A 57,194-nucleotide genomic window follows, 5' to 3' on the forward strand; every position below is an offset into this window, starting at 1 on the left:
ACCAGATGCCGCAAAAATTCGTGCTGCTGACCACGCTGAATGCAGCCACCCAACGCGTGCCAGCGCGTGAGGTGCTGCGCGAGGCGGCGTTTACCGCACGTGTTGATCAGCGCATCGACGAGACCGCTTTGCGAAACTTTCTGGTGCGCATGGGGTTCACCCAAAGCCCAACAGTGATGGAGCCCGGCGATTATGCCATTCGCGGGGGCATCATCGACATCTTCCCCCCGGGCGAATCCGGCCCCGTTCGTTTGGATCTATTCGGAGACGTTCTGGACGGCGCGCGCCGCTTTGATCCGGTGTCTCAGCGCACCACTGAAAAGCTGGATGTGGTTGAACTTGCACCTGTATCCGAGGTCATTCTGGACGAGGCCGCTATTACCCGGTTCCGCCAGAACTATCGCATCGAATTTGGTGCGGCAGGTACAGATGATCCGCTCTACGAGGCGGTCAGTGCGGGGCGCAAACATCAGGGCATCGAGCATTGGCTGCCGTTTTTTCACGACAAGCTTGAGACGCTGTTCGACTATCTGCCGGATGCCACGATCACCGTAGACGATCAGGTTACACCAGCGCGTCTGGCGCGGTGGGATACGATTGCCGATCAATATGAAACTCGGCGTCTGGCTTTGGAAAACCGATCCCGCATGGACACGGTTTACAAACCCACACCCCCCGGACTGCTCTACCTTGACGATGCCGCGTGGGAGGCTGCGGTCGCAGATCGCAGGGTTATGCAGTTCAGCCCCTTGCCGCAGGCTTCTGGTCCCAGTGTCATCGACGCAGGCGGGCGGATCGGGCGCAACTTTGCTCCAGAACGCCAGCAGGAGAACATTAGCCTTTTTGGCGCTTTGGCCAGCCATATCACAGCCAAGTTCGACAAAGGCCCTGTGTTGATCGCCTCTTATTCAGAAGGTGCGCGCGAACGTCTGACCGGTTTGATCGAAGATGAAGGTCTGGCCGAGGCCATCCCGGTGACGAACGGCACCCGCATCGGTAAACGCGGTTTGCACCTTACTGTCTGGGCGCTGGAGCACGGGTTTGAAACCCCTGACCTGACAGTCATCGCCGAACAGGACGTGCTGGGTGACCGCCTGATCCGCCAGCCCAAGAAGCGGCGCAAGGCCGAGAACTTCCTGACCGAGACCCAATCCCTTAGCCCCGGTGATCTGGTGGTGCATGTGGACCACGGAATCGGTCGCTATATGGGGATGGAGGTCGTTACAGCCGCAGGCGCTGCGCACGAATGCCTGCTGCTGGAATACGCCGAGCAAGCCAAGCTGTACCTGCCGGTCGAAAACATCGAACTTCTGTCGAAATACGGCCATGACGAAGGTTTGCTGGACCGTCTTGGTGGTGGCGCTTGGCAGGCCAAGAAAGCCAAGCTGAAGGAACGCATTCGCGAGATGGCGGATAAGCTGATCCGCATCGCTGCCGAACGCGCCTTGCGTAAGGCTCCGGTCATGGATCCGCCGCCCCATGCGTGGGAAGAGTTCAGCGCGCGTTTCCCGTATCAGGAAACCGATGACCAGCTGCGGGCCATCTCGGACGTGATGGAAGACATGCATTCTGGTGCCCCCATGGATCGCCTGATCTGTGGCGACGTGGGCTTTGGCAAAACCGAGGTCGCCATGCGCGCGGCCTTTGTGGCAGCCATGTCAGGCGTACAGGTGGCCGTTGTTGCGCCCACCACCCTTCTGGCGCGTCAACACGCGGCAAGCTTCAAGGAACGGTTCCGCGGCTTTCCACTGGAAGTACGGCAACTCTCGCGGTTTGTATCTGCGAAAGAGGCGCAGCAAACCCGTGATGGTCTGGCGCGCGGTACGGTGGATATTGTGATCGGCACCCATGCGCTGCTGGCCAAGAACATCCGGTTCAACAATCTGGGCTTGCTGATCATCGATGAGGAACAGCATTTCGGCGTAGGTCACAAAGAACGCCTGAAGCAACTGCGCAGCGACATTCACGTGCTGACCCTAACCGCAACTCCGATACCGCGGACCTTGCAGCTGTCCCTGACCGGCGTGCGCGATCTGTCGATCATTGGAACCCCTCCTATCGACCGCTTAGCCATCCGAACATATGTCAGCGAATTCGATGCTGTCACGATCCGAGAGGCGCTGCTGCGTGAACACTATCGCGGCGGTCAGAGTTTCTATGTGGTGCCCCGTATTTCGGACCTGCCGGAGATTGAAGAGTTCCTGAAAAACCAACTGCCTGAACTGACCTATGTGGTGGCGCATGGTCAGATGGCAGCGGGCGAGCTCGACGATCGAATGAACGCGTTTTACGACGGCAAATATGACGTGCTGCTGGCCACGACGATTGTCGAAAGCGGGCTGGATATTCCAACCGCAAACACAATGGTTGTTCACCGCGCGGATATGTTCGGTCTCGCTCAGCTCTATCAGATCCGGGGTCGGGTGGGGCGGTCAAAGACGCGTGCCTATGCCTATCTGACTACCAAGCCGCGCCAGAAACTGACCGCCACGGCCGAAAAACGCCTGCGCGTTCTGGGCTCGCTGGATACGCTGGGGGCGGGGTTCACACTGGCGTCGCAAGACCTGGACATTCGCGGCGCAGGCAACCTGTTGGGTGAAGAACAATCCGGCCAGATGCGCGACGTGGGGTACGAGCTCTACCAATCCATGCTGGAAGAGGCGATTGCCAAGATCAAGGCAGGTGAGATGGAGGGGCTGTCGGATGCAGACGATCAATGGGCACCGCAGATCAATCTGGGCGTGCCGGTTCTGATCCCTGAAGACTACGTACCCGATCTGGACGTGCGCTTGGGCCTGTATCGCCGCCTGTCCTCGCTGTCGACTAAGGTGGAGCTGGAAGGGTTTGCTGCCGAACTGATCGACCGGTTCGGAAAACTGCCAAAAGAGGTCAACACTCTGATGCTGGTCGTTCGCATCAAGGCGATGTGCAAGCGCGCCGGGATTGCCAAGCTGGATGGCGGCCCGAAGGGCGCAACCATTCAGTTTCACAACGACAAGTTTGCGTCGCCTCAGGGGCTGGTCGAATTCATCCAGAATCAGCGCGGTATGGCCAAGGTCAAGGACAACAAGATCGTTGTGCGACGCGACTGGAAGAAAGACAGCGACAAGATCAAAGGGGCTTTTGCCATTGCCCGTGATCTGGCCGAAAAAGTTGTCGCAGTAAAGAAAAAGGCCAAGGCAGGTTGAGATGTGGGCAGGGGGCGCTGCCCCCGCTGCGCGTTCCGCGCATCTCCCCCGAGGTATTTACGGCCAGATGAAGGGCGGATCCCAGCTTCATCTGGCTAAAAAATACCTCCGCCGGAGGCATCGCGCGGTAGCGCGATCTATCCCACTAATCACGCATCGCAGCCTGCGCACATAAGCAAGAGGCCGCCACCATCCGATCGGCTCGGGCCAAGGCCAGGTCGAGCCGCTGTTTGATTTGATGGATTTCTATCGTTTCTTTCCTCGCTGCGAGGCAATCGTGCAACCCCTTCAGGCTCCACACATTGTCGGGGTGGATCGAGGCGCGGCTGAGGCTTCCGCCCAAGCCCAGATCTTCGCGATAAACCTCTTCGGCCTCGGCGACGTGGCCTTGTTCGAACAGCAAAGCGCCAAGCGCGTGGCGGGTGGGCTGCATCCAGCCCCAGGGCTCGTCATAGGGCAGGGTGTCGTCCAACTCGACTGATCGGCGCAAATGAGCAAAGGCGATTTCGAAATTGCCTTTACGATACTCGATTTCGCCACGCAGCATTTCCCGCGCGATCTCCAGCAGGTCGATCACACGGTTGTTGTGCAGCCTGCGGGTTTCAGGGACGCATTCTTTTGCTGCGAGAAACAGGTTCTCTTCAGCTTCGGCGTGGACAACATCCCCGGTTGCGGCATGCGCGATGGCACGGGCGTAGTGGGTCGTGGCCGTCAGGGTGCGGTACAGGTCCGGATCAGAGGGCAGATCCAGCGCTTTCGCCTCTTCCCAGCGGCCAAACCGGATCAGGATGTGTGGCCCCATGGACATGTAGCTTTCGAAGAAATCCGCCATGGGCGGGCTTTCGATACGCAGCATTTCTTCAGGCGTGGTGTCCCAAATTCCTTGGTTGGCGCGTAGGGCGGGTTTGATCTGTCCCAGAAAAAGGGCGCCATAGATTGCAAAATGGTAGTTGTGTTGGCGATAGCCGGTGTAGATGTTGAACGCACCTTCGCGTTCGTAATACTTCAGGTCAGCTTCCGACGCTTTTTCGTTCCAGTGCACCACATTTTGGTAGTGGCCGCACAGCACGTCTATGTGTGTTGGCATATGCACCAGATGCCCCGCATCCGGGACCAATGTGCGCAGTACATCCCCGGCTTTCAAAGCTTTTTCCGGCGTGGGCGACATCTCCATCAGGTGGACATAGAGGTGCAGCAGGCCAGGGTGTGACATGGCGGCTGGATCGTTGGCCATGGCCCATTCCAGCACGTCTTGGGCTTCACGTGTGGCTGCGCCTTCGGCGGGTTGGCCGGTTTTCAGATCCCACATCTGCCAAGGGGTCAGGTTCAGCAACGCTTCGACATAGACCGTGCGCAGGTCGAGGTGCTCTTGATGCGCCGCAAACGCCGCCCGCATTGCGTCGGCAAAGTCATGGTCCCACTGGTGCATGTCTTCGATTGGGTCGGGTTGCGGGTAGCGCGCGGGAAGGGCATGGATCAGAGCTTGCTCAACAGGCGTGCAGGTATCGGCATAGTCCAATGCCTTCTGCATTGCATCATGGGCCAGCGTAAGTGCCTTTTTTCGCCCTCGCTCATCCTGCAAGTCCCATGGCAAGTTATAATTGGGACCTGCCGCGTAGGCGACGCCCCAATGGGCCATGGCGCATTTGGGGTCATGCCCGACCGCGCGTTGAAAACACGCAACGGCTTCTTCGTGGTTGTACCCGTAGGTCCAGTTCAAGCCACGGTCGAACCAACGCTGCGCCTCTGGGTTCGTCGTTGAAACCGGGCAGGTGTATGTGCCCAGATCGTAATAATCACTCATCGAAAAACCTCCCCGCAGCCTGGGCTTAGGGTAGCGTGTTTCGGGGAGGTTGCACAGATCAGGCTGGCAGTCGCTGCTCCACCCGGCCCATATGCAGCATCAGGCCGAAAGCCAGAACACACATGGTCAGGATACCAAATGTCAAAGGAGCAATTGACCCATCGAACAGCAATCCGATCGGCGCGGCAATTGCTGCGGCCAACACTGTTGAAATCGATCCGATGACCGACGCCGCCATTCCGGCAATGTGCCCCATCGGTTCCATCGCGATGGCGTTCAGGTTGCCGATCGTGATGCCTGCCATGAAGAAAACCATGGTTTGCCAAAAGACGAACAGCGCAAATGACGTTGTTGGAGACAGGTTGGTCATGTTCAGGAGAATGACCATTGATGTAATTGCGATCTGAGCGCCAAAGGCAAATGTCACCATCCGCCGCATTCCGACGCGCACCACCAACGCGGCGTTCAGCAGGCTGGCCGAGCCAGACATCAGAGCGACAAAGCCGAACCAAAAGGGAAAGCTATCGGCCCGGCCGTGGATCACATCATAGACCGGCTGTACCATGGTCAGCATGGTGAACAGCATTCCCATGCACAGGGTTTGTACAAGGATCGACAGGCGCACTGTTGGATGGGCAAACATCTCTTGCACAGCGGCGATCATCAGGGGCAGGCGGAAGGGGCGGCGATTTTCGACAGCGAGAGACTCGGGCAGACGAACGCTCATCCAGCCGACGACAATAAGCGCAAACAAGATGAACGAAACAAAGATACCGCGCCAGCCAAACAAAGCGATGACACCTGCGCCTAGCATCGGTGCGATGGCAGGGACCAGTGTGAAGATCATCATCGCAATCGAGATGATGCGGGCCATCTCACGCCCGGAATAGAGATCCCTGATGATGGCCATGGCGACCACACGCGGACCAGCGGCTCCCAGACCCTGCACAACGCGCGCAATCAGTACCAGTTCCAGCGATGAACTCGCCCATGCAACCGCAGATGCCGCGATATACAAAAGTGCGCCACCAAAGATCACCGGCTTGCGTCCCAGCGCGTCCGAGATCGGGCCGGTAAAGAATGTGCCGATCCCCATGCCCAACACAAAGGACGTCAGGATCAGCTGCGCCCGGTTAATATCATCGGGGCTAAGCTGCGCGCCGATTTCTGGCAGGGCGGGCAGCATTGAATCGATCGAAAAGGCGATGGTAGCGAACATCATTGCGACCAAAGCAATGAATTCCGCCTTCGACATGCGGTTGGCCATGAAGCACTCCTAACCCATTCGCGCTATCACGGAGGATCAGGTTAGGCCAGACTGGAAATTCGCACAGACCTCTGTGCTATTCTGCAGGGGAAGCCTCAAGCTGAGACATGATCTCAGCGATCACTTTCTCCCACATCTCAGGGGGTTGAGCACCCGGAACTGCATGTTGGTTGGCAACAATGTAGGTGGGGACCGAGCTGACGCCCATTTCACGCGAATGGCTATCGCGATTGCGGATGTCGTCTCGGTCAGCGTCAGATTTGAGCAGTTTCATGACAACGGCGGCGTCCATTCCAGCGCTGTCAGCGATATCTGACAAGACCTCTGGATCACCGATGTCACGAGCTTGCACGAAGTAAGCATCGAACAGCGCGTCGACAACAGCGTTCTGTTTGCCTTCAATCCCAGCCCAATGGATCAGGCGGTGGGCGTCCAGCGTGTTGGGCGTGCGCTTCATACCTTCGAAATCGATCTTGAGGCCCGCGTTTTCTGCGTGTTCCACCACAGGCGCATAGGCCCGCACGGCACCGTCTTTGCCGCCGAACTTACGCTCAAGGTATTCGCGCCGGTCCATGCCTTCATCCGGCATGTCGGGGTTCAGCTGAAAGGGATGCCATTCGATGACAAAGGGGTGATCGGGGATATTGGCCAGTGCTTTGTCCAGATGCGTTTTGCCGATATAGCACCAGGGGCAGATCGGATCGGACAGGATGTCGAGCTTGACGGTCTGGGTCATGTAGTTGGTGCCTCGAAATAGGCCGGCAACGCGCGGCGCAGGAGTTTGCCGTTACCGCCAGTTGGCAGGGCAGGCAGGTGGATGAAGGCGCGCGGCTGTTTGTAGCGGGCCAGATTGGCTTCGACATAGGCGCGCAGGGCCGCATCGTCCAGCTTTTCCGGACCAGTATAGAAGGCTGCTATCACAAATGTGTCCGGTTTGACCTCGACCGTCGCTGCACCGACCTGCGTAACGCCCGGAAAACGGGACAGCGCGGCTTCGACCTCGACCGGGGACACGCGATAGCCGCCCGCGTTCATCATGTCATCATCTCGGCCCAGATAGCTGATCTGGCCGTCTACCGCCATCGCGCCCTGATCTCCGGTAAGAAACCAGTCGCCTTGCATCCGCGCCTCGGCCTCGTCGGGTGCGTTGAGATAAGTCAGCATCAAACCGGGGTCTGATCGGTGTATGGCGATGGTGCCTTCCTGTCCTTGTGGTACTGGGCCGTCCGTCCCCAGGATCGCCACGCGACGCCCCGTTTGCGGCTGCCCTAGCGCGTTGCTACGCGCGGGGTGGGCCGGGCTGGAAGAGATAAAGGTCGAGCATTCGGACATGCCGTAGGCTTCGAACAGGCCGGTGCCGGTGCTGGTGACCCATTTCTCGTGCAAAGCGCGCGACAGTTTCTCACCCGCGCATAAGCCATGGCGCAGGTCGGGTAACTCCATATGTTCGGACGTTTGCAGCATCTTTCGAAAGACACCGGGGGCGGCGGCAAAGATCGTTGCACGGTGCTGGCGCAATAAGGTCGGCAGCGCGTCAATACTGGTGCCGGGTTCCGGGATAAGGGCCGTTGCACCGATAGTCCACGGGTCCATCAATCCTGTGCCCAGCGTATAGGTCCAGTTGAACGCACCTGCATGGCACAATCGGTCGGTTTCGCGCAGGCCGTACCAGCCATCGACCATCATCTGCCGCGCCCAGATTGCCCGGTGGGCATGGGCCACCGCACGTGGCTTGCCAGACGTTCCAGAGGTGTAGACGACATAGGCCATACGCTCGGGGTCGCCCATGTCAAAACGGGCTGCAGGCAGGTTTCGCATGGTTTTCAACGCATCCAACCCAATCTGCTTGGGGTGCGCGGCGCAGGCAACGTCGGGGTCGCGCAGAATGGCCGCTGGGGCAAGATCCGCGATCATTTTGGCCGTTTCAGGTTCCGTCAGTTGCGACGATGTCGGCACAGGAACGATGCCTACTGCAATTGCGCCAAGATAGGCGATCGGGAAATCTACTGTATTGCCCAGCCGCATCAACGCGATGTCGCCGGGTTTCAAACCGGCTTGCAACAACCCAGCACCGGTGCCCAAAACGGCTGCTTTCAGATCGCGAAAGCTCCAATCCTGCGCGTCCCTCTCACGCAGCACGGACAGGGCAACCTTGTCGGGGATGCGATCCGCTTGGCCCAGAACATGAGCAGCCAGGTTAAAAGGTGTGGGGCAGGGCGCGGGTGCCCCTTGATCAAAGATGGACAACATGGCCCTTGGCTATCCCGGAGCCTGCCGCGTTGCAAGCGCGGCAGACCGGGCCTATAGAGAAGGGCATGAGCACTCAAGATCCAAAATCCCTGATCCGAATTGCCCGCGATTCCGGTGACCATACCGAAGTTGAACCACTGGACCTTGGCGCGAGGGTGCGTGAGCTGCGCAAGGCGCGCAAATGGACTTTGGAACAGGCTGCCACACAGGCGGGATTGGCGCGCTCGACGCTGAGCAAGATCGAAAACGGACAGATGTCGCCCACATACGACGCGCTCAAGAAGCTGGCGATTGGTCTTGAGATTTCAGTGCCGCAACTGTTCACCCCGCCGCAGCGTGATCAGGTGATCGGTCGTATGGCTGTGACCCGCACCGGCGAAGGGACGGCCCATGCCACGGCCACCTATGAGCATGAGTTGCTGGCCGAGACGCTGACCAAGAAACATATGCTGCCGTATCGCGCGCGAGTGCGGGCGCGGTCGATGGATGAGTTTGAGGGCTGGGTGCGCCACGATGGTGAGGAGTTCATGTATGTCCTCACGGGCGTTGTGCGGCTGTTCACTGAGTTTTATGAGCCTGTCGAAATGCGCCGTGGCGACAGCGCATATTATGATGGCAGCATGGGGCACAATGTCATCTCCGTCAGCGACGAAGATGCGACGATCCTTTGGGTCACATCACTTGCTTAGTGATGCGTGCGTGAATTCGCGGTTCAGACCTTCGGTAAACAGGAAATCTTCAACTTCTTCGTGCGCTTCGTTCATGGTTAGCTGGTGACGCTCTGCCAGATAAGCTTCGAACCCTTTCCGGTCCTTTGACACGCGCATCATGTCCTGATCCCGCAAGTTCGGAAAGCGCCGTTTTGCACGTGCGTAGGCCGCGCTCCAGTCTTGTTTAAGATCCGTCCAGTTCATCATCTTTGAGCTTTCCTTTTGTAGCCATTAGGACTGCTCTCCCCCACAACAGCGTACGGAAAGGCTGCCGTCGGGTAAGACATGACAAAATGTCGCACCTTTCTTTCACAAATTATTTAGGGGTGGTGCCCGCTGCGAAAGCTCCGCAACGGTCGGGCGGGCCTGCGGTCGGTGTGAGTGGTGGCGGGCCCGATTATGCGTTCTCCGGCTCTGCCGAAGGGATCAGACGCTGTGCACGAAGGCGCATCTTCAAGTCCGCACCTGATCTAATTCATGCGCCGTGTATATATCTTTTGCCCGAAAAATAAAGACTTCTAATGGGTTTCACGCACAACTCACCGAGTGTTGATGAACCTCTTTGGCCGATCCAGACATCGTGAACGTCCTATGGAGATGGAACGCCGTTGGTACCGTTTGCAGATACTCTGCGACGGATATTCGTTCATGCGCTCGTGTCGAAAATGATCAGCAGGAACTTGCTCAATTCTCGATGCTGATGAGAGTTGAGGCAAAAGAACCCGGGCTTGGTTGTCCCGGGTCCGCTATCATTGGCTTAGTTCGCATCATACCACCAGACATCGGGCATGTATTGGGGGCCATCCCCGTAGATCGGCAAAGTGTCGGGGAACTTTAGCTCGCGGATATGCGCAATGCGCCCGACATCAAAGCTCCAGATCGGGATCACATAGCGACCTGCGGTCAAGACACGGTCCAAAGCGCGGGTGGCCGTGGTGAAATCTTCGCGCGTCTCCGAGGCCAACATGGCATCGATCATCGCGTCGACGGCGGGCGAGGAAACCCCCATCAGGTTGCGCGTGCCTGGCGTGTCCACAAATTCTCTGCCCCAGTAGAACCTTTGTTCGTTGCCCGGCGACAAGGACAGGGCACGTCGGAAAGGCGTCATGTCGAAATCGAGCTCGTTCATGCGCGAGGTGTATTGCGCATCATCGACCTTCTCGACCACCAACTCGATGCCCAGACGTTCCAGAGCGCGGGCGTAAATCTCGGCAATTGTACTGACGTCCTGAACGACATTCAGACTGCCCTGGCTGATCACCATTTCAATCTTCAGCGGACGGCCTTCCGCGTTTTTGAGCACGCCATCCTGAACGGTCCATCCCGCGTCTTCCAGCAGCTTGACTGCTTGGCGAATGTTGCGCCGGTTGCGTTCCGAGCCGTCGCCTTGTGGCAATTCGTACCCTTCCAATGTGCCGGGCGTCAGCTCAGCCTCAAAAGGCTCCAGCAAAGCGCGCACCGGTTCAGTTGCCGGCCCAGGTTGCATCGCCAGATCAGAGCCAGAGAAGTAAGAAGAAATACGAGGCTGTGCGCCGCCCGTGACCGTGTCGTTGATAAATTCAAAATTGAAGGCAAGCGTCAGCGCTTCGCGCACGCGCCAGTCATCCAGCGGTGGTTTGCGGGTGTTCATCACAAAGCCCGTCATCCCCGATGGTTTTCCATGGGGAATTTCAGTCTTGATCACGTCCCCGCGCTGAACGGCAGGAAAACTGTATTGTTTGTTCCATTTGTCTGCGTTGAACTCGCGCACGGCCGACAGTTCTCCGGCTTTGAAAGCCTCGAACGCGACAGATCCGTCGCCGTAGAATTCAATCCGCAGTTCATCGAGGTTCATGGTGCCGCGACGAAACGGAATGTCAGCGCCCCAGTAGTCCGGGTTACGTCGCAGGTTCACATAGCGACCGGCCTCATAGCTGTCGATTATGTACGGACCGGTTCCGATTGGAACATCCTGTAACTTGGCATTCGCGAAATCCTTTCCGTCCCACTGCGCCTTTTGCAGGATCGGACGCATTCCGGCCAGCAGGGCCAATTCCCGGTCAGGGTCGTTGAACGTGATCCGGACCGAGCGCGGTCCGGTCTGTTCAATGCTGTCGATCTTGCCCCACAGCCCTCGGTACCGCAGATGCCCTTCGGTTCCGAGGGTCTCATATGACCAGATCACATCCTCGACCGTGACGGGGCTGCCGTCGGAAAATCGGGCCTCTTCGCGCAGAGTGAATTCGACCCAAGACCTGTCCGGCGCCGCTTCAACTGATTCGGCTAACAGCCCGTAAAGTGTGAAAGGTTCGTCCCAAGACCGACCCATCAGGCTTTCGTGGGTCCAAAACGGCAACTGCCAAGGAGAGGTGCCTTTTTGCAAAAACGGGTTCAGACTGTTATAGCCACCGGTGTTTCCGAACACCGCTTTGCCGCCTTTGGGCGCATCCGGGTTGGCGTAGGGGAGGGACACAAAATCCGGTGGTAGGGCCGGGTCCCCATACATAGCTATGCCATGAGACGATTCTGCATGGGCGACAGACATGAGAAAAATGCTGGCGATTCCCGCCGCAAATGGTCGAAACGGTCGGAGAAAATCCGGGCTCATTTTGGAAACAATCCTGCTCTGGCCTTATTTTGTTGGGATTCATCGTAGTGATGATTTTTCTTATTATCAAACTTTTAGCTTGGACGAAGGCGCAGAATTGCTTATAAAGGTTCCACTGCTCGATAGGTTTCTTGCCTGTATGAAACCTGCCTCAATAACTTAACGCCCGCTTCGTGCGGGCGTTTTTTTTGGGCAGTTCCGAATGTCCAGGTCCGGGATTTCAATTCCATATGTTTCCCCGTTTTCTTTGCAGGTGCAGCATGGCATGGTGCGCGAGGATATCGCATCAGGGAGATCGGTCATGAGCCTTGCGGGCAAAACGGCAATCATCACAGGGTCAAATTCAGGCATAGGTCTGGGGGTCGCACGCGAGCTGGCCAAGGCAGGGGCCAATGTGGTTTTGAATTCCTTTACCGATCGGGATGAAGATCATGCGCTGGCTGCAGAGATTGCAAAAGAAACCGGAACCAACGCGCGCTACATCAAAGCGGACATGTCCAAAGGCGATGAGTGCCGCGCACTGATCGAGCAGGCAGGGGCCTGTGATATTCTGGTGAACAACGCGGGCATTCAACATGTCTCTCCGATTGATCAGTTCCCGACCGAGAAATGGGATGCGATTATCGCAATCAATATGAACTCGGCATTTCATACGACAGCTGCGGCGCTGCCGATGATGCGCAAGGCGGGATGGGGCCGGATCGTCAATATTGCCTCGGCCCACGGTTTAACGGCCTCACCTTACAAGGCGGCCTATGTCGCTGCAAAGCATGGTGTGGTCGGGATGACCAAAACTGTCGCGCTTGAGACCGCGCAGGAGCCGATAACCTGCAACGCGATTTGTCCGGGTTATGTTCTGACGCCTCTGGTAGAGGCACAGATCCCCGATACGATGAAGGAATACAACATGAGCCGTGAGAATGTTGTGAAGAATATCTTGCTGGAACGGCAGCCTTCGAAGGAGTTTGCTACCGTTGAGCAGCTGGGCGGCACAACCATTTTTTTGTGCTCGGATGCGGCGGCTCAGATTACCGGGACAACGATTTCGGTCGATGGTGGCTGGACCGCGCTTTGAGGATCCATGGGGGCTCTGCCCCCATACCCCGGAGTATTTTTGAAAAGATGAAGGGGTTGAGGCATGAAACGGATCAATCTGGCATTGCAGGGCGGTGGGGCGCATGGGGCGTTCACCTGGGGGGTCCTTGACAGGTTTCTGGATGAAGAAGACGTTGAGGTTGCGGCCATTACCGGGACGTCAGCGGGGGCGTTGAACGGGGCCGCGTTCAAGTCGGGCATGGTGCATGCCGGGCGCGACGGCGCACGCGCAAGTCTGGACGCGGTGTGGGCGCGTATGGGTGCGATTGGCGATATGCGCATGGCCCATTGGTTCCGAGGGGTGGAGCCTGCAGAAATTTCCAGAGCTATGGAGTATTCGGTCCCTTATTCCATTGGCGAGGCGTGGTCCCGAATGGTGTCGCCTTATGCATATGGCCCATTTTATAGCAACCCGTTGGAGTCGGTGGTTGATCGGTTCAACTTTGCCGAAGTGTGCGCAGATGACGGCCCGCGTCTGTTTGTCTGTGCGACCTGTGTGCGAAGTGGTAAGATCCGTGTCTTTACCGGAGATGAAATTTCGACAGACGCCATTCTGGCTTCGGCGTGTTTGCCGACCCTGTTCAAGGCGGTCGAAATCTATGATCCTGAAACCGAGCGGACCGAGGCGTATTGGGACGGTGGCTATACAGGGAACCCGGCGCTTTATCCGTTGTTTGCTGACGATCTGCCTGACGACGTGGTGATCGTGAACATCAACCCGCTGGAGCGCGATGAAGTGCCTGTCACGCCGCAGCAGATCCAGAACCGGATTAATGAAATTAGTTTCAACTCATCTCTGTTTCGCGAACTCAGGGCGATCAGTTTTGTGCAGCGGTTGCTGAAAGAGGGCAAACTGAAGGCCGATGAAATGAGCCGTGTTCTGGTGCACATGATTGCGGATAACGAACTGATGAACAGCTTGTCTGTTGCAACTAAGACCGTCCCCAATCCGGTTATCCTGCACAAGCTCAAGCAGGCCGGGCGCGACGCGGCAGATGGATTCCTTGCGAAACACAAAGACGATCTTGGGCAGAACAGTACAGTGGATCTGCCTGCGATGTTTGGCTGATTACTCAGGCGGTTGGGTCGGGTCTTTTTCGTTGGGGTATACCAGACCAGCCGAAATCACCAGTTTCGCTGCGTCTTCGATGCTCATGTCCAGTAAGATCACGTCTTCGGCCGGAAAGAACAGGAGGAAGCCAGAGGTGGGGTTGGGCGTGGTCGGAACAAAGACGCTGAGCAATTCGCCCCCGGTTTCGGCCCGTTGGCTGACCTCGCCGCGCGCGCTTGTCGAAACAAAACCGATAGCCCAGATGCCCCGGCGTGGATACTGGATCAGGCAGGCTTTTTCAAAGGACCGTTCGGTCTGCGCAAAGACCGTTTCCGAGATCTGCTTGATCCCAGAGTAAACCGACCGCACGACGGGCATCCGGTCGACCAGGCTTTCGGCGAAATGGATCAGCGAGCGGCCCAGAATGCCTTTGGCGATCCACCCGACGATGATTGTGAAGATCAGGAAGATCACCACACCCACACCGCGCAGGTTGATGCCCACATATTGTTCTGGTTGGAATTGTTGTGGAACCAGCGGCAGAACGGCGCTGTCGATCCAGCCGACCACAGACCAGATCAGCCAGACGGTCAACCAGACAGGTGCAATAACGACGATGCCGGTCAGAAAGGAGCCGCGCAGCCGTGAAAGCAGGCCGGGGCGGCGATGGGGCTCTTCGTCGAAAGGTGTGTTCATTGCAGGTCCGAGTGGGCAGTTCCGAATGGTTTCCGGGGTTTAGGTAGTCAATCCGTCGCTTTGGTACAATAGGGCTGCGTCAACCCTGCTGCACCAGCGACTGCGCGATTTTGGCGGCCAGGCGTGCGTTGTTGCGGACCAGCGCGATATTGGCCGTTAACGAACGGCCTTCGGTTTTCTCAAAAATGCGTTGCAGCAGATAGGGCGTCACGGCTTTGCCGGTGATGCGGTGGGCATCCGCGTCGGCCTGAGCCTCGGCGATGATCGGGGCCAGTTCCCCGGCCGCTATCTGATCGGCGGCAGGGATCGGGTTGGCAACCAGCTGTCCGCCGGGCAGACCCAGCGCACGCCGCGTGGCATGGGCTTTGGCGATGGCTTCAGCACTGTCCATACGCAGAGGCGCGGAAAAAGGTGATTTTGCCGACCAAAATGCAGGGAACTCATCTTGCCCAAACGCGATGACGGGCACACCCAAAGTCTCTAGCACTTCAAGCGTTTTGGCGAGGTCCAGGATAGCTTTGGCCCCGGCAGCAACCACTGTGACCGGCGTATGCCCTAGCTCGTGTAGGTCAGCAGAAATGTCGAACGTTGTCTCTGCGCCCTGATGCACACCGCCGATACCGCCGGTGGCAAAGACCTCGATCCCGGCGTACTGCGCGGCGATCATTGTGGCGGCGACGGTTGTGGCCCCGGTGCCCCCGGTCGAAATGCAGGCCGCCATGTCTGCGCGCGAGATCTTGGCGACACCCTGTGCCTGTCCCAGCCATTGCAGTTGCTCGGGTTCCAGCCCCACGTGCAGTTTACCTGCAATCACCGCCATGGTTGCCGGAACTGCGCCCGCATCACGAATGTCCTGTTCGACCTGAGCCGCAACTTCGACGTTTTGCGGATAAGGCATTCCATGGGTGATGATGGTGCTTTCCAGCGCAACGATGGGTTGGCCTGCGTCTTTGGCGGCGCGGACCTCAGCTGAGTATTGAATGTCGATCACAGTGGGGTTTCTCCGGAAACATAGGTTGCAGCGGCGTGCAGAGCGCGGGTCAAGGCCTCGTCACTCGATGCGCCGCCGGATTCTGAGGCGATATGGGCCGCCATGAAGGTATCCCCGGCACCGGTCACTCGGGTGACCAGAACAGACGGGGGCGTTTGGGTTAGAATTTCGTCGGAACTGCCTACGGTGGCTGAGTTTCCGCCGTCAGTCACCAGCACGCGTAGCGCACCGCGATCCAGCAGACCCTTGGCAGCGGATTCGGAGTCGGTGAATTCACGTTGGCACAAGATGCCGGCCTCTTCGAGGTTCACGTAAAGTGTGGCGCGGGCGTGCTTGAGGAAGGGTAGCAGCCTTTCCGCTTTGCCGGGCGAGGCCGGGGCCACGCGCAGGTCGGCGCGGGCAAAGGCGGGGCTTTGAGCAATTTCTTCCAACAGGTCCAGCGTCAGGTTGCCATCCAGCGCGATGGGTCCTTCAAAGGGCGTGTTCTCATAGCCCAGTGGTCCATGCATCAAAGGGCGCAGGATCTTTGCACCCGCAGCCTCCAGCGAGTGCGCGTCAGCAATGGCCGCGATCAACCCGTTTGCACCTTCTACGGCCATATAGCGATCGGTCGGCAAATCCTGAGAGCGATAGATGTGATCCGTGACCATGCCCAGCCGCGAACAGGCGTGGACAAGCTCATCACCCTCGGGATCGCGACCAATTGCGGTGAGCAAAGTAGGGGTCATACCAAAGCGCACGAGTGTCATGGCGATGTTCATCGCAACGCCGCCGGGCAACCGGGTGATGCGCCCCGGCACGTCCGAACCTTGTCGCATAGCGCTTGCTGATCGTCCGATCACGTCCCACAGGACCGAACCGATACATAGTATATTGGCGTTCTGAGTCATGAGGATGTCATGCCGCAGCGGTGATGCCCGTGCAAGTCAGAACATTCCTGCCAACTGATATTCCCGGATCATCAGGCAATTGCCCCTTTTGATCTTGCGATCTAAGGCCCGCGCGGGAACAATTGCTCGCAATGATTGGTGATTTGTTTCTTTTTTCGGAGCGTTTCGTATGAATGGCCATGGTTCCCGTGCCATCCTTCGTGCCCTTACGGTCTTCTTTTTGAATATTTGCGTCCTGACGTTCTTTCATGCGGGTCAAGGGCAGGCGCAATCCACACCTCCGACCGTGATTGATTTCTGGATCGCCGAAGAACAGCTGTTTCTTGAGGTCAGTTTGAATGCCGAGGCTCTTTTAGTCGGACTTTATCCAACGCAACACCAAGCCCTTCTGGATGACCCGCAGTATCAAACCCTACGGGAAATGGCGTCATCAGATTTTGAGCCTCTGATCAAAGGTTTTGTTGAGAGTTGGGTACAGGACGTTGAGGTCGAAGTGCCCGAACGACTTACGCTGTCATATGCAGGTGTACGTATTCCTGATCCGGGCGACGTGGAAACTGCGCGTGTTTCAATTCTGTACCTGACTGCGCCTCTGGCGAAGCAACCTTCTAACCTTAGGTTGCGCTGGCCAACCGAGGCCGGACCGATCGTGCTGCGCCAACAGGGTGTTGCAGCCCCTTATACTGGTTACCTGACGGCTGGTGAGGCCAGCCCGCTGATTCCGTTGCGCGGTGGGGCATCCCTAACACCACAACAGACCTTGCAGACCTATTTTGCACTGGGGCTCAATCACTTCACGCAAGCGCCTTTTGCGCCGTGCCTGCTAGCCGTCTGCCTTGTGTTTTTGTCGTTGTCCTTGCGCCCGGTTGCAGTTCAGGTGGTATTTCTGTCTGCAGGTGTATTCCTCGGGCTTGGGTTGGCCGTTTACAGCGTGCTGAATCCGATTGTTTACGTTCAAGTTCAGGCGCCAGCAGTGTTCGTCATAGTTCTCGCGTTGTGGAACTTGGTAGCCCGCCGGTTACAGGTCGCGCGGCTTCTCACGGTGTTTGCAGCAGGAGCGGTGTTTGGGTTGGGCTTGGCCACGGCCTTAAAGACCATTGGCGTGCCGCCAGACCATCAGCTTCCCGCTGCACTGGGGTTCGGGGCCGGGGTTGTTCTACCGCTCATTTTGACGGCGTCAGCTGCGTTTGGTCTGGCACTTTTTCTTGCAGGTGGGTCGCATAGAACGCGGGCCCGAATTTCCGCTCTGGCCTCAATCCTGATTGCAGGGCTCGGGGTGTATTGGCTAGCCGAGCCTTGGATTTTGGGGTGATGCCCGGTTAGGACATCGCTGCTGTTAGAGTGTTCAGCGTGCCAAGCGGATCGTCGCTGTTCCAGATTTCGTCCCCAATGCCGAAGAAATCGGTGCAGGGGGCCAGGTCGCGGATCAGGTCGGGCGTTAGTCCACCTTCGGCCACAACCGGAACTTCGATCATCTCGGACCACCACTGGAACAGATCCTTTTCGGCACGCGTGCCATCGCCCAAAACGGTGGTGCCAACAGGACCGAAGGCTACATAATCGGCACCGTTTTCACCAGCGGTCATACCGTCATGGCTGGAGGCACCGCAGAAACTACCGACAATTGCATCTGTGCCCAATTCCTTGCGCACAGCCCTGACGGACCGAGCCGCGTCGTCCAAATGCACACCGTCCAGACCAAGACGCTGGGCCAGCAGCACGTGGTTCGAAATAACGATGGCCACATCACGCGCATGGGCAACCTCGCGACAGGCATCTGCCGCACGGGAAAGGGTGTCTTCGTCGTTTCCGGCCAGCGCCAGGCGGATGCAGGCAATGTCGGCCCCGTCCAGAACCGTTGCCAGCTTGCTTGTGAAGGTGCTCAACTCGATGGTCGGAGGCGTGATCAGGTAAATCTGCGGCTGCTCGGGGGTGTCCATGGGCGCGTCCTTCGGCTTTTGGTCTTTGGCGCGGTTTAGCGGATTGCGGCGGGGAAGCAAACTTTTTAGCCCGCCAAGCAGGTATTTGGAAACAGAAGAAGAGGATCGGGTTGCCCTGTAAACGCCATCGGATTAGAGCGGGCGGAACTTTTCGGAGACAGCCATGCCCAGCGATACATCTCAGCCCTCTTTCGTGCTCGTGCGCCCGCAAATGGGCGAAAACATCGGTGCCGCCGCGCGTGCGATGTGGAATTTCGGTCTGGATCGTATGCGCATCGTGGCCCCGCGCGACGGCTGGCCCAATCCCAAGGCGGTCGCCATGTCCAGCGGGGCGGGGCGGTTGCTGGATGAGGCGCAGCTTTTTGACGATTTGGCTGGTTCTCTAGCCGACAGCACGTTTGTCTTCGCGACCACCGCCCGGCAACGCGGGTTGACCAAACCGGTCTACAGCCCGGAACGTGCGATGCAGATCGCGGCTGAGAAAGTCGCAGCAGGAGAGAAAGTCGCCGTGCTGTTTGGTCCTGAACGCGCAGGGCTTGAGAATGAAGACATTGCAAAGGCCAACGCGATCATATCGGTTCCGGTGAACCCGGAATACGCCTCGCTGAACCTGGGGCAATGCGTGTTGCTGACCGCCTATGAGTGGATGCGCCAGACCGGCGACGTGGTGCACGAGACCACCGATTTGGGCAAAGGCGACTGGGCCACAGGGATCGAAGTGGAAAAACTGGTCGAGCATTACGAGGATCGTCTGGAAGAGGCCGGGTTCTTCTATCCCCCCGAAAAAGCAGAGGGTATGAAAGTCAATCTGCGTAATCTGTGGTCGCGGATGCGGATGACGCGGGCTGATGTGCAGATGCTGCATGGGATCATGCGGCAGATGGTCCGCTGGAAAGACAAAAGCTGAGTCTGGACCTATCTTCCACCAAGCCCTAGCTTGCGACAAAATCAGGACATGAGGACAGCATGAGCGGTAAGCGCAGCATCTTCGAAGAGGTCTCGGACACCGAAAAACAACAGGCCGTGCAACCGGGAATGATCGACCGGGGACGCGGCGGCGCACGCCAGGGGATCCGTGTTTGGCTTATGATCCTGTTTGCCCTGGTCGTCGTTATGATCGCAGTTGGTGGTCTGACGCGCCTGACCGACAGCGGCCTTTCGATCACGGAATGGCGTCCGATCACCGGAGCCATCCCGCCGATGAATGAGGCCGACTGGCAGGCGGAATTCGACAAATACAAGCAGATCGACCAATGGCGCATTCAAAACCAATGGATGGAGTTGAATGATTTCAAGTTCATCTACTGGTGGGAATGGGGCCATCGTCAACTGGGCCGCGTGATCGGACTTGTCTGGGCCCTCGGGTTCTTTGGTTTCTTAGCTGCACGTAAAATTCCAACCGGCTGGACCGGTAAGCTGTTGATTCCGGGCCTTTTAGGCGGTGTTCAAGGTGCAGTCGGATGGTGGATGGTCGCCTCGGGCGTGACGCAGGGTGAGGGCATGACCGCCGTTGCCAGTTATCGTCTGGCCACACATTTGGGTCTGGCTTTTGTGATCCTGGGCTTCTTGGCGTGGTACATCTTTGAACTGGGCCGCGAAGAACGCGACCTGATGCAGGCGCGCCGCGCGAAAGAGGCCAAACTGTTCTCACTGTCCACCGGTCTGATGCATTTCGCCTTTTTACAAATACTCATCGGCGCGCTGGTTGCTGGGATTGACGCCGGGCGGTCTTACACCGACTGGCCCTTGATCGGCGGGCAAGTATTCCCACCCGATGCCACAGCGCTGGAGCCAATGTGGCGGAACTTCTTTGAAAGTCCCGGATTGGTTCAGTTCATTCACCGCTGCGCGGGGTATCTGCTGTTCATCTTCGCTTTCATCGTCTGGCGTCGTGGCGGGACCAGCGCGCATCCGCAGACACGATTTGCCTTCAATGCCGCCTTTGCCGCGCTGGCGCTGCAGGTTGTCGTCGGCATCGTGACCGTGGTCTACGGTGCGCCCTGGCAGATCGCTATCTTCCATCAGTTCATGGCCGTTGTCGTCTGGACCCTGATCCTGCGCGCCCGGTTCTTGACCGCTTATCCCATCGCAACATCCCTGCGCGGAGTATGATCCTATGACCGCTTTCAATGATCTCATGGCCTTTCAGCGTGAAACCTCGGCTTTGGGCCAGATTGCCGGACGGCTGGGCTGGGATCAGGAAACCGTCATGCCACGCGGAGCCGCACCGCAGCGTGCCGAAGAAATGGCCGCGATTGAGGCCGTGCTTCACGCGCGCCGTTCCGATCCGCGTGTGGCGGAATGGCTTGAGCAAGCCGCGCCACAGGACGAAGTGGGTAAGGCCCAGTTGCGTGAAATCCGTCGGGCCTATGAGCGTGCGGTGAAAGTGCCTGCTGATCTGGCAACAGCGATCGCCCGTGTGACATCCGCTGCGCAGGGGTCTTGGGCGCAGGCGCGGGCGGATGAAGACGTTTCAGCTTTCCTGCCGGTGCTTGAAGAGGTTGTGTCGCTCAAACGGCAGGAAGGCGAGGCATTGGCGCAGGGCGGTGACGTCTATGACGCGATGGTCGAGGATTATGAGCCCTATACAACCGGCGCGCAGATTGCGGCCATTTTTGATGAAATGCGTCCGCGCCTTGTGGCTTTGCGCGCCGCCGTACTGGACCGACCGGAACCGGCAGCCCTGAATGGCAGCTTTGATGAACAAACTCAGATGCGCCTGACGCAAAAACTGGCTACAACATTTGGATATGATCTGAATAACGGCCGGGTGGACAAGGCGGTGCATCCGTTTAGCTCGGGCAGCGGTTTGGACGTGCGCATCACCACACGCACCAGCGAAACGGATCCCTTCAATTGCTTCTATTCCACCATTCACGAGGTCGGCCACGCCGCTTATGAGCAGGGTATCGACAAAGCCTATTTGCTGACTCCGCTTGGAAATGGTGTGTCGATGGGTGTGCATGAAAGCCAAAGCCGGATCTATGAAAACCAACTCGGCCGCTCGCGCGCCTTTACGGGGTGGCTGTTCGGACAGATGACCGAGGCTTTTGGTGATTTCGGCATCGCCAATGCAGATGCGTTCTATGCGACCGTTAACCGTGTCCACAACGGATATATCCGCACCGAGGCGGATGAGGTTCAGTACAACCTACACATCATGCTGCGTTTTGACCTGGAACGCGCCCTGATGGCCGGAGACTTGCAGGTGAGCGACCTCGAATCCGCGTGGAACGATCGGTTCAAGGCAGATTTTGGCTACGCGGTCGACAAACCTTCGAATGGTTGTTTACAGGATGTGCACTGGTCCGTTGGGCTGTTCGGCTACTTCCCGACCTACTCCCTGGGCAACGTTTACGCTGGCTGTCTTTATCAGGCTTTGCGTGCAGCCGTATCGGGACTGGATGCCCAACTTGCCGACGGTGATACATCGGGTGCGACGGGCTGGTTACGGGATCAGGTTCAGCAGCATGGTGGGCTTTATGCACCGCGCGACATCATTGCACGTGCCAGCGGCGTAGAGCCGGGGCCAGAGCCATTGCTTTCCTATCTGGAAGAAAAGTTCGGAGCACTATACGGGCTGTGAGCTGAATATACAGTTTTCGGCCTGTGGACACAAAGGCGGGACCTCCCGAGTGGCGCCGCGGGAGAAGAGCGGGTTTTGACCGTGTTTCGATGTGGATGCTTTGATCCTCAGATGATTGCAGTTGGTCATATCAATAAAACGCATGTGTCACCAGTTTGCGGCCCAAAGCGAGCGGCATCCCCCAAGGTAGTATTCACGCGTATTGTGCCTTTACTAGATAACGTCGGGCTGGTGTTTGGGGCCAAAGGAATTGTATCCCAATAAGAGTAAAAGCTCTCTCTCATCCTCACTGTTGCAGTAATGGTAACGATGTTGAGGGTTTTTGCTTCAAATGAGGAAAAAAGGTGTCCAAATTGTGTCTGGGTTGCTGTTTAGTCTCAAGTCTGTGTGGCACTTCTGTGGGAGTGCGTATTTGTGAAAAGTGATTGAAGGGTTAGGGGTTAAACACATGGCACTGCAAAGCAACGTGGCTGCGATTGCCTTAGTTGGGGTGTTGGCTGGAAGCGCCGCCTCAGCGTTGAGCGTAACAGCCATTTCTCCCTCTTGGCAGAACGTCAATCCGACGACTGGTATTACTGAAAGCAGCTCTGGTTCAACGATTTCGCTGCGTTGGGGCGGTGGCAGTAACCCGAGTGGTTATGATTTTACGCCGACGGGTACACCAATATTGAACCTTTCGCCGGACACAGCTTTTGACTTGGGACAGTTCACTCATCTCAACTTCCCGATTCCGGGGGAAGTTCTGAGTTCGGTTGATCTTGTCGTCGATCTGCAGATCGGCGGCGGACCTTTGGTGTCTTCCACTTTTTCACTGACTCATAATGAGACCGTGAACCAACAGTCAAATTGTCCTCAGGATCCAACGCCCTGCAACGATATTGTGACCATTGCCAACACACTCGGGTCCCAGAACTTCTCTTTTGGTGGACAGAACTATGTGTTCTCGGTGCTCGGCTTTTCACAGGACGGCGGGAACACAATTTCAACTGGTTTCAGTACAGTTGAAGAGACAAAGAATTATGCAACGCTTTATGGTCAGTATACAGTCGCTCCTGTTCCGCTGCCTGCTGCCGGGTGGCTGTTGCTTGGGGGCATCGGTGGGCTGTTCGCCTACGGGCGTCGCCAAAAGCGCAATACCGCCTAGACAAGGTTTTTCTGCCGCAAGTTCGTTAATGCGGCAGAGGATTGAAAAAAGCGCAAAAACCCGAGGTCAGCAAACCTCGGGTTTTTCTATTTTACAATCTGGAACGACTACTCTTCTGTCTCGTCTTCACCCTGATCGGCGATCCATGCAACGCTGACAACTTCTTCGCCCTTGCCAGTGTTGAAGACCCGGACACCACCTGCACTGCGGGACCGGAAGGAAATTCCTTCGACAGGGACGCGGATCGACTGACCTTTCGACGTGGCCAGCATGATCTGGTCGTCGATCTCGACCGGGAAAGATGCCACAAGCTCACCGCCGCGCATCGCCTTGTCCATGGCCGCCACGCCCATACCGCCGCGTCCGCGGACAGGGTAGTCGTGGCTGGAGCTTAGCTTGCCTGCTCCGCCGGTGGTGATGGTCAGGATCAGGTTTTCCGAGGCTGACATTTCGGCATAGCGTTCTTGTGTGATCGAACCTGGCGCTGCTTCATCTTCATCCGTCTCACCATCGTCGGCAATGCCTGCCACGGCGCGGCGTCGCTTAAGGTAGGCCGCACGCTCATCAGCTTCGGCCTCAAAGTGACGGATCACCGACATCGACACCACGCGGTCGCCATTGGTCAGCTTAATGCCACGCACCCCGGTGGACTCGCGCGAGTTGAACACGCGAACATCGGTGGTGCGGAAGCGGATCGCGCGGCCCGAATTGGTGACCAGCATCACATCTTCGTCTTCCGAACAGATGCGGGCATTCACCAGCTCCACGCCTTCGGGCAGTTTCATCGCGATCTTGCCGTTGCGGCGCACATTGGTGAAGTCCGACAGACGGTTGCGGCGCACGTCGCCTGCGCTTGTGGCGAAGACGATTTGCAGGTTTTCCCACTCTTCATCCGGCACGTCCACGGGCATGATAGCGGCGATGGACACACCGGTCGGGATCGGCAGGATGTTGACGATCGCCTTGCCCTTGCCGGTCCGGCTGGACTGCGGCAAGCGCCAGGTCTTGAGCTTGTAGACCATCCCTTCGGTGGTGAAGAACAATAGTTGGGTATGCGTGTTCGCCACGAAGAGGTTGGTAACGACGTCCTCTTCCTTGGTCTGCATCCCCGACAGGCCCTTACCGCCACGTTTCTGCGCGCGGAAGTCGGCCAGCGGCGTGCGCTTGATGTAACCGCCCGAAGTGACGGTCACGACCATGTCTTCACGCTCGATCAGGTCTTCATCTTCCATGTCGCCGGACCAGTCGACGATCTCGGTACGGCGGTCGACGGCGAATTGTTCGCGGACGCTGCGCAGCTCATCTGCGATGATGCCCATGATGCGCTCGCGCGAGGACAGAATATCCAGATATTCCTTGATCTTGGCGGCCAGTTCTTCCAGCTCGTCCGTGACCTCTTTGACACCCAATTGGGTCAGGCGTTGCAGGCGCAATTCCAGGATCGCGCGGGCCTGAACTTCGGTCAGGTTATAGGTGCCGTCGTCATTCATCTTTGACAAAGGATCGTCGATCAGGCGCAGATAGCCTTCGATCTCGGATGCCGGCCAACGGCGGGTCATCAGTTTTTCGCGCGCTTCGGCGGCGTCTGCCGAGGATCGGATCGTGGCAACCACCTCGTCCACGTTCGACACGGCCACGGCCAGACCACACAGGATGTGGCTGCGCTCTCGCGCTTTGCGCAGGTCGTACGCGGTGCGACGTGCCACAACATCTTCGCGGAAGTCGATGAAGGACGTCAGGAATTGGCGCAGGGTCAGCTGCTCGGGTCGGCCTCCATTCAAGGCCAGCATGTTGCAGCCGAACGAGGTCTGCATCGGCGAGAAGCGGAACAGTTGGTTCAGGACCACCTCGGGCGTCGCATCGCGCTTCAGTTCGACCACGACCCGTACGCCATTGCGGTCGGATTCGTCCTGCACGTGACTGACGCCTTCTATCCGTTTCTCGCGCACCGCTTCGGCGATCTTTTCGATCATCGAGGCCTTGTTTACCTGATACGGGATCTCATCCACGACAATCGCATAGCGATCCTTGCGGATTTCTTCGACACGGGTCTTGGCGCGGATGATGACGCTGCCGCGACCTTCCAGATAGGCTTTGCGCGCACCAGATCGGCCCAGCATGACGCCACCCGTTGGGAAATCGGGGCCGGGGACATATTCAATCAACTGATCTGAGGTCAGGTCAGGATCGTCGATCAGGGCCAGAGTCGCATCGACGACTTCGCCAAGGTTGTGCGGCGGAATATTGGTCGCCATACCCACGGCGATACCACCGGCGCCATTGACAAGCATATTCGGGAAACGCGCGGGCAGGACGGTTGGCTCTTTGTCCTTTCCGTCGTAGTTGTCCTGAAAATCAACGGTCTCTTTTTCGATATCAGCCAGCAGTGCGGCAGCTGGTTTGTCCATCCGCACTTCGGTATAGCGCATGGCCGCTGGGTTATCGCCGTCCATCGAGCCAAAGTTGCCCTGACCATCCAGCAAAGGCAGCGACATCGAGAAATCCTGCGCCATTCGTACCAGCGCGTCATAGATAGCTGAGTCACCGTGCGGGTGGTACTTACCCATCACATCGCCAACCGGACGCGCCGATTTGCGATAGGCTTTGTCGTGGGTATTCCCCGTCTCGTGCATGGCGTACAGAATACGCCGATGCACCGGCTTCAGCCCGTCGCGCAAATCCGGGATCGCGCGCGATACGATGACCGACATGGCATAGTCCAGATAGGACGTGCGCATTTCGGATTCGATGGAGACCGTCGGGCCGTCATAAACTGGGCGCTCTGGCGGGGTTTCGTCCATGTTTTCAGGAATTTCTGGCGTATCGCTCACGTAAACTGCCCGATCTTTGGCTTGGGTCTATATCTTGTGGATGCACCTTATCAGACCCGGCACATAAGGTGCAAGCAAGCAGCGCATTGAGTGCGAAAAACCACGGTAACGTCCCGGTAACATATTGTTATCCAAGAATTAGAAGGTTTCTGTGCTAGCCTGAAGAGACCTTGCAACAAACCGGAGGTCCGCATGAACCCAAGCGAAACCGAATTGATGCTTAAAGGGTACGGTCTGACAACGGCAGAATTCTTCTATCACATGCCCGACTATATCCACGTCTTGAACACTTTCATCTGGCAGGAATACGACCTTGCGCCGGATCATCCGAAACTGTTCGAATTCATCGATTTCTGGCAGCGAGAGATCGAGGGGCCGCTTCATTCCGTCAAATTTACCCATCGCAAAATGATTGCGCCGGGCGAATGGCGCAACATGGTGGGTGAGTTTCGGGTGAACTAAGCAGATGTGAAAGTCTGACCGAGCATCGAAATACCCGTTCTCATTTAGAGCAAGTCGGGTATGGTGGCAGCCAATTCGTTGGAGCCACAGGATAAAAAACGATGAAACGAGCGGTACTTTTTACTGCAATGCTGAGCCTGAGTGGCCCTGTATTTGCCGAAGGTGTTCTGGGCAAGATCAAGAAAGGTGCTGAAAACACCGCAGACGCGATCGGTCGTGGCGCGGAAGGCGTCGGTGACACAATCAGCAAAGGCGCTGAGGCCGTCGATGAAACCATCAATTCCACTTCGGATTTGCTGTCCAACGAAGCGACACCGGAAGAAACGCGTGCCAAGCTGGACGTGATGGCAGGAGAGATCCTTGATCAGTTGCTTGCCGAAAACCCCGAAGCGCAGTCACTTTATGACGTCAGTGCAGGTTATGCGGCCTTCAACTCGCGCAAGATTTCGGTCTTTCCGGTTTCGGCAGGGTATGGGCGCGGTGTGGCCGTTTCAAAAGACACTGGGGAGCACACCTATATGAACATGGGCACGGGTGGTGTGGGCGCGGCCATCGGCATTGGCGGCTTTGAGACCAAGTTTGTGATCCTGTTCGAAACCCCGGCAGACCTGGAACACTTTATAACCCATGGCTATGACGCAACGGCTGAAACTGGTGCCATGTATGGTGAAGAGAAAACGGGCGAAACCGTGCGCTTTACCGACGGGCGCTCTTTCTTTGTGCTCAGCAAAAAAGGTTGGCGCGTGTCAGCAGGTGCATCCGGCACCAAGTTCTGGAAATCGCCCGAACTGAACTGATTACCCCGAGCAGCTGGCACCGCCGAGAACGCAAAACTTGGCGCAATGAGGGTGGTTGAGGTGAACATCCGCCTCGGCTTCGGCCAGGCTGTGCCCCATCTCGAATTCTGGTTCGTAAGGCAGCAACGTGCAGGCCAGAACGGCAGGGCGGTCTGCGCCTTTGCGTTTGACCACCATGCGTGAACTTGCGCACATCACCGCATTGGGGGATTTGTCCAGAATTCCCCAGCAGGCGGTTGTAATTTCAGGCACTTCCACGGTCTCGTCCATCTCGGGGAACAAAACGGTCTGCGCCGGATCGTTGGGGTCGATGTCAAAGCGATGCTGGGCAAAGAATGCAGCATAGCCAGCGCGGCTCTCTGTATCCGTGTCCCCCCAAACCGTTCTGCCTGCGATCGCCATGTTGAAACCGTGATCGCGCAACCATTCCATTCCGGCAACGGTTTTGTCGAAACTGCCTTTGCCACGCTCTTCATCGTGCAGGTCGGGGCGGTGATGATCGACCGAGATGCGCAGGGTCAGTTTGTCGTTGTACATGCCCTGCAGGTCCAGCAAACCTTCGCGCATCTTGCGGCGCATCATCGGGGCCATCGCATTGGTCAGGATCAGGACCTCATACCCACGTTCCAGCGCGGCACGCGTCATCTCGATCATTTCGGGGTTCATAAAGGGTTCGCCGCCGGTAAAGCCGATCTCGCGCACGGGCCAGTTGCGCTCTTTAATTTGATCCAGATAGTCACGAACCTCATCAGCGGTCAGATAAACCAAAGCGTCATTGGTCGGGCTGCTGGCGATGTAACAGTTGACGCATTCGATGTTGCACAGCGTACCTGTGTTAAACCACAGCGTGTCTGGCTGGGTCAGTGAAACTGTTGCGCGGGTCTGCCCGTCTGCCGTCACCAATTTGTTTTGAAACTTGCCGATATTGGCGAGCTGTGGGGCGTTGTCTTTCATTCCCGCATCCGGTTTTTATGATGTCGTCGGTTTGAACTAGCGTGTTGTTTGGGATTTGGTAAGGGTGACGCGACGGTTCTGACAGAGTTTTGATGAGCTTTGAGTTTTCAATTTTGATTGCGCTAACATTGGACATGCCGAAAGGGGCGGGGTAAGGACAGCTTATGGTTTCACGCGTCATCCCAGTTGATCCTTTTGATCTGATCATTTTCGGCGGTACCGGCGATCTGGCACAGCGCAAAATCCTGCCTGCGCTTTTCCGTCGGTTCTGTGCGGGGCAATGGCATGAGGATGCTAATATTCTTGCCGCAGCCCGGGCGAACCATACTGCGGAAGAATTTCGTGAGATGGTTGCCGAGGCATTGCGCCAACACGCACCAAAGCGGGCGCAGGACAGCCGGGCGCTGACGCGGTTTTTGCAGCGGCTCGATTACGTGTCGCTGGATGCAATGACTGCAGAAGGCTGGGATGTTCTGGGCGAAAAGCTGTCGCCGGACCGCATAAGGGCGTTTTATTTTTCTGTCGGGCCAGGTTTGTTCGGCCCGTTGGCCGAGCGGGTCAGGGCGCATGATCTGGCGACGGACGACACCCGCATCGTGGTGGAAAAACCGTTTGGCCATGATCTTGACAGTGCGCGGGCCCTGAATGCCACGCTGGCTGCGCATTTCGACGAGAGCCAGATTTACCGGATCGATCATTATCTGGGTAAGGAAACCGTGCAGAACCTTATGGCTGTGCGCTTTGGCAATATGCTGTTCGAACCCTTGTGGAACAGCCAATATGTCGACCATATCCAAATCACGGTTGCGGAAACCGTTGGGATTTCCGGGCGCGAGGAGTATTACGAGCGCGCAGGCGCAATGCGAGACATGGTGCAGAACCACCTGATGCAATTGCTCTGCCTGATCGCGATGGAACCTCCGGCCAAATTTGATCCTGACGCAGTGCGCGACGAGAAACTCAAGGTAATCCGAGCGCTTGACCAGGTAGAGCCCCATCACATTGTGCGCGGCCAGTTCGCTGCAGGGCCAGATGGGCCGGGATACCGGGAGTGTGTTGGCAATCCGCGCTCGACCACCGAAAGCTATGTGGCGTTGAAGGCCCACATCAGCAACTGGCGGTGGGCTGGTACACCATTCTATCTGCGCACGGGTAAGCGGTTGGTGGCGCGATCTTCGGTGATCAATGTTATGTTCAAGGACGCGCCGCATTCGATCTTCGGGGAAGAAGCCGGACGGCACGCCAATGCATTGTCGATCCGTTTGCAACCCAATGAAGGGATCACCCTGAAGGTGACGATCAAGGAACCGGGACCGGGTGGGATGCGTCTGGTCGATGTTCCTCTGGACATGAGCTTTGCCGAAGCCTTGGGACCAGAAAATCAGGACCCGCCGGATGCTTATGAACGGTTGGTGATGGATGTGATCCGGGGCAACCAGACGCTGTTCATGCGCGGGGACGAGGTCGAGGCCGCCTGGGCTTGGACCGATCCGATCATCGCTGGCTGGCTGGCGCGCGGTGACGTGCCGAAACCTTATGACAGCGGCAGCACAGGGCCGGGCGACGCCGAGCTGCTGATGAAAAGAGACGGTCGCCGTTGGCAAGGAATCAAGCCATGAATATTCTGGAATATGCAGACCGAGAAATGCTGGCCATCGACGTAGCCAATACCTTGGCGGGTGATCTGAAAGCTGCACTGCTACATCATGAGACAGTCGCATTGGCCGTTCCCGGTGGGACAACGCCGGGGCCAGTGTTTGACAGCCTTTGTGCGGCTGATCTGGCGTGGGACCGTGTGCGTGTTCTACCCACCGATGAACGCTGTGTACCTGTCGATCACGAGCGTTCGAACGAGCGCTTGATCCGTGAAAGACTGCTGACCAACCGAGCTTCTGCCGCGCATTACATCCCGCTCTATGTACCCGGTGCGGAACCCGAGGCGGCACTGCCTGAAATTGAATCCCTGATCGCACCGGTTTTACCGTTGTCGGTTCTGGTGCTTGGTATGGGAGACGACATGCATACGGCTTCGTTGTTTCCTGGGATGGAAGGTTTGGCGGAAGCGCTGGACAGTAGTGCGCCAACGCTGGCTGTTGCGCGTACAGAGGTGCAACCCGAAGCGCGCATTTCGCTGACAGCACCGATTTTGGACGGCGCGCTGTCAAAGCACCTGATCATCTATGGTCAGGCAAAGCGTGACGCTTTGGAAAAGGCGATGTCGCTGCCACCGGAAGATGCACCAATCGCCGCAGTGCTGAGCGGTATAACTGTCCATTGGTCGGAGTGAGCACATGCAACTGGGCGCTTTGAAAGCATTGGCAGACGCGGACCGCCGTATCTTGGACCTGTTTGAGGCGGACGCGAACAGGGCTGCGGAATTTTCAGCTTCGGCCGGGGATATGCTTTTTGATTACTCCAAGACGCAGATCGACGAGAACGTGCGCGCGGGGCTGAGCCAACTCTGCGAAGACGCCGGTCTTGCGGCGCGGCGCGATGCGATGTTTGCGGGCGAAAAGATCAACGAAACCGAAGGGCGCGCGGTGCTGCACACAGCGTTGCGCAATCTGGACGGTGGCCCGGTCGAAGTGGATGGTCAGGACGTCATGCCTGAGGTTCTGGACACGCTGCAACGAATGCGGGTCTTTGCCGAAGAAGTCCGCGGTGGTGCGATTGCAGGGGCAGGGGGCAGCTTTACCGATGTGGTGAATATCGGCATCGGTGGGTCGGATCTTGGCCCGGTCATGGCCACACACGCGATGGCTCCGTATCACGATGGGCCCCGCCTGCACTATGTTTCGAACGTGGATGGTGCGCATATCGCTGACACGCTACGTCAGTTGGATCCGACACGGACTTTGGTGATTGTCGCCTCGAAAACCTTCACGACCATTGAGACAATGACCAATGCGCGCACGGCCCGCGCCTGGATGTCCGAAGGCGGAGGCGATCCATCCCGGCAGTTTGCCGCCGTATCCAGCGCATTGGACAAGACGCAGGCTTTCGGTATCCCCGAAGCGCATGTGTTTGGTTTCGCCGATTGGGTCGGTGGGCGCTATTCGGTCTGGGGGCCAGTGGGCCTGCCGGTCATGATCGCTGTTGGCTCAAACGCGTTTGATGCGTTTTTGCGCGGTGGGCAGGCGATGGATCTGCATTTCCGCTCGGCGGACTGGACCGAGAACATGCCCGTCATGCTGGCGCTGGTCGGTATCTGGCATCGTCAGGTTCTGGGCCATGCCAGCCGCGCCGTGCTGCCCTATGATCAGCGGCTGTTGCGGCTGCCAGCCTATTTCCAACAGTTAGAGATGGAATCGAACGGCAAATCTGTAGCCATAGATGGGTCTTCGCTGACTGTTCCGTCGGGGCCCGTGGTCTGGGGCGAGCCGGGGACAAATGGTCAGCACGCGTTCTACCAATTGATTCATCAAGGCACGGATGTCATCCCTTGCGAGTTCATGGTTGCCGCCGAAGGGCACGAACCCGAGTTGACCCATCATCACCGCCTGCTTTTGGCCAATTGTCTGGCGCAGTCCGAAGCCCTGATGCGCGGCCGGTCACTGGACGAAGCCCGAGACCGCATGGCGGCAAATGGGCTGACAGGTGCGGAACTGGAGCGACAGGCGCGGCATCGGGTTTTCCCCGGCAATCGTCCATCCACCACTCTGATCTATCCGAAGCTCACACCATTTGTACTGGGTCAGATCATTGCCCTGTATGAGCACCGGGTGTTTGTCGAAGGTGTGCTGTTGGGTATCAACTCTTTCGACCAATGGGGGGTAGAGCTGGGTAAGGAACTGGCTACTTCACTTGGCCCAATTGTGGATGGAGCAGAGAGTGCCGAAGGCAAGGACGCGTCCACCGCTTCGTTGGTCGCGTATGCGTTGAAACATCGGGATTGACGTCTAAAAACGCAGCGCGCTTCATCGGCGCGTTGCATTCTTTTATTGTCAGACAATTAAATGCTTGGCAGGGTTCCATCCTAGGAAACGACTGGATTGACGCAATGGGGCCTGCCCCTAGCTGTTAATGTCAGATGGATAAGGCAGGGGTCATCTAAGACCCCGCCAACGACGGGAGGATGTCCATGCTGGGACAGATGATGACGCAGCCTTTGCTGATTTCGTCACTGATTGATCACGCAGAGCGCTACCATGGCCAGACCAGTATTGTCTCGGTCGAGACAGATGCAACGGTTACCAAAACCAACTGGGCCGAGATTGCGGTGAACGCCCGACGCCTGGCATCGGCGCTGACAACACTGGGGCTGGAACCGCAAGACAGGATCGGGACTCTGGCCTGGAACAACCGGCGGCATCTGGAGATATACTACGCGACGTCAGGCTCTGGCTTTGTTTGCCATACGGTCAATCCGCGCCTGTTCCCCGAGCAAATGACCTACATCATCAATCACGCTCAGGATCGTGTGCTGTTCTTTGATGCAACTTTCATTCCGCTTGTGGCTGCACTGCATAGTGCGCTTACAGAGGTCAGGCACTTTGTCTTGATGGGGCCGCGCAATGAAGAGGCAGCGTCACAGATCCCTGATCTCAAATTCTACGACGAACTGATCGAAACAGGAGACGCCGGGTTCGAATGGCCTGATTTGGATGAAAACACCGCATCAAGCTTGTGTTACACCTCCGGCACGACGGGCAATCCGAAGGGCGTGTTGTATTCCCATAGGTCTACGTTGCTGCACAGCTTTGCGTCGAACACAAAAGATGTAATCGGATATTCCGCGATGGATGTCGTCATGCCTGTTGTGCCGATGTTCCACGTCAACGCCTGGGGGTCGCCCTATGCCTGTGCCATGTCAGGATCACGACTTGTGTTGCCCGGGCCGGATTTGCACGGCGAAGCGCTGGTCAACCTGATCGACACTTATGGTGTAACGCTGGCCATGGGGGTGCCCACCATTTGGCAAGGTCTGCTGGCCCATGCCGCCAAATGCGGGACCGAGTTGAAAAGCCTGGATCGAACAGTGATTGGCGGGGCGGCTTGTCCGCCCTCAATGATCGAAACCTTCCGCGAAAATTATGGCGTCGACACGGTTCACGCCTGGGGCATGAGCGAGATGAGCCCTCTGGGTACAGCAAACTACCCTCTGGCCAAACACATGCAGTTGCCGTTGGAAGAACAGCACGCAGTCCGTCTGAGCCAGGGCAGACCGCCCTTTGGAGTCGAGCTGAAAATCGTCGATGATGATGGCAATGACCTGCCGCATGACGGCGAAACGCAAGGCGATCTTATGGTGCGAGGGCATTGGGTTCTGGACAGCTACTTTTTGTTGCAGGATCAGCAGCTTCTGCAGGGCGGCTGGTTTGCCACTGGCGATGTCGCCACGTTGGACCCGGATGGCTACATGACCATCCGTGACAGATCCAAGGACATCATCAAATCCGGTGGCGAATGGATCAGTTCGGTCGAGCTTGAAAATATCGCGGTCGCGAATCCCAAGCTTGCAACTGCCGCCGTTGTGGGCGTGCCGCACCCGAAATGGGATGAAAGGCCCTTGCTGGTCGCTGTGAAGGCTGAAGGCGAAGACCCAAGCGAAGACGAATTGCTGCGTTTCTTCGAAGGCAAGATTGCCAAGTGGCAAATCCCGGACAAGGTGGTGTTTGTCGACGCATTGCCGTTGAACGCAACCGGGAAGGTCCTGAAACGCAACCTGCGCGCAGATTTCGAAGACGCCCTGAAGGGCTGAAATCAGTACTTTATGGAAGAATGGCTCCGGCGGTAGGGATCGAACCTACGACCAATTGATTAACAGTCAACTGCTCTACCGCTGAGCTACGCCGGAACGGTTCGCGCCGTATAGCAATCCGGTTTCCCGGCGTCCAGTGCGGCGTGCAAGATTTTGAGGAAATTTTTTTCGGCCTGAAATTTGAGAACAAAGCCGTTCTTCGGGCTATTGGTGCTTCCTTGCACCTTGCGTGGTAATTCGTTTTTTGCGGTGCATCTGCATCCTGAAAGTCGGGATACAGGTGTGTAGGTGACCCTTGTCTACGGTATTACACTGTCGCTATTGATTTAGCTGTCATGTGGTGTGAATTCTGTAACGGACGAGTTTGCCGGAACGGATACCACGGTGAATTCATACGTATGGCATGAAGTGTAAAATGACCCGGAGATCATATTGAAAACGGCAAACCTGGAAAAACCTGTTCTTACCATGCCGGAAGATGCGCAACGTGTTCTGCGAAAGCACTATGATGCGGCCTCAGTAATTCTTGAATACGGCTCTGGCGGTTCAACCGTGGTCGCTGGTGAGATGGAATCAAAAACAGTTTTCAGTGTCGAAAGTGATCGAAGCTGGGCCCGTATGATGCGACGTTGGTTTCGCGAGAATCCCCCGAATACGGGGACCGAGGTCAATATCTCTTGGGTTGATGTCGGTGAAACCAAGAAATGGGGGTTTCCGGTAAATCAGGAAAAATCGGCGCGATATCCCAGATACCCCCTTTCGATCTGGCAGAGCAAAGGGTTCAAACATCCCGATGTGGTTCTTGTTGACGGTCGGTTTCGCGTGGGCTGTGCGCTGGCAACAGCCTTCAACATTACTCGGCCCGTGACCTTACTGCTCGACGACTACGGAGATCGCCCACGTCTGCAGGCGGCGGAAGAGTTTCTGCCCAAGCCCGAGCTTGTTGGCCGTATGGCAATTTTTCAAATAGAACCGATGCAGATTCCCGCCGACCGCTTGATTCGTGTCATTCGGTTGTTAACGCTTCCGTAGGGGCGTGTTTTAGAACGCGTTTGTTCCTCAGAGGGACCGAGTATCAAGCATTTAGGAAATTCAGCGTTTCTTTGAAATGTGTTCGAAAAAATGGACTTGAACCTTGGTCGAGTAAGCGCTTGCCCTAGCACGTCCAACAAGTCGCGGATTTCAGGACCGCGAAGTGGGAATTGCCAATATCTCGATTTAAGATTTGATTGGCTCCGGCGGTAGGGATCGAACCTACGACCAATTGATTAACAGTCAACTGCTCTACCGCTGAGCTACGCCGGAACTGAGGCGCGTATAGCAACCCGGATTTCCGGCGTCCAGAGGGGAAGCGCGCGAAGCGCAAAAATTTTTCTACGTTTCAGCCGACGCGATGAAACTTGGCTGTGACAGACATTTCTCCACGTGGGAGAACTTTGTTTTTTCCAAACAGATCAACAAGGTGCGCAAAGACGTTCCGCTCGGCAGCAGGCAACAGGGCAGCGGGTGTGTCGGTATAGATACGCTCGGCCAGTTGTCGGGCTGTGCCGTCTGCCTGTTCCAATGCAGACAGAATCTGAGCCTCGCGGGTTAGCCGATGCTGGATCAACCAGTCCAGACGCTCGGAAGGATTTGTAATTGGTGCCCCGTGCCCTGCGTGGAAGACCGACCAGCTCCGGGCACGCAGGCGGCGGCAGGCTGCCATGAAGTCCGTCAAATCTCCGTCCGGGGGTGAGACCAATGAACTGGCCCAACCCATCACGTGGTCTGCCGTGAAACAGGTGTCCTGCCAGCCCAAAGCGATGTGATTTCCCAGATGGCCGGGGGTGTGAATGACCTCCAACTGCCAACCGTCACCAGCAATGACCTCACCGTCTGCAACTTCCACATCCGGGCGAAACGCCGAGTCGATACCTTCGCCACCTCCGGTCATACCTTGCGCGACCAAATCGGTCATGACGTCGCTTCGGCCCGCCTCCGGCCCGCCAAAGGCATAGATCGGAGCGCCTGACCTTTGTGACAGGGGCGCAGCAAGGGGGGAATGATCCAGATGCGTGTGTGTCACGACAATGTGGCTTATCTTTTGCCCCGGCTTCAAAGCATCGAGAATCGCGTTCAGATGTGCCTCGTTTTCAGGGCCGGGGTCGATCACAGCGATGTCTCGATCCCCAAGCAAATAAGTGTTGGTACCACGGTAAGTCATAGGCGACGGATTCGGGGCCAGAATGCGCCGCAGCCCCAGTTGCAGATCGACCGCAATACCTGCGGTAGGATTGAAATCGTCAGGTGCCTGCATTCTGCGCTCTTCCTCTTATCCGGGCGGCCCGCTAGGTTTAGCCCATGTCTTCGCAATGGCTCAAACCCTATCTGCCTCGCAGCCTTTACGCCCGCGCCGCCTTGATTCTGGTTTTGCCGGTGATCGTGTTGCTGCTTGTGGTGGGCATTGCGTTTATTCAGAAACACCTGGAAGACGTCACCGGGCAGATGACAAGCGCCGCCTCGCGCGAAGTGACCCTGATCACCACGATGATCGCAGATGCTGAAACCCAGCAAGAGGCTGTGGCCGCGATGCGCCCCGATTTGCAAGCCCTTGAAATGCAGGCGCGTTTTCTGGGCGTGAACGAAGAACCGATGATAGGGGCGCGGCGTTGGTATGATTTCATTGCACCGCAAGTTCAGGCTGACCTTCAGGCGAATTTGCCCGATCTGGTTGCCGTTGCTCTGCCAACCAGCCGCGAGGCGCGGGTCTATATGCAAACGCACCTTGGCGTGTTGCAACTGACCTTTGATCGGCGCAGGTTGTCACCGGTTGCGCCGCACCAGTTGATCGTGACAATGGTGTTTTTCGCGGTGATCATGACCACGATTTCCTTTCTTTACATGCGCAACCAATTGCGGCCGATCACGCGATTGGCCGATGCTGCGCAGGCGTTTGGTCGGGGGCGGGTCGTGCCGTACACCCCCGGTGGTGCAATCGAAGTACGCGCGGCCGGGAATGCGTTCCTGGACATGCGCGCCCGGATCGAACGTCAGATCGAACAACGAACCCTGATGCTTTCTGGTGTCAGCCATGACCTGCGCACGCCGCTGACCCGTCTGAAGCTCGGACTGTCCATGCTGCCCGAGGATGAGGCCGCACCTTTGCAGCAGGACGTGACGGAAATGCAGTCTTTGTTGGATGCTTTTCTGGATTTCACACGTGGTGCTGCGGAAGGGTCCCCCGAGGAGGTGCAGCCCGACGTGTTTATCCGCCAGATTGTCGAGGATGCTAAGCGCGCCGGGCATCAGGCCGATTTAATTGGGGTTGAGGGGCAGGGGACAGTTATGTTGCGCCCCATGGCCATTCGCAGGGCCGTTGAGAACCTGATCGGAAATGCGGTGCGTTATGGATCGCGCGCTGACGTGAGCTTGACGCTGAATCCCAAGTCTATGCGTATCCGTGTCGAAGATGATGGTCCTGGTATTCCAGTCGAGGAACGCACCGAAGCGGTCAAGCCTTTCACCCGACTTGACCCTGCGCGCAATCAGAACAAAGGCAGCGGCGTAGGGCTGGGATTGGCGATCGTGGCGGATATTGCCCGTGCTCATGGTGGAACCTTGCGGCTGGCAAAAAGCGAGCGTTTGGGCGGGCTTTGCGCCGACATTATTATCGGTCGGTAGCCAAAATTCCCTTGCTAAATAAATGCATGCAGTTTTGTGATTTTGTATAAGCATGTCATTCTAACCCCAGTTTTCAAACGACGTGGGGTTCAGAGAAAATGATTAAAGCAGCTCTTAGCAATATCGAGAAAGTCGTTGTTACTGTCACTTCATTGTTTGCGCTTGTTCCGATCACGCAATTCGCACGGGAAGCCGAAGATCGAAAATTCGAACGCATGGCAAGCTTCATTGCGCTTGGCGATACCTGCAGCAATTGGATGCAGGAAGAAGTGATTCAGGGGATGGCGTTTGAGCTGAAGCACTTTGTCCAGGAAGACGCAGACGAGTTCGCACCTATTCCGGTTCAGGTCCGAGCAAATCAGGTGATCTATTGTTCTTACGTTCTGGATTACTTCCAAGCCGAGTTCGCAAAAGTCTATGGCCCGCCAGATCCGGATCAGGAGTATTACGAACCGACTGCGGATGAATACTTGGCCATGCTGTATGACGCCTCACATTGGTCCGTTCCGATCGATTTTAAAGACTACCTTGTGACCGTCAGAAACCTGCCAAATTCTGCTGGGACACATACGTTCTACGAAACACAAAGCCCTTGGTGGCTGGCTGACAGCGTAGAAGAGTTTCTGGAGTATTAATTCTACCGGTCTAAAGAGCTTTGGCATGTTCTACGTTTTGTATCGCAGTACAAACAGGTCAGACATTTCGACTTCGCTGGGTTCGGCACGCCAATTGGCCCAATGGCGAAACGTTTATCTTTTTTGTCAAAGCGTTAGGCGGTTATTTGGTAGGCCCGGCAGGACTTGAACCCGCAACCAAAGCGTTATGAGCGCTCTGCTCTAACCAATTGAGCTACAGGCCCGCCACGGCGTCTTGCCTATCACGGTGAACGCCCGCGTCAAGCCTGACCGTTGCAACATGTTGCACAATCGACTAACCCGCCCGCAAAGCATTCATGAGGGACCGACCATGACAGCGGGTAAGAACGGAATCACCTATGCCGATGCAGGCGTGGATATTGACGCGGGCAACGCTCTGGTCGATCGGATCAAGCCCGCCGCCAAGCGGACCAACCGCCCCGGCGTGATGAGCGGGTTGGGTGGCTTTGGTGCGTTGTTCGACCTGAAGGCCGCTGGGTATCAGGATCCGATTCTGGTGGGCGCAACAGATGGCGTTGGCACTAAACTTCGGATTGCGATTGATACCGGTGTTGTGGATGGGGTCGGCATCGATCTGGTGGCCATGTGCGTCAATGACCTGATCTGTCAGGGGGCCGAGCCGCTGTTCTTCCTCGACTATTTCGCGACTGGCAAGCTGGACACTGACACGGCAGCGCGGATCATCGAAGGCATTGCCGAGGGGTGTGCGCAATCCGGCTGTGCGCTGATTGGCGGCGAGACGGCTGAGATGCCGGGCATGTATCCCGATGGTGACTTTGATCTGGCCGGGTTCTCGGTTGGTGCGATGGAACGTGGTGCGGATTTGCCCGCGGGTGTTCAGTCGGGTGACGTGCTGCTGGGTCTGGCTTCGAACGGTGTGCATTCCAATGGCTATTCTCTGGTGCGCAAACTGGTCGAGCTGTCTGGGCTGGGTTGGGATGCGCCGTCGCCTTTCGGTGAAGGATCGCTGGGTGAGGCCCTGCTGACGCCCACGCGCCTGTATGTTAAGCCAGCTTTGGCTGCAGTCCGTGCCGGTGGTGTTCACGCGCTGGCCCATATCACAGGCGGTGGCCTGACCGAAAACTTGCCGCGCGTGTTGCCCGAGGGGCTAGGGGCCGAGATCGATCTGGACAGCTGGCAATTGCCACCCGTCTTCAGCTGGATGGCGGAAACCGGTGGCATCGTCGAAGCCGAAATGCTCAAGACCTTCAACTGCGGTATCGGCCTGATTGTGGTGTGCCAGGCAGACAAGGCGGATGAGCTGTCGATCTTGCTGTCCGACGCAGGTGAAACAGTCGCGCGGATCGGCACCGTGACCGAGGCGCCCGGTGTTGCCTATTCGGGCAAATTGCTGTGAGCCACAAGCGCGTCGCGATCCTGATTTCCGGCGGTGGGTCGAACATGGTGTCGCTGGTCGACAGTATGACCGGCGATCATCCGGCGCGGCCTTGTTTGGTGCTGTCCAACGATGCACAGGCAGGCGGGCTGAAAAAAGCTGCGGACCGTGGCATTCCGACCGCAGTGGTTGATCACCGCCCGTTCAAGGGGGACCGCGCCGCGTTTGAGGCCGAGCTTTTGAAGCCCTTGCAAGAGGCACAGCCGGACATTGTATGCCTAGCAGGTTTCATGCGCGTGCTGACGGGGGATTTTGTGTCCAGGTTTCAGGGGCGGATGCTGAACATCCACCCCTCTTTGCTGCCGAAATACAAGGGTTTACACACCCACGCCCGCGCCATTGAGGCGGGTGATTCCGAGCATGGTTGCTCGGTTCATGAAGTCACCGCAGCACTGGATGATGGCCCGATTTTGGGGCAGGCACGGGTGCCCGTCGAGCGGGGCGACACCCCGGATTTACTTGCTGCGCGAGTGCTGGTTCAGGAGCATGTGCTCTACCCCGAAGTGTTGCGCCGTTACGCTGAAGGCAACAGGTCGCCCGTCCTGTTGCCCTGAACCCGCTCTGGGTGATTTACACCTGCCCGATAATCGGCCTATGGTCGACGGTAACGCTCGGGACGTAGAAAAACGGGCAGTCACAAAAACCAAGAGCGATACTAGTACGGCGCATGAAAACCCTGACGACGACGCAAGAGCTGGCCGACTTCTGTAAGGCCGCTGCAGGCTATCCTTATATCACTGTCGACACAGAATTCCTGCGCGAGCGGACGTATTACTCCAAACTCTGCCTCGTGCAATTGGCGGTCCCCTCCGAAGACGAAGACAGCGCGGTTCTGGTGGATCCGCTTGCTGATGATCTTTCGCTGGAACCGCTATATGAGCTGTTCCGCAATGAAGACGTGGTCAAGGTTTTCCATGCTGCCCGTCAGGATCTGGAGATCTTCTGGGTCGAGGCCGGGGTGTTTCCTGACCCTCTGTTTGACACACAAGTCGCTGCAATGGTCTGCGGCTTTGGGGAACAGGTGGGTTACGAGACATTAGTGCGCAAGATCTGCAAGCAGGGAGTCGACAAGACTTCTCGGTTCACGGACTGGTCTCGGCGTCCGTTGACAGACGCGCAGAAAACCTATGCGTTGGCTGATGTCACCCATCTTCGCAAGATTTACGAACACCTGGCAGCTGAACTTGAAAAGACCAAGCGCAGCCATTGGGTAGGGGAAGAACTGCGCACGCTGACGCAGCCTGCCACCTATGACATTCGCCCGGAAGAGGCCTGGAAACGGGTCAAGACGCGGACAAATTCGGCCAAGTTTCTGGCTGTGGTGCGGGAACTGGCCCAGTTTCGCGAAGCTTACGCGCAGGAAAACAACGTTCCTCGGAACCGGGTTTTCAAGGACGATGCGCTGATTGAACTGGCGTCAACCAAACCCAAAACGCCCTCGGATCTGGGTGGATCGCGGCTGTTGCTGCGCGAGGCACGAAAGGGCGCGATTGCCGAAGGTATTTTGGCCGCTGTAAAACGTGGGGTGAATTGCCCTGCAGATAAGCTGCCTAAGGTCGACACGTCGCGGGACAAGCTGAAGGTCAATCCGGCATTGGCCGACTTGCTGCGCGTTCTTCTAAAATCCAAAACAGAAAGTTCCGGCGTAGCTGCCAAACTGATCGCTACAAGCTCTGAACTGGATCAGATCGCCGCCGGTGAACGCGACTTGCCCGCCATGGCAGGCTGGCGGTTTGAAGTCTTTGGTGAAGACGCGCTGAAACTTTGTGAAGGCAAGATCGCGCTGGCCGCCAAGGGGCAGGCGGTCAAGGTGGTCTCGCTTTAGCGGCGCTTAGCGTCGCCGCGATTCCAACGCGTTCTGCTGTCCGACAACGCGAACCAGTCGGATACCTTCAAGATCCTGACGGCTGACGTTGACTGCGTCCGACACCATGCGGGTACGTTCGGACCCTTGCAGTGTTTGTGCGCTGGGATAGTTCACCAGGAACTCAAATTCCATTGTGCCGTTCTTTTCGTTTTCTTCCGAGTTCACACGAACCAGGCGCGCATTGTAGGCACCCTGACGCACGGCCGTTCCCGTAGCATAAATGATCGCTCCGGTGGGAGTGGCATCGATGCGCAGTTCGTCTATCTGACCGATCCGAATGCTGGAGTCCGCGATATTCGGGCGCGAAAACAGGCCCGTGCCTTGTCTTTGCTGAGGCACCAAAGCATCAGCTGCGTTGGGGTCCGGCGGTGTTTCAGTTTTAACCGATCTGCTGGAGCCAAACCAATTCGACGGGTTCACCCGAGAATCACGCCAGCCGCTGCATGCAGTCAGGGTCAGCGTGGCGATGATAAGAACGGACAGAGATTTTTGCATAGACCCACAGCTTTTCACACGAATTCAAGCAATGGGTTAGCGCAATTTCCTCGCCTTGAAAAGCCACTGCAGGGCTGGACAGCAGGTGGTCGTCGGCATAGGTCACTGGTGGTATTGCAACCAAAAGGATCGCCGCGCCATGGCCACGCCCGCCTTTGAGGACATTGTCGAAGATTTCGAGTTTCTGGAGGACTGGGAAGACCGGTATCGCCATGTCATCGAACAGGGCAAGGCGATGGATCCGCTGGATGACGCGTTCAAAGTTCCTGCCACCAAAGTAAATGGGTGTGCCAGTCAGGTTTGGCTGCATCCCATGATCGAAGGGGGCGTGTTCAAATTTGACGGCGACAGCGACGCACTGATCGTGCGGGGGCTGATTGCCGTCCTGCGGTCTTTGTACAATGGATTGCCCGTGGCGGAAGTGCCCAAGGTCGATGCCGGGGCTGAACTGGCGCGTTTGGGATTGAATGATCATCTGTCGGCACAGCGATCAAACGGCCTGCGCGCCATGATCGAACGCATACGGCAGGTGGCCCAGGAAAACGCGTAAGGTCAAGCCGGACGGTTTGCCCAATCTGTCAAAGTGGTTTCCAGATCGCCATAGCCGGTGAAACGGTGTTCGAACTCTAATCCCATACGATCCGCACATTCGCGGGCGCGCGCGGTCAGGTCCGGGTTGTCGATTTGGGCCTGATAGATCAGCTTTGTGTAGTTGCCAAAATACATGTCACGCAGCTCTGGGTGACGATCCAGCCCCAAAGGCTTCCAGACAAAAGCGTCGAACTGCCGGGCCAAAAAGTCCGTCAGATAGAAGGCCGTAGTCTCGTCCTCGCCGCGCGCCTCAAAGGCTTGGTTGCCTTCGAAGAACGAGTAACAATGGGGACCTTTCACCATTTCGACCCCAAGTTTTTCGCAGGCTTGTTGTAAAAGGCCGCCGGTTCCACAGTCAGCGTAGACCACATAGATTTTGTCGAATTTGTCCCGGTGTTTGGCCACAGCATCTTCTACGGCCTGTGTGATCCGTTCCGGGTGAACATGCAGAATTGCGGGCAGACACGTTAATTCCATATGGTCCCAGTGATTACGTGTTTTGATATCCAGAATCTCTCGGGCCAAAGCCCCGCACGCGATCAGAAGGATACGGCCCGACTCGGCGCTGGAATAACCTTTGGTTGTCAGACTGGCATCATCGGGCAGGGCGTCTTTTTGCATGGTATGGCGTCCTTTGAATTTGCCCCTAGAAGAGGATGAATATCAACAATGAGCAAGTCTTGTTCCGACCTCTGAAGGCAGGCTGCCGACGTCCTCAGTTTGCTTTTGTAGCCTGAGGTTTGTGCCGACGGCTTCTTGAGAAAAGTCGCTTCCTAGTGTTCCAGATTTTCATGTCATTGGTTTGAAACGAAAAAGGGCTGCCCTATTCGAGCAGCCCTTTGAGTGAAATTTCAGTCGGTTTAGCCAGCCAATTGGTTGTGCTTGCGGCCTACAAAGTCCTTCGCAGTTTCCACAGCAACAGCCGCGTCACGGCAGTAAGCGTCTGCGCCGATCGCTTTGCCAAACTCTTCGTTCAGCGGGGCACCGCCAACCAGAACGATATAGTCGTCACGCACACCTTGTTCGACCAGGGTGTCGATGACCACTTTCATGTAAGGCATTGTGGTGGTCAGCAGGGCGGACATGCCCAGAATGTCGGGCTGCTCGGTTTCCAGTGCTTCCAGGTAGTTTTCGACCGGGTTGTTGATACCGATATCGACAACTTCAAACCCAGCGCCTTCCATCATCATCGACACAAGGTTCTTGCCAATGTCGTGGATGTCGCCCTTGACGGTGCCGATCACCATCTTGCCAACGCGCGGTGCGCCGGTTTCGGCCAGCAGTGGCTTCAGGATCGCCATACCGCCCTTCATGGCGTTGGCGGCCAGCAGAACTTCGGGCACGAACAGAATGCCGTCGCGGAAGTCATGGCCCACAATGGTCATGCCACCGACCAGAGCTTTGGTCAGAATGTCATAAGGGGTCCATCCACGCTCCAGCAGGATGTTGGTTCCTTCTTCGATCTCTTCTTTCAGACCATCGTAGAGATCGTCGAACATCTGCTCGACAAGTTCGTCGTCGTTCAGTTCGGACAGGATGATGTCTTCTTCGTCGGACATGGGGTATTCCCTGTGCTGGGCGGGCCATCGGCCCGTGGTGGCATTTTTTCCGTTTTGGCCAAAACGTCGCATTCTGACTGTGACGATTGCGACGTCGGTCGTTTCGGGACCGACCTATATGTCAAAAAAACGCGTGGCTCGAATGAAAAATCTGCATGATTATCGTGCACTCCGTTTGATCGCTCCTATTTGGACTGACGCAGGGATGACTTGCGCAGGGCTTGCGCCAGTCGTATGTTCCGAATGTGAACATAACGCGAACAAATTGCTGAAGTGAATGCTGTGCCCACCGTAAAAGCCAGAGGAACACGTACGAACACCGCTGGACGGTTCGAGCGCTTTGCCACCGTCGCATTCGATGACGGATGGGACAGTGACGAAACCTTACCGCTGCTGCGCACCGAAACACGGGATGAGGCGGCGCGCAGTGCGATTACATACAACCGGTCTCCGGATTTGCCGTTTGACCGTTCCATCAATCCGTATCGGGGGTGCGAACATGGCTGTGTCTATTGTTTTGCCCGGCCCAGTCATGCCTATCTGGGTCTGTCCGCAGGGCTGGATTTCGAAACCCGCCTGACGGCGCGTCCCAACATGAGCTGTGTCCTGCGCAAAGAATTGTCGTCCAAGTCTTATAAGGTCGCGCCGCTGGCTATAGGAACAAACACGGACCCGTATCAGCCGATCGAGAAAGATCGCCTGATTACAAGGTCCTGCCTTAAGGTGTTGCACGAGTTCAACCATCCGGTTGCAATTGTCACCAAGGGCGCTCTGATCGAGCGGGATCTGGACATTCTGACTGAAATGGCCAGCCGTGGATTGGTGCGCGTCGGGATCTCGCTGACCACTTTGGATCCCGCTTTGTCGCGTCGGATGGAACCTCGTGCACCGTCACCGCAGCGGCGTCTGCGCATGATCCGTACACTGACCGAGGCCGGGGTTCCGGTGCGTGTGATGACATCTCCGATTGTGCCCGGCCTGACGGATCATGAACTTGAGAACCTGCTTGAGGCGGGGCAGGAGGCCGGAGCAGATGCCGCCAGTTGGATCATGTTGCGATTGCCACGTGAGGTGTCGCAGCTGTGGCAGGATTGGCTGGCCGAACACCAACCGGCACGAGCAGAAAAAGTGATGTCCAAGCTGCGCGACATGCACGGGGGGCGGGATTATGACCCGCGTTGGGGTCACAGAATGCGGGGCGAGGGCGAATACGCCGGGATCATTGCCCAAAGGTTTTCGAAAGCCTGCAAACGGTTGGGGCTTTCTGTTAAATTTGCGTCCCTACGTTGCGATCTGTTTGCTATTCCACCGCAACCGGGTGACCAAATGAGCTTGTTCTGAAGCCCAAATAGCGCATGTGGTATGGTCGAAGGTTTTTGCTGCGAAAGCAATGGGTTGTGCATATGCGTCGTGCTCGATGAAAAAGGCCCCGTTAAAACGGGGCCTTAAAAACGTCTGCGAAGTTTGATGTATCAGCGGTTTTCGATATCCACGTAATCCCGAAGCGTTTCGCCCAGATACAGCTGGCGCGGACGCCCGATCTTGTTCTGAGGATCGGCAATCATCTCTTTCCACTGGCTGACCCAGCCCACGGTGCGCGACAGGGCAAAGATCGGTGTGAACATGGACGTCGGGAAGCCCATCGCTTCGAGGATGATGCCCGAATAGAAGTCCACGTTCGGGAACAGTTTCTTCTCGGCGAAATACGGATCTTCCAGCGCCTCGCGCTCCAGTTCCTTTGCAACCTGCAGTTTCGGGTTGTTTTCAACGCCCAACAGATCCAGCACTTCGTCGGCCGATTGCTTCATCACTTTGGCGCGCGGGTCAAAGTTCTTATAGACGCGGTGACCAAAGCCCATCAGGCGGAACGGATCGTTCTTGTCTTTGGCGCGCGCGATGTATTCGGGGATGCGTTCCACAGTGCCGATCTCTTCCAACATCTCCAGGCACGCCTGGTTTGCACCGCCGTGCGCCGGACCCCAAAGGCAAGCGATACCTGCGGCAATACAGGCGAACGGGTTCGCGCCAGAAGACGAAGCCAGACGCACGGTCGAGGTCGAAGCGTTCTGCTCGTGATCGGCGTGCAGGGTAAAGATACGGTCCATCGCGCGGCTGAGGATCGGGTTCACCTCATATTCTTCGGCGGGAACACTGAAACACATGCGCAGGAAGTTGGACGCATAGTCCAGATCGTTGCGCGGATACACGAAGGGCTGACCGGTGTGATACTTATAGGCCCAGGCCGCAATCGTCGGCATCTTGGCGATCAGGCGATGCGATGCGATTTCACGTTGCTGCGGGTCCGAAATGTCGGTCGAGTCGTGATAGAAGGCCGACATTGCACCGACAACACCGACCATGATGGCCATCGGGTGCGCGTCGCGGCGGAAACCGCGATAGAAATACTGCATCTGCTCGTGCAGCATGGTGTGACGGGTGATCGTTGTTTCGAACTTCTCCAGATCTTTTGCGGCTGGCAATTCTCCGTAGAGCAGCAAATAGCAAACCTCGAGGAAGTGCGATTTCTCGGCCAGTTGGTCGATCGGATAGCCCCGGTGCAGCAGCTCGCCTTTTTCGCCGTCGATATAGGTGATGGTACTGTCGCAGCTGGCGGTGGATGTAAAGCCCGGGTCATAAGTGAAGACCCCGGCCTGTCCGTAAAGCTTACGAATATCGACAACATCAGGCCCGGCGGTAGGGGAATGAACTGGCAACTCGTATTCTTTGCCGTGAACAGTCAGAGTGGCTGTTTTGTTGCTGTCAGTCATAGTTGTCCCTTCTTCATTCATGCGCACGCCGGAAAGACCGCCAGCGATACGGGCAACGACTGCGCGCGGACGCGCAATCCGGGTGTTAGCGGAGCAGCGTTACCCGTTTATGAAGATTGGGTTTATTTCGCTGCCTCAGAAAGCCGCGCCAGGGTTTCATCCCGTCCCAGCACCAGCATCATGTCAAAAACCGAAGGTGTAACGGCCCGACCTGCCAGCGCAGCCCGTAGCGGACCTGCCAGCTTGCCGAACTTGAGCTCCTTTGACTCAGCAAAGGAATTCAGGGCCTCCTCCAGTTCGTTCCGGGACCAGCTAACATTTTGCAGCTGCGGCGTCAATTCCGACAGTATACCATCGGATACAGATGCCAGCGCCTTTGCGGCCTTTTCATCCGGAACAATTGGGCGTTGGGTCAGTGCAAAATGCGCTTTTTCAAGGAGTTCCGGGAAAGTACGCGCCCGATCCTTGAGGCAATACATCGCACGTTCCAGATCACCAGATTGTGTCGGAGTGAGAGCAGGAAGGTCTGCTGCCGCAAGGTAATCCTCAATTTCTTGCCGCAATGCAGCATTGTCTGAGATTGCAATATGCTGCCCGCAGAGATTTTCCAGCTTTTTCAGATCGAAACGGGCCGGGCTTTTGCCGATTCCGTCCAGATCGAACCACTCTTTTGCCTGCGCATCCGTGAAGAATTCGTCATCACCGTGACTCCAGCCCAAACGCGCCAGGTAATTGCGCATTCCAGCCGCGGGATAGCCCATGGCCTGATATTCCTGCGCGCCCAGTGCGCCATGACGTTTCGACAATTTCTTGCCGTCGGGCCCGTGAATCAGCGGGATATGTGCCCAGACCGGAACGTCCCAGCCCATTGCCTCATAGATCATCATCTGACGCGCGGCGTTGTTCAGGTGATCGTCACCGCGAATAACGTGGGTGACGCCCATGTCGTGATCGTCAACCACCACCGCCAGCATGTAGACGGGTGTGCTGTCCGAGCGCAGCAGGATCATATCGTCCAGTTGATCATTGCGGATGGTGACATCGCCTTGAACCTGATCGCGGATCACGGTCGCACCTACTTGTGGCGCTTTGATGCGAATGACAAATGGCGCGTCGGGATGTGTTGCCGGATCAGCGTCGCGCCACGGGCTGCGGAACAGGGTCGATTTCCCTTCGGCTCGTGCCTGTTCGCGGAAGGCAGCAATTTCTTCCTGGGTCGAGAAGCACTTGTAAGCCTTGCCTTCGGCCAGCAGTTGGTGCGCAACCTCGGCGTGGCGGGCCGCCCTTTCGAACTGGCTGATTACGTCGCCGTCATGGTCCAAACCCAGCCATGCCATACCTTGCAGGATCGCGGCAGTCGCCTCAGGGGTCGAGCGTTCACGGTCGGTATCCTCAATCCGCAACAGGAATTTGCCGCCACGACCCCGAGCATAGAGCCAATTGAACAGCGCGGTGCGTGCGCCACCGATGTGCAGAAAACCGGTGGGTGAAGGGGCAAAACGGGTGACGACCTGGTCGGACATGATGGGGATTAACCTTTTGGTAACCGTATCTGGCATAGTTTGACGCCTGTCTAACGAGCCCGAAGGACGGGGGCAACCATGCGTGTTCTTGCACGGGTCGAGGCCGCGCTGCTGTTCCAAACGGGGTATCTGTTCCCGTGGACGCCGGTCTTGCTTGCGACCGGGATCGGTCTGTATTTCGGCATTCGGGCTGAGCCTGAATTGCGGGACTATGCTGGTCTGGCCGGCCTTTGCGTGGTTCTCATCACTGTGCGCCGCTGGCTTGCGCCGGGGGCGGGTTCGTTGGCCATCGGGGGGGCGCTGATCGCTGCTGGTTTCTGCCTGGCAGGTGCTCGCGCCCATATGGTGGCAGAGCCGGTTCTGTCATGGCGATATTATGGCCCGATCGAGGGGAGGGTCGTCGCCATGGACCGGTCTGCCTCGGATGCGTTGCGGTTGACGCTTGATCAGGTACGCATAGGGGACGTACCGCAGGAGCGGAGGCCGCAGCGCGTCCGTCTTTCCGTTCATGCCCCAACCGGACCTATTGCGCCGGGGCAGAGGATTATGACGACGGCGCATCTGTCTCCGCCACAGGGGCCGGTGGAACCCGGTGGGTTCGATTTCCGCCGCCATGCGTGGTTCCAGAGTTTAGGCGCAGTGGGGTACACACGCGTCCCTGTTCTGACCATCGCACCAGCCTCGGCCGGGATCGAGGGCGTTCGGGTAACCGCCATCCGCATGGCTATATCGCAGCGCGTGAAGGAGATACTGCCTGGCGAAATCGGTGGCTTTGCTGCAGCGGTCACCACCGGGGATCGCAGTGGTATGGGGCAAGACACGCTATCGTCTCTGCGCGCTTCGAACCTAGCGCATCTGCTGGCGATCTCGGGGCTGCATACGGGGCTGCTGACGGGCTTTGTATTTGTGGCCTGTCGAGTTGGTTTGTCGCTGTTTCCGCCGCTTGCTCTACGGTTGCCTGTTCGAAAGGTGGCCGCAGTATGTGCGTTGGCTGCAGCGACCATCTATCTGATGCTCTCTGGCGGTAACGTTGCAACCGAGCGCGCGTTTGTCATGGTCACGGTCATGTTGGGCGCGGTGCTAATTGACCGCCGGGCGATCTCGCTGCGCGCTGTGGCGGTTGCGGCGGTGATCGTTCTGCTCCTCAGACCGGAATTGCTCCTGAGCCCAGGGTTCCAGATGTCATTTGCGGCCACAACTGCTCTGGTCGCCGTGTTCGGAGCGCTGCGCGAAGTCGGCCCTATGCCCGGACCAAAATGGCTTAAACCAGTGGTTGGCGTGCTCATGTCTTCGGCCATTGCCGGGCTTGCGACGGCTCCGATTGGTGCAGCGCATTTCAACACCATGTCGCACTATGGCCTTTTGGCGAACCTGCTTTCAGTTCCGGTCATGGGTTTGTTAGTCGTCCCGGCGGCCGTGGTTGCAGCGCTATTGGCGCCTCTGGGGCTTGAGGCGATACCCCTGACGGTGATGGGGTGGGCGTTGGAGTGGATCTTGACGGTATCACATTGGGTTTCGCAGATGGATGGCGCACAAGGCTTTGTGGTCAGCCCGCCGTGGTACGTCCTGCCTCTCATTGCCTTGGGTGCCTTGTGGATTGCCTTGTGGCAGGGACACGCGCGGTGGGTCGGGATGGGCCCGCTTGCGGCTGCTTTTTTGCTTTGGACTGCGGGACAGCGTCCCGACGCCCTGATTGCTGAAACCGGAGGGTTGGTGGGCGTGATGACCGAACAAGGCCGCGCGCTTAGCAAAAGCAAAGGCAGCGGGTTTGTTGCAACCGTTTGGCTAGAGAATGACGGGGATGGTGTCGATCAGTCACAGGCTGCGCTCAGGTGGCCCGAGGCGAACACGATCCAGCGCTACCTGTTGAAAGATCGGGAGATTATCCACCTGACCGGCAAAAGGGCTGCAAACGGGTTTGACGAATGCAAGGCAAACCAGATCATCGTCTCTGCCGTGGCTCTGAATTTGAAAGGGCCGTGCGGGATTTTTGACCCCGATCGCTTGTACGAAACCGGCAGCCTGTCTGTTCTGGACGGAAAGCTGATATCAAGTGCCGCGCTGACAGGGCAAAGGCTTTGGTCCCCGAACGCGCCCGGGGACCTTCGGTCCAAGCGGGATCAGTAGGTCCGGATCAGGCCCACAAGGCGACCTTGCACCTTTACCTTTTCTTCGGGCAGGACACGCGTCTCGTAGACCGGATTGGCAGCTTCAAGCGCGATGGCGTTGCCCCGGCGGAAATAACGCTTCAATGTCGCTTCCTGATCCTCGACCAAGGCAACCACAATGTCGCCATTATCTGCTGTCGACGTTTCCCGGATCACCACCACATCACCGTCGTTGATTCCCGCGTCGATCATCGAATCTCCACGAACTTCCAACGCATAATGTTCGCCCTTGCCGGAGACCATGGGGCCGGGGACAGCAACATGGTGCGAGACATGGCTGATGGCCTCAATGGGAACACCAGCCGCAATCCGACCCATGACCGGCAGTTCCAGCGCGTCGACTGACACTGGTTCCACATTCGCAGGGCGGCGGCCTTCCGGTTTGTCACCTTCGATAACCCGCGGCGTAAACCCGGCTGTGGGTTCGCCACCTAGGCTTTCGGGAAGTTTCACGATCTCAATCGCGCGGGCGCGATGGGCAAGGCGGCGGATAAACCCGCGTTCTTCCAGCGCGGTAATCAACCTGTGGATGCCGGATTTCGACCGCAGATCGAGTGCGGCCTTCATTTCGTCGAAACTGGGCGGAACACCGTCCGCCTGCACGCGTTTGTGGATGAATTCCAGCAAATCCAATTGCTTCTTGGTCAGCATCGCTCACACCTCGTCGCTCATGCGTTTTCTTTTGTTCTACGCATGTTCACGTTTTGTGTCAACGGATTTGAGAACATCTCAGATCGGCAGGTACTGAACCGTTTCCCCGATTTCACGGGCTGGATCGTGCGGTTGTCGGACCAAAAGCGCATTGGCCTGCGCCAGAACGCTGAGAAGCGAGCTGTCCTGATCGGCGCAGGCCGCAATGCCTGTGTCGCTTAGAACCGCGCGCATGTAATGCTCTCGCGGCCCGTTTTCCAGCAAGGGTTCCGTAAGTTGCGCTGTAAGGAAAGGCGGCACCACGTGGTCCAGGCCCAGCATCCGGCGTACCATCGGTGCCAGAAACAGATAGCCGCAGACCATGGCGCTGACCGGGTTACCGGGTAAGCCAACCATAGCCGTTTTGCCGATACGTCCGGCCATCAGTGGTTTTCCGGGGCGCATTCGGATCTTGTAGAATGACCGTTCCATGCCCAATCCCTGCGAGACATCCGAGACAAGGTCATAATCGCCAACCGACGCGCCGCCGATTGTGACGACAAGATCGGCCCCTTGTGCCAGGCCAAATGCGGTTTCAAGCGAGGAAACGGTGTCGTGCGCAATGGGCAGAACGCGCACCTTTGCTCCCAATCCCTCAAGCAGAGCCTGCAACCCGAATGTGTTCGAGGCGATGATTTGATCTGGGCCCGGCTCTTCTCCGGGCATCACCAACTCGTCGCCGGTGGAGATCAGGGCAATCACCGGTTTGCGCGCAACCGTGACGCGTGGGGTGTTCATTGCAGCCATCAGGGCCACATCCTCGGGCCGGATCAAACGGGGTGCTGAAATGGAGGTACCGATTTCAAAATCCACGCCAGCAGGGCGGATATTGGTTTTGGAACCGGGTTCGTCGGTAATCGTGATCAGGTCGCCACGTCGGTCGGTATCTTCCTGAATGACCACAAAATCCGCGCCCTCGGGCACTGGCGCACCGGTGAAAATGCGCACCGCCTGACCGGGACCGACCTGGCCCTCAAACCGATGGCCGGCCGCGGATTCGCCGACCACCTTGAACATGGCGTGCAGCTCAACTTCGGCGGCCTTCACGGCATACCCATCCATCGACGATGCCGCGAAGGGAGGTTGGTTCCGCCCCGCTACAACATCCTGCGCCAATACACGCCCGGCGGACTGAGCCAGAGGAACCTCTTCCGAAGGTAAAACCCCCACCAGATCGAACAGCAGGGCGCGCGCCTCTTCGACCGTGATCATTTCGCCTCGTAACGCCCTGATTTACCACCATCTTTCAGAAGAACGCGGATGCCACCAATCTCCATCGCCTTATCGACGGCTTTTGTCATGTCATAGACTGTCAAAGCCGCGGTTGAGACTGCGGTCAGGGCTTCCATCTCAACACCTGTCTGTCCCGAGGTCTTGACCGTGGCCTCGATCTGAACACCCGGTAGATCAGGATCAAGCGTCAGTTCAACTGCAACTTTGGTGACTGGAAGAGGATGACACAACGGGATCAGATCAGGTGTCTTCTTGGCCCCCATGATGCCCGCCAGACGGGCGATGCCCAGAACGTCGCCCTTTTTCGCGCGGCCTTCAGAAATGATTTCAAAGGTTTCCGCTGCCATCTTGATATGACCGGCAGCGACAGCGACACGGTCGGTCACGTCCTTGTCCGACACATCAACCATATGCGCCTGACCTTGAGCATCAAAATGAGTCAGCGGCATCACATCACTCCGGGGATCAGAGGGTTGGATAGGATATGACGCGTGGCGGCCTCAACATCGTCCTGACGCATCAGGCTTTCGCCGATCAGGAAGCAACGGGCACCGTAGCGGGCGATCTCCCTCAGGTCGTCTGATGTTCCAAGGCCACTTTCACAAACGATGGTGCGGTCTGCCGGCACCAGCTTGGACAGGTGCCGCGTGGTGTCCAAAGTGGTCTCGAAGGTCTTGAGATTGCGGTTGTTGATGCCGATCAACGGGCTTTTCAGCTGTGCTGCGCGTTCCAGTTCCGTTTCGTCATGCACTTCGATCAGAACATCCATACCCCAATCGAAAGCAGTTTGTTCCAGTTCCGCCGCCTGATCATCGCTGACGGATGCCATGATGATCAGAATGCAATCTGCGCCAAGCGCGCGGGCTTCGACCACCTGATAGGGGTCGTACATGAAATCCTTGCGCAAAGCGGGCAGGGAAGTCGCCTCGCGGGCCTGCGTCAGATATTCCTTTGCACCCTGAAAGCTTGGGGTGTCGGTCAGCACGGACAAACACGCAGCACCACCATCCTCATAGGCTTTGGCCAGTACAGGCGGGTCGAAATCCGGACGGATCAGACCCTTGGACGGGCTGGCTTTCTTGACTTCGGCAATCAGGCCATAGCCTTGCCGCGAGGTGGATTGCAAAGCTTCGGCAAAGCCACGGGTTTCCGATGCAGCCCGTGCCTCACTTTCCAGTGTTTCCAAAGACTTCTGCGCTTTGTCGGCCGCGACCTCTTCTAGTTTGTAGGCTTTGATTTTGTCCAGTACGGTCTCGGTCATTCGGCTTCCTGTGTCTTGCGTGCCAGAGCGGCGATTTTTTCTTTGGCTTTGCCGCTGTCGATGCTCTCGGCGGCCATGGCGACACCTTCGCGCAGGTCGTTCGCGGCTTCGGCGACAACCAAAGCGGCGGCCGAGTTCAGCAGTACAGCGTCACGATACGCGGATGGGGCTCCGTCCAACAGGGCGCGGAAAGCGACAGCGTTTTCTTCCGGTGTGCCGCCGATGATGTCTTCGAATGGATGCACGGGCAGACCCGCATCTTCGGGGTGCAGCTCGACTTCCTTGATCGTGTCATCTTCCAAAGCCGCGACCCAGCTGATGCCGGTGATCGTGAGTTCGTCCGTTCCGTCCGAGCCATGCACCAGCCACGCGCGGTCTGATCCAAGCAAGCCAAGCGTTTCGGCCATTGGCCGGATCAGGTCACGACTGAACGCGCCGGTCAATTGCCGTTTGACACCAGCAGGGTTCGTCAGAGGTCCAAGAATGTTAAAGATCGTGCGTGTGCCCAGCTCCTGGCGTGATGGCATGACATGAGCGATGGCCGGATGATGCATCGGGGCCATCATGAAGCCGATACCAACGTTTTCCAGAGCGGATTCAACGACTTGCGGGCCAACCATGACGTTGATCCCCATCTGACCCAACGCGTCCGCCGCACCCGATTTCGAACTGAGGTTCCGGTTGCCATGTTTGGCAACGGTGACACCGGCACCGGCAACCACAAAAGCCGTTGCGGTCGAGATGTTCAGCGTGCCTTTGCCGTCGCCGCCTGTGCCCACGATGTCCATCGCGCCTGCCGGGGCGGTCACAGCGTTGCATTTTGCCCGCATCACAGCGGCGGCAGCGGCGTATTCATCGACTGTTTCACCGCGTGTGCGCATGGCCATCAAAAGCCCACCGATCTGGCTGGGCGTGGCTTCGCCATCAAACAGGATGGCAAAGGCTTTTTCAGCTTCGTCACGAGTCAAAGGGCGATCGGCAGCGGCTCCGATCAGCGGTTTCAGCGCGTCGCTCATGCGGGGACTTTCAGTTCTTGCAGGAAGTTCTTGAGCAGGGCGTGGCCGTGCTCGGAGGCAATGGATTCCGGGTGGAACTGGACGCCATGAATGGGCAGTTCCTTGTGTTGCAACCCCATTATGGTGCCGTCTTCCAATTCAGCCGTGATCTCAAGGCATTCGGGCAGGGTTTCGCGTTCCACGATCAATGAATGGTATCGCGTTGCCTCAAACGGAGAAGGCAGTCCGGCAAACAGACCCTTGCCCGTGTGATTTATCGTTCCCATTTTACCATGAACAATCTCGTGGCATCGGATGACCTTACCGCCAAAAACCTGACCGATGGTCTGGTGTCCAAGGCAAACCCCCAGCAAAGGTGTTTTGGTTTCTGCGGCGGCTTCGGTCAGCGCAAGGCAAATGCCAGCCTGATCCGGGTCGCAGGGGCCGGGGCTTAGCAGGATTCCGGCGGGGTTCATGGCCATCGCTTCCTGCACATCTAGCGCATCATTTCGGCGAATGACCATTTCGGCACCAAGTTCGCCTAAATAATGTACCAAATTGTAGGTAAACGAGTTGTAGTTGTCGATCAGCAGCAGCATATGGGCACTTATCTTCGCTTGGGCATTTCAGGCTGGCGATGCAGCCCCGGGCCACGGTATAATGTCCGCACATACATGCTCAGGCTTGAGCGGCAGCGTCAAGAGGACATACCGTTTCTGACGCGTCCAATTGGCCGAGCGCCACATCAGATGGCGCAGAGCTGGACGAGGCAGAGAAAAGAGGCGAAAGGCAAGAAATATGGGCGGATTTTTCGGGGGAATGGTCGCTGGGGCGATCGTTGTTTTGATCTTGGGTGTGTTCGTGTCGCTCAAGACACCGATGGCCAATACGCCGGTTGTTGTCACCGAAGCACCGGCGCCGGTAATTTCTGAAACACCTGCAGCACCGACTGAGGTGACCGAGGCCGTATCCGATGCCGATGTGGTGGAATTGGCTCCACATGGGCTAGAAGCCGCCGATGACTTAACCGAGGATCTGGCTGATTTGTCCGGGCTTGAATCATCCTCGGACACGCAACCAGAGGTGGGCGCAGCAGCCGAGGCGGTGGACCAACCCGAGGCTGCGGTTGCGATCGAAGTTTCAGTTGTGACCGAAGCGCCTGCAGCGCCGCCAGAACCCAGTCTGGCGCCTTCGGCTCCGCAGGACGAGGCGGGGCCAGCCGTGATCGACGATACGCCGACCCCTCCTGTAGAGCCTGAGACGACCGAGGTTGCTCTTCTTCAGCCGGAAGAAGATCCGTTGCCGCAAACTGAGGACACAGACGAGGAAAACCCGTTTGAAAGCAGCCCGATCGCGGTAGAAGGGGACGAGGACGTCCTGCCGCGCAAGCTGCCGCGTATCGCAGCGCTGCCGCAGATTGGCGGGGACCAGGAAGCAAGTGTAAGTTCAACGGTTGGAAAACGTATCATTCCTCTAACCGAACGCGATGATGAACCTGTGGCCGACGAAGCCTCGGCAGAAGAGCCAAAACCGGCGGGCAAGCCGATCGAACGCTATGCGGCCAAATTCGAAAACCCTGAAGCCAAACCGCTGATGTCCATCATCCTGATCGATGACGAGGGCGCATTTGGGGCTGAGGCGCTTCAGGATTTTCCCTATCCGATCAGTTTTGCCGTGAACCCGTCTGATCCAGATGCTGCAGAAAAGATGGCGCGGCACCGCGCGGCCGGGTTCGAAGTCATGGCTCTGGCTGATTTGCCCGAAGCTGCAACTGCGCAAGACGCTGAGGTTTCGCTGTCCGTCTGGCTTGACACTCTGCCCGAAACCGTTGGCATTCTGGAAGGGGTGGACAGCGGCATTCATGGCAATCGGAAACTGGCCGATCAGGTTGCTGAAATTGCTGCCGGAACAGGTCGTGGCCTGATCACGCAGGACAATGGGTTGAACACTGTGCAGAAGCTGGCGGCCCGCAATGGCACGCCGTCGGGTGTTGTATTCCGTGACATCGACGGTGCGCGTCAGGACCCTAAAGTGATGCGCCGGTTCTTGGATCAGGCTGCGTTCCGCGCCGGGCAGGAAGGTGCTGTGATCATGCTGGGTCGGGTCCGCCCGGAAACGATTTCAGCCCTGCTGCTTTGGGGGTTGGAAGACCGTGGCAGCCGCGTGGCGATGGCCCCGATTTCCGCGGTCATGATGAGACAGATTCAGTGATCTGCGAAAACGAGTGTTAAAAAAGGGCGGCGATCTTATGATCTGCCGCCCTTTTTCGTTTAACTGTTTCCGTTACCCGTGAACCGCGCGGCATCTGCCGCAGCGCGCCGGATTGCATTGGATTTATGGACGGTTTCCATGAACTCGGCCTCGGGGTCGCTGTCGTAAACAACACCG

General features: G+C 57.3%; 51 protein-coding genes and 3 tRNA genes (2 of these 54 cut by a window edge). 26 read left to right on the plus strand and 28 right to left on the minus strand.

Translation table 11 applies throughout. The annotated features are described in order from the left end of the window. Positions 1-3,188, plus strand: partial view of a transcription-repair coupling factor gene (mfd, locus tag ACXADZ_RS07745; RefSeq protein ID WP_475194619.1) — the 3' portion only. The gene continues 271 nt to the left of window position 1, outside the view; only the last 3,188 of its 3,459 coding nucleotides appear in the window; its start codon lies off the left edge, out of view; its stop codon occupies positions 3,186-3,188. Between the two features lie 145 nt (positions 3,189-3,333). Here the strand turns inward: mfd and ACXADZ_RS07750 are convergent, their stop codons facing one another. From ACXADZ_RS07750 to ACXADZ_RS07765, 4 genes are all read right to left on the minus strand, one after another. Further along, positions 3,334-4,992 carry a tetratricopeptide repeat protein gene (locus ACXADZ_RS07750; protein WP_475194622.1) on the minus strand — a complete coding sequence of 553 codons (1,659 nt, stop codon included), beginning with the start codon at positions 4,990-4,992 and terminating at the stop codon, positions 3,334-3,336. Between the two features lie 58 nt (positions 4,993-5,050). Beyond that, the gene (locus ACXADZ_RS07755) at positions 5,051-6,259 is read right to left on the minus strand and encodes a multidrug effflux MFS transporter (protein WP_171090329.1); all 1,209 of its coding nucleotides are present in this window, start codon (positions 6,257-6,259) and stop codon (positions 5,051-5,053) included. Positions 6,260-6,335: 76 nt separating this feature from the next. Further along, on the minus strand, positions 6,336-6,995 hold the full coding sequence (locus ACXADZ_RS07760) for a DsbA family oxidoreductase (RefSeq protein ID WP_171183417.1): 660 nt from the start codon (positions 6,993-6,995) through the stop codon (positions 6,336-6,338). Further along, positions 6,992-8,509 (minus strand): class I adenylate-forming enzyme family protein, encoded by a 1,518-nt coding sequence (locus ACXADZ_RS07765; RefSeq protein ID WP_475194623.1) that lies wholly within the window; start codon positions 8,507-8,509, stop codon positions 6,992-6,994. The genes ACXADZ_RS07760 and ACXADZ_RS07765 overlap by 4 nt, the downstream gene beginning before the upstream one ends. A gap of 65 nt (positions 8,510-8,574) precedes the next feature. On the opposite strand from ACXADZ_RS07765, the gene ACXADZ_RS07770 reads away from it, so the two are divergent. Further along, positions 8,575-9,198, plus strand: a complete 624-nt coding sequence (locus ACXADZ_RS07770; protein WP_171183414.1) for a helix-turn-helix domain-containing protein — start codon at positions 8,575-8,577, stop codon at positions 9,196-9,198. Here the strand turns inward: ACXADZ_RS07770 and ACXADZ_RS07775 are convergent. Together ACXADZ_RS07775 and ACXADZ_RS07780 are read right to left on the minus strand one after the other, a co-directional pair. Next, positions 9,187-9,426: a hypothetical protein gene (locus ACXADZ_RS07775; RefSeq protein WP_171090321.1), complete on the minus strand. Its 240-nt coding sequence runs from the start codon at positions 9,424-9,426 to the stop codon at positions 9,187-9,189. The two genes, ACXADZ_RS07770 and ACXADZ_RS07775, sit on opposite strands and share 12 nt — an antisense overlap. A gap of 550 nt (positions 9,427-9,976) precedes the next feature. Further along, positions 9,977-11,806, minus strand: coding sequence for an extracellular solute-binding protein (locus tag ACXADZ_RS07780; protein ID WP_475194625.1), 1,830 nt, complete (start codon positions 11,804-11,806; stop codon positions 9,977-9,979). Here ACXADZ_RS07780 and ACXADZ_RS07785 point away from each other — a divergent pair. The 3 genes from ACXADZ_RS07785 (at position 11,742) to ACXADZ_RS07795 (ending at position 13,970) form a co-directional block, all read left to right on the plus strand. Beyond that, on the plus strand, positions 11,742-11,969 hold the full coding sequence (locus ACXADZ_RS07785; RefSeq protein ID WP_171089108.1) for a hypothetical protein: 228 nt from the start codon (positions 11,742-11,744) through the stop codon (positions 11,967-11,969). The two genes, ACXADZ_RS07780 and ACXADZ_RS07785, sit on opposite strands and share 65 nt — an antisense overlap. A gap of 138 nt (positions 11,970-12,107) precedes the next feature. Then, a complete protein-coding gene (locus ACXADZ_RS07790; protein ID WP_475194628.1) occupies positions 12,108-12,881 on the plus strand; it encodes a 3-hydroxybutyrate dehydrogenase in 774 nt (257 codons plus the stop codon). Between the two features lie 63 nt (positions 12,882-12,944). Beyond that, positions 12,945-13,970 carry a patatin-like phospholipase family protein gene (locus ACXADZ_RS07795; RefSeq protein WP_475194630.1) on the plus strand — a complete coding sequence of 342 codons (1,026 nt, stop codon included), beginning with the start codon at positions 12,945-12,947 and terminating at the stop codon, positions 13,968-13,970. Here the strand turns inward: ACXADZ_RS07795 and ACXADZ_RS07800 are convergent, their stop codons facing one another. From ACXADZ_RS07800 to ACXADZ_RS07810, 3 genes are all read right to left on the minus strand, one after another. Further along, positions 13,971-14,648, minus strand: coding sequence for a DUF502 domain-containing protein (locus ACXADZ_RS07800; protein WP_171090313.1), 678 nt, complete (start codon positions 14,646-14,648; stop codon positions 13,971-13,973). A 79-nt stretch (positions 14,649-14,727) separates the two neighbouring features. Then, complete coding sequence (locus ACXADZ_RS07805; RefSeq protein ID WP_475194632.1) at positions 14,728-15,639, minus strand: pseudouridine-5'-phosphate glycosidase; 912 nt, start codon at positions 15,637-15,639, stop codon at positions 14,728-14,730. Continuing rightward, on the minus strand, positions 15,636-16,529 hold the full coding sequence (locus tag ACXADZ_RS07810; RefSeq protein WP_171183404.1) for a PfkB family carbohydrate kinase: 894 nt from the start codon (positions 16,527-16,529) through the stop codon (positions 15,636-15,638). The genes ACXADZ_RS07805 and ACXADZ_RS07810 overlap by 4 nt, the downstream gene beginning before the upstream one ends. A gap of 169 nt (positions 16,530-16,698) precedes the next feature. Between ACXADZ_RS07810 and ACXADZ_RS07815 the strand changes: the two genes are divergently transcribed. After that, positions 16,699-17,841, plus strand: coding sequence for a HupE/UreJ family protein (locus ACXADZ_RS07815; RefSeq protein ID WP_475194634.1), 1,143 nt, complete (start codon positions 16,699-16,701; stop codon positions 17,839-17,841). A 7-nt stretch (positions 17,842-17,848) separates the two neighbouring features. Here ACXADZ_RS07815 and ACXADZ_RS07820 read toward each other — a convergent pair whose 3' ends face one another. Further along, entirely contained in the window at positions 17,849-18,469 is a 621-nt protein-coding gene (locus ACXADZ_RS07820) for a thiamine phosphate synthase (protein WP_171668332.1), read from the minus strand. A gap of 163 nt (positions 18,470-18,632) precedes the next feature. On the opposite strand from ACXADZ_RS07820, the gene ACXADZ_RS07825 reads away from it, so the two are divergent. The 4 genes from ACXADZ_RS07825 (at position 18,633) to ACXADZ_RS07840 (ending at position 23,199) form a co-directional block, all read left to right on the plus strand. Further along, the gene (locus tag ACXADZ_RS07825) at positions 18,633-19,376 is read left to right on the plus strand and encodes an RNA methyltransferase (protein WP_171668331.1); all 744 of its coding nucleotides are present in this window, start codon (positions 18,633-18,635) and stop codon (positions 19,374-19,376) included. A 59-nt stretch (positions 19,377-19,435) separates the two neighbouring features. Next, complete coding sequence (gene ctaA, locus ACXADZ_RS07830; RefSeq protein ID WP_171668330.1) at positions 19,436-20,581, plus strand: heme A synthase; 1,146 nt, start codon at positions 19,436-19,438, stop codon at positions 20,579-20,581. A 4-nt stretch (positions 20,582-20,585) separates the two neighbouring features. Then, a complete protein-coding gene (locus ACXADZ_RS07835) occupies positions 20,586-22,055 on the plus strand; it encodes a carboxypeptidase M32 (RefSeq protein WP_475194637.1) in 1,470 nt (489 codons plus the stop codon). A gap of 448 nt (positions 22,056-22,503) precedes the next feature. Beyond that, a complete protein-coding gene (locus ACXADZ_RS07840; RefSeq protein ID WP_475194640.1) occupies positions 22,504-23,199 on the plus strand; it encodes a THxN family PEP-CTERM protein in 696 nt (231 codons plus the stop codon). 107 nt (positions 23,200-23,306) lie between these two features. Here the strand turns inward: ACXADZ_RS07840 and gyrA are convergent, their stop codons facing one another. Continuing rightward, positions 23,307-26,030 carry a DNA gyrase subunit A gene (gyrA, locus tag ACXADZ_RS07845; protein WP_475194642.1) on the minus strand — a complete coding sequence of 908 codons (2,724 nt, stop codon included), beginning with the start codon at positions 26,028-26,030 and terminating at the stop codon, positions 23,307-23,309. A 192-nt stretch (positions 26,031-26,222) separates the two neighbouring features. Here gyrA and ACXADZ_RS07850 point away from each other — a divergent pair, with 192 nt between their 5' ends. Then, the gene (locus tag ACXADZ_RS07850) at positions 26,223-26,492 is read left to right on the plus strand and encodes an usg protein (RefSeq protein ID WP_171090293.1); all 270 of its coding nucleotides are present in this window, start codon (positions 26,223-26,225) and stop codon (positions 26,490-26,492) included. Positions 26,493-26,593: 101 nt separating this feature from the next. Next, positions 26,594-27,289: a lipid-binding SYLF domain-containing protein gene (locus ACXADZ_RS07855; RefSeq protein ID WP_475194645.1), complete on the plus strand. Its 696-nt coding sequence runs from the start codon at positions 26,594-26,596 to the stop codon at positions 27,287-27,289. Here the strand turns inward: ACXADZ_RS07855 and ACXADZ_RS07860 are convergent, their stop codons facing one another. Then, positions 27,290-28,243 (minus strand): radical SAM protein, encoded by a 954-nt coding sequence (locus ACXADZ_RS07860; RefSeq protein WP_475194648.1) that lies wholly within the window; start codon positions 28,241-28,243, stop codon positions 27,290-27,292. Positions 28,244-28,407: 164 nt separating this feature from the next. On the opposite strand from ACXADZ_RS07860, the gene zwf reads away from it, so the two are divergent. The 4 genes from zwf (at position 28,408) to ACXADZ_RS07880 (ending at position 33,944) form a co-directional block, all read left to right on the plus strand. Next, positions 28,408-29,862, plus strand: a complete 1,455-nt coding sequence (gene zwf / locus ACXADZ_RS07865; protein WP_475194650.1) for a glucose-6-phosphate dehydrogenase — start codon at positions 28,408-28,410, stop codon at positions 29,860-29,862. Beyond that, positions 29,859-30,530: a 6-phosphogluconolactonase gene (gene pgl / locus ACXADZ_RS07870; RefSeq protein ID WP_475194652.1), complete on the plus strand. Its 672-nt coding sequence runs from the start codon at positions 29,859-29,861 to the stop codon at positions 30,528-30,530. Before zwf ends, pgl begins: the two co-directional genes overlap by 4 nt. A gap of 4 nt (positions 30,531-30,534) precedes the next feature. Continuing rightward, on the plus strand, positions 30,535-32,139 hold the full coding sequence (gene pgi, locus ACXADZ_RS07875) for a glucose-6-phosphate isomerase (RefSeq protein ID WP_475194654.1): 1,605 nt from the start codon (positions 30,535-30,537) through the stop codon (positions 32,137-32,139). Positions 32,140-32,324: 185 nt separating this feature from the next. After that, positions 32,325-33,944 (plus strand): long-chain-fatty-acid--CoA ligase, encoded by a 1,620-nt coding sequence (locus tag ACXADZ_RS07880; protein WP_475194657.1) that lies wholly within the window; start codon positions 32,325-32,327, stop codon positions 33,942-33,944. A 21-nt stretch (positions 33,945-33,965) separates the two neighbouring features. Here the strand turns inward: ACXADZ_RS07880 and ACXADZ_RS07885 are convergent. After that, a tRNA-Asn gene (locus tag ACXADZ_RS07885) sits at positions 33,966-34,040 on the minus strand. Between the two features lie 336 nt (positions 34,041-34,376). Between ACXADZ_RS07885 and ACXADZ_RS07890 the strand changes: the two genes are divergently transcribed. After that, positions 34,377-34,976, plus strand: a complete 600-nt coding sequence (locus tag ACXADZ_RS07890) for a hypothetical protein (RefSeq protein ID WP_475194659.1) — start codon at positions 34,377-34,379, stop codon at positions 34,974-34,976. 198 nt (positions 34,977-35,174) lie between these two features. On the opposite strand, the gene ACXADZ_RS07895 is transcribed toward ACXADZ_RS07890, so the two are convergent. Together ACXADZ_RS07895 and ACXADZ_RS07900 are read right to left on the minus strand one after the other, a co-directional pair. Next, positions 35,175-35,249: transfer RNA gene (locus tag ACXADZ_RS07895), tRNA-Asn, on the minus strand. Between the two features lie 76 nt (positions 35,250-35,325). Then, complete coding sequence (locus tag ACXADZ_RS07900) at positions 35,326-36,240, minus strand: MBL fold metallo-hydrolase (RefSeq protein WP_475194661.1); 915 nt, start codon at positions 36,238-36,240, stop codon at positions 35,326-35,328. A 44-nt stretch (positions 36,241-36,284) separates the two neighbouring features. Here ACXADZ_RS07900 and ACXADZ_RS07905 point away from each other — a divergent pair, with 44 nt between their 5' ends. Both ACXADZ_RS07905 and ACXADZ_RS07910 read left to right on the plus strand, forming a co-directional pair. After that, a complete protein-coding gene (locus ACXADZ_RS07905) occupies positions 36,285-37,604 on the plus strand; it encodes an ATP-binding protein (protein ID WP_171090275.1) in 1,320 nt (439 codons plus the stop codon). A gap of 98 nt (positions 37,605-37,702) precedes the next feature. After that, entirely contained in the window at positions 37,703-38,239 is a 537-nt protein-coding gene (locus tag ACXADZ_RS07910) for a hypothetical protein (RefSeq protein ID WP_171090273.1), read from the plus strand. 147 nt (positions 38,240-38,386) lie between these two features. Here ACXADZ_RS07910 and ACXADZ_RS07915 read toward each other — a convergent pair. Then, a tRNA-Ile gene (locus tag ACXADZ_RS07915) sits at positions 38,387-38,463 on the minus strand. Between the two features lie 107 nt (positions 38,464-38,570). Between ACXADZ_RS07915 and purM the strand changes: the two genes are divergently transcribed. The 3 genes from purM (at position 38,571) to rnd (ending at position 41,481) form a co-directional block, all read left to right on the plus strand. Beyond that, positions 38,571-39,617: a phosphoribosylformylglycinamidine cyclo-ligase gene (purM, locus tag ACXADZ_RS07920; protein WP_475194663.1), complete on the plus strand. Its 1,047-nt coding sequence runs from the start codon at positions 38,571-38,573 to the stop codon at positions 39,615-39,617. Beyond that, positions 39,614-40,210 carry a phosphoribosylglycinamide formyltransferase gene (gene purN, locus ACXADZ_RS07925; protein WP_171675589.1) on the plus strand — a complete coding sequence of 199 codons (597 nt, stop codon included), beginning with the start codon at positions 39,614-39,616 and terminating at the stop codon, positions 40,208-40,210. Before purM ends, purN begins: the two co-directional genes overlap by 4 nt. A gap of 113 nt (positions 40,211-40,323) precedes the next feature. After that, positions 40,324-41,481, plus strand: a complete 1,158-nt coding sequence (rnd, locus tag ACXADZ_RS07930) for a ribonuclease D (RefSeq protein WP_171675587.1) — start codon at positions 40,324-40,326, stop codon at positions 41,479-41,481. A gap of 6 nt (positions 41,482-41,487) precedes the next feature. Here rnd and ACXADZ_RS07935 read toward each other — a convergent pair whose 3' ends face one another. Next, a complete protein-coding gene (locus ACXADZ_RS07935; RefSeq protein ID WP_171183367.1) occupies positions 41,488-42,018 on the minus strand; it encodes a hypothetical protein in 531 nt (176 codons plus the stop codon). Between the two features lie 139 nt (positions 42,019-42,157). Here ACXADZ_RS07935 and ACXADZ_RS07940 point away from each other — a divergent pair, with 139 nt between their 5' ends. Then, on the plus strand, positions 42,158-42,568 hold the full coding sequence (locus ACXADZ_RS07940; protein WP_171183366.1) for a SufE family protein: 411 nt from the start codon (positions 42,158-42,160) through the stop codon (positions 42,566-42,568). Positions 42,569-42,570: 2 nt separating this feature from the next. Here ACXADZ_RS07940 and ACXADZ_RS07945 read toward each other — a convergent pair whose 3' ends face one another. Further along, the gene (locus tag ACXADZ_RS07945; protein WP_475194665.1) at positions 42,571-43,230 is read right to left on the minus strand and encodes a DUF1638 domain-containing protein; all 660 of its coding nucleotides are present in this window, start codon (positions 43,228-43,230) and stop codon (positions 42,571-42,573) included. A 239-nt stretch (positions 43,231-43,469) separates the two neighbouring features. Further along, positions 43,470-44,168 (minus strand): corrinoid protein, encoded by a 699-nt coding sequence (locus ACXADZ_RS07950; protein WP_171090262.1) that lies wholly within the window; start codon positions 44,166-44,168, stop codon positions 43,470-43,472. A 273-nt stretch (positions 44,169-44,441) separates the two neighbouring features. Between ACXADZ_RS07950 and ACXADZ_RS07955 the strand changes: the two genes are divergently transcribed. Further along, positions 44,442-45,509: a PA0069 family radical SAM protein gene (locus ACXADZ_RS07955; RefSeq protein ID WP_475194668.1), complete on the plus strand. Its 1,068-nt coding sequence runs from the start codon at positions 44,442-44,444 to the stop codon at positions 45,507-45,509. Positions 45,510-45,640: 131 nt separating this feature from the next. On the opposite strand, the gene gltA is transcribed toward ACXADZ_RS07955, so the two are convergent. Beyond that, a complete protein-coding gene (gene gltA / locus ACXADZ_RS07960; RefSeq protein ID WP_475194670.1) occupies positions 45,641-46,936 on the minus strand; it encodes a citrate synthase in 1,296 nt (431 codons plus the stop codon). A gap of 122 nt (positions 46,937-47,058) precedes the next feature. After that, positions 47,059-48,459: a glutamate--tRNA ligase gene (gene gltX / locus ACXADZ_RS07965; protein ID WP_475194673.1), complete on the minus strand. Its 1,401-nt coding sequence runs from the start codon at positions 48,457-48,459 to the stop codon at positions 47,059-47,061. 78 nt (positions 48,460-48,537) lie between these two features. On the opposite strand from gltX, the gene ACXADZ_RS07970 reads away from it, so the two are divergent. Next, on the plus strand, positions 48,538-50,586 hold the full coding sequence (locus ACXADZ_RS07970) for a ComEC/Rec2 family competence protein (protein ID WP_475194676.1): 2,049 nt from the start codon (positions 48,538-48,540) through the stop codon (positions 50,584-50,586). Here ACXADZ_RS07970 and lexA read toward each other — a convergent pair. The 6 genes from lexA to ACXADZ_RS08000 all read right to left on the minus strand — a co-directional run bounded on the left by lexA (position 50,580) and on the right by ACXADZ_RS08000 (position 55,405). Next, the gene (gene lexA / locus ACXADZ_RS07975; RefSeq protein ID WP_171173811.1) at positions 50,580-51,278 is read right to left on the minus strand and encodes a transcriptional repressor LexA; all 699 of its coding nucleotides are present in this window, start codon (positions 51,276-51,278) and stop codon (positions 50,580-50,582) included. The genes ACXADZ_RS07970 and lexA overlap by 7 nt on opposite strands. A gap of 78 nt (positions 51,279-51,356) precedes the next feature. Then, entirely contained in the window at positions 51,357-52,529 is a 1,173-nt protein-coding gene (locus ACXADZ_RS07980; protein WP_171183360.1) for a molybdopterin molybdotransferase MoeA, read from the minus strand. Continuing rightward, positions 52,526-52,999, minus strand: a complete 474-nt coding sequence (gene moaC, locus ACXADZ_RS07985) for a cyclic pyranopterin monophosphate synthase MoaC (RefSeq protein ID WP_171090250.1) — start codon at positions 52,997-52,999, stop codon at positions 52,526-52,528. Before moaC ends, ACXADZ_RS07980 begins: the two co-directional genes overlap by 4 nt. Then, positions 52,999-53,811 carry an indole-3-glycerol phosphate synthase TrpC gene (gene trpC / locus ACXADZ_RS07990; RefSeq protein WP_475194678.1) on the minus strand — a complete coding sequence of 271 codons (813 nt, stop codon included), beginning with the start codon at positions 53,809-53,811 and terminating at the stop codon, positions 52,999-53,001. Before trpC ends, moaC begins: the two co-directional genes overlap by 1 nt. Then, on the minus strand, positions 53,808-54,827 hold the full coding sequence (trpD, locus tag ACXADZ_RS07995) for an anthranilate phosphoribosyltransferase (protein ID WP_475194681.1): 1,020 nt from the start codon (positions 54,825-54,827) through the stop codon (positions 53,808-53,810). Before trpD ends, trpC begins: the two co-directional genes overlap by 4 nt. Next, on the minus strand, positions 54,824-55,405 hold the full coding sequence (locus tag ACXADZ_RS08000; RefSeq protein ID WP_475194684.1) for an anthranilate synthase component II: 582 nt from the start codon (positions 55,403-55,405) through the stop codon (positions 54,824-54,826). The genes trpD and ACXADZ_RS08000 overlap by 4 nt, the downstream gene beginning before the upstream one ends. A 199-nt stretch (positions 55,406-55,604) precedes the next feature. Here ACXADZ_RS08000 and ACXADZ_RS08005 point away from each other — a divergent pair, with 199 nt between their 5' ends. After that, positions 55,605-57,017: a divergent polysaccharide deacetylase family protein gene (locus ACXADZ_RS08005; protein WP_475194685.1), complete on the plus strand. Its 1,413-nt coding sequence runs from the start codon at positions 55,605-55,607 to the stop codon at positions 57,015-57,017. A gap of 59 nt (positions 57,018-57,076) precedes the next feature. Here ACXADZ_RS08005 and trpE read toward each other — a convergent pair whose 3' ends face one another. Then, on the minus strand, positions 57,077-57,194 hold the end of the coding sequence (trpE, locus tag ACXADZ_RS08010; protein ID WP_475194688.1) for an anthranilate synthase component I. It continues 1,394 nt past the right edge of the window; only the last 118 of its 1,512 coding nucleotides appear in the window; the start codon falls outside the window, past its right edge; it ends in the stop codon at positions 57,077-57,079.

Source organism: Ruegeria sp. ABM4_193, from assembly GCF_056158705.1.

Bases quoted from the DNA above. Each gene is read 5' to 3' on its own strand.
- ACXADZ_RS07760 (WP_171183417.1), bottom strand. From the start codon at position 6,995: ATGACCCAGACCGTCAAGCTCGACATCCTGTCCGATCCGATCTGCCCC.
- ACXADZ_RS08005 (WP_475194685.1), top strand. From the start codon at position 55,605: ATGGGCGGATTTTTCGGGGGAATGGTCGCTGGGGCGATCGTTGTTTTG.
- ACXADZ_RS07835 (WP_475194637.1), top strand. From the start codon at position 20,586: ATGACCGCTTTCAATGATCTCATGGCCTTTCAGCGTGAAACCTCGGCT.
- pgi (WP_475194654.1), top strand. From the start codon at position 30,535: ATGCAACTGGGCGCTTTGAAAGCATTGGCAGACGCGGACCGCCGTATC.
- ACXADZ_RS07900 (WP_475194661.1), bottom strand. From the start codon at position 36,240: ATGCAGGCACCTGACGATTTCAATCCTACCGCAGGTATTGCGGTCGAT.
- ACXADZ_RS07785 (WP_171089108.1), top strand. From the start codon at position 11,742: ATGAGAAAAATGCTGGCGATTCCCGCCGCAAATGGTCGAAACGGTCGG.
- pgl (WP_475194652.1), top strand. From the start codon at position 29,859: ATGAATATTCTGGAATATGCAGACCGAGAAATGCTGGCCATCGACGTA.
- ACXADZ_RS08000 (WP_475194684.1), bottom strand. From the start codon at position 55,405: ATGCTGCTGCTGATCGACAACTACAACTCGTTTACCTACAATTTGGTA.
- ACXADZ_RS07850 (WP_171090293.1), top strand. From the start codon at position 26,223: ATGAACCCAAGCGAAACCGAATTGATGCTTAAAGGGTACGGTCTGACA.
- trpC (WP_475194678.1), bottom strand. From the start codon at position 53,811: ATGACCGAGACCGTACTGGACAAAATCAAAGCCTACAAACTAGAAGAG.
- ACXADZ_RS07855 (WP_475194645.1), top strand. From the start codon at position 26,594: ATGAAACGAGCGGTACTTTTTACTGCAATGCTGAGCCTGAGTGGCCCT.
- ACXADZ_RS07970 (WP_475194676.1), top strand. From the start codon at position 48,538: ATGCGTGTTCTTGCACGGGTCGAGGCCGCGCTGCTGTTCCAAACGGGG.
- zwf (WP_475194650.1), top strand. From the start codon at position 28,408: ATGGTTTCACGCGTCATCCCAGTTGATCCTTTTGATCTGATCATTTTC.
- trpD (WP_475194681.1), bottom strand. From the start codon at position 54,827: ATGAGCGACGCGCTGAAACCGCTGATCGGAGCCGCTGCCGATCGCCCT.
- purM (WP_475194663.1), top strand. From the start codon at position 38,571: ATGACAGCGGGTAAGAACGGAATCACCTATGCCGATGCAGGCGTGGAT.
- rnd (WP_171675587.1), top strand. From the start codon at position 40,324: ATGAAAACCCTGACGACGACGCAAGAGCTGGCCGACTTCTGTAAGGCC.
- ACXADZ_RS07790 (WP_475194628.1), top strand. From the start codon at position 12,108: ATGAGCCTTGCGGGCAAAACGGCAATCATCACAGGGTCAAATTCAGGC.
- ACXADZ_RS07765 (WP_475194623.1), bottom strand. From the start codon at position 8,509: ATGTTGTCCATCTTTGATCAAGGGGCACCCGCGCCCTGCCCCACACCT.
- ACXADZ_RS07825 (WP_171668331.1), top strand. From the start codon at position 18,633: ATGCCCAGCGATACATCTCAGCCCTCTTTCGTGCTCGTGCGCCCGCAA.
- gltA (WP_475194670.1), bottom strand. From the start codon at position 46,936: ATGACTGACAGCAACAAAACAGCCACTCTGACTGTTCACGGCAAAGAA.
- ACXADZ_RS07795 (WP_475194630.1), top strand. From the start codon at position 12,945: ATGAAACGGATCAATCTGGCATTGCAGGGCGGTGGGGCGCATGGGGCG.
- ACXADZ_RS07755 (WP_171090329.1), bottom strand. From the start codon at position 6,259: ATGGCCAACCGCATGTCGAAGGCGGAATTCATTGCTTTGGTCGCAATG.
- ACXADZ_RS07905 (WP_171090275.1), top strand. From the start codon at position 36,285: ATGTCTTCGCAATGGCTCAAACCCTATCTGCCTCGCAGCCTTTACGCC.
- ACXADZ_RS07840 (WP_475194640.1), top strand. From the start codon at position 22,504: ATGGCACTGCAAAGCAACGTGGCTGCGATTGCCTTAGTTGGGGTGTTG.
- ACXADZ_RS07860 (WP_475194648.1), bottom strand. From the start codon at position 28,243: ATGAAAGACAACGCCCCACAGCTCGCCAATATCGGCAAGTTTCAAAAC.
- moaC (WP_171090250.1), bottom strand. From the start codon at position 52,999: ATGCCGCTGACTCATTTTGATGCTCAAGGTCAGGCGCATATGGTTGAT.
- ACXADZ_RS07880 (WP_475194657.1), top strand. From the start codon at position 32,325: ATGCTGGGACAGATGATGACGCAGCCTTTGCTGATTTCGTCACTGATT.
- ACXADZ_RS07940 (WP_171183366.1), top strand. From the start codon at position 42,158: ATGGCCACGCCCGCCTTTGAGGACATTGTCGAAGATTTCGAGTTTCTG.
- ACXADZ_RS07770 (WP_171183414.1), top strand. From the start codon at position 8,575: ATGAGCACTCAAGATCCAAAATCCCTGATCCGAATTGCCCGCGATTCC.
- ACXADZ_RS07910 (WP_171090273.1), top strand. From the start codon at position 37,703: ATGATTAAAGCAGCTCTTAGCAATATCGAGAAAGTCGTTGTTACTGTC.
- ACXADZ_RS07935 (WP_171183367.1), bottom strand. From the start codon at position 42,018: ATGCAAAAATCTCTGTCCGTTCTTATCATCGCCACGCTGACCCTGACT.
- ACXADZ_RS07980 (WP_171183360.1), bottom strand. From the start codon at position 52,529: ATGATCACGGTCGAAGAGGCGCGCGCCCTGCTGTTCGATCTGGTGGGG.
- ACXADZ_RS07800 (WP_171090313.1), bottom strand. From the start codon at position 14,648: ATGAACACACCTTTCGACGAAGAGCCCCATCGCCGCCCCGGCCTGCTT.
- ACXADZ_RS07775 (WP_171090321.1), bottom strand. From the start codon at position 9,426: ATGATGAACTGGACGGATCTTAAACAAGACTGGAGCGCGGCCTACGCA.
- ACXADZ_RS07750 (WP_475194622.1), bottom strand. From the start codon at position 4,992: ATGAGTGATTATTACGATCTGGGCACATACACCTGCCCGGTTTCAACG.
- ACXADZ_RS07945 (WP_475194665.1), bottom strand. From the start codon at position 43,230: ATGCAAAAAGACGCCCTGCCCGATGATGCCAGTCTGACAACCAAAGGT.
- lexA (WP_171173811.1), bottom strand. From the start codon at position 51,278: ATGCTGACCAAGAAGCAATTGGATTTGCTGGAATTCATCCACAAACGC.
- ACXADZ_RS07820 (WP_171668332.1), bottom strand. From the start codon at position 18,469: ATGGACACCCCCGAGCAGCCGCAGATTTACCTGATCACGCCTCCGACC.
- ACXADZ_RS07810 (WP_171183404.1), bottom strand. From the start codon at position 16,529: ATGACTCAGAACGCCAATATACTATGTATCGGTTCGGTCCTGTGGGAC.
- gltX (WP_475194673.1), bottom strand. From the start codon at position 48,459: ATGTCCGACCAGGTCGTCACCCGTTTTGCCCCTTCACCCACCGGTTTT.
- ACXADZ_RS07815 (WP_475194634.1), top strand. From the start codon at position 16,699: ATGAATGGCCATGGTTCCCGTGCCATCCTTCGTGCCCTTACGGTCTTC.
- ctaA (WP_171668330.1), top strand. From the start codon at position 19,436: ATGAGCGGTAAGCGCAGCATCTTCGAAGAGGTCTCGGACACCGAAAAA.
- ACXADZ_RS07780 (WP_475194625.1), bottom strand. From the start codon at position 11,806: ATGAGCCCGGATTTTCTCCGACCGTTTCGACCATTTGCGGCGGGAATC.
- ACXADZ_RS07950 (WP_171090262.1), bottom strand. From the start codon at position 44,168: ATGTCCGACGAAGAAGACATCATCCTGTCCGAACTGAACGACGACGAA.